The sequence below is a fragment of the Serratia sp. LS-1 genome (assembly GCF_003719595.1).
In the GTDB taxonomy this organism is placed as follows: domain Bacteria; phylum Pseudomonadota; class Gammaproteobacteria; order Enterobacterales; family Enterobacteriaceae; genus Serratia; species Serratia ureilytica.
Genome location: NZ_CP033504.1, coordinates 1,023,536 through 1,078,960, shown reverse-complemented (window position 1 = coordinate 1,078,960; position 55,425 = coordinate 1,023,536). Strand labels below are relative to the sequence as shown.

At 55.8% G+C, this 55,425-nt stretch carries 61 protein-coding genes (2 of these 61 only partly in view); 18 read left to right on the top strand and 43 right to left on the bottom strand.

Annotated features, from left to right (window positions below; translation table 11 throughout):
* From EDY99_RS05285 to EDY99_RS05195, 17 genes are all read right to left on the bottom strand, one after another.
* Window positions 1-995 carry the beginning of a phage tail protein gene (locus EDY99_RS05285; RefSeq protein ID WP_123061538.1) on the bottom strand. The gene continues 2,185 nt to the left of window position 1, outside the view, so 995 of the gene's 3,180 nt are visible here — the first part of the coding sequence; its start codon is at window positions 993-995; its stop codon lies off the left edge, out of view.
* A gap of 5 nt (window positions 996-1,000) precedes the next feature.
* Entirely contained in the window at window positions 1,001-1,606 is a 606-nt protein-coding gene (locus EDY99_RS05280) for a phage tail protein (protein ID WP_123061537.1), read from the bottom strand.
* Window positions 1,599-2,783: a baseplate J/gp47 family protein gene (locus EDY99_RS05275; protein WP_047730046.1), complete on the bottom strand. Its 1,185-nt coding sequence runs from the start codon at window positions 2,781-2,783 to the stop codon at window positions 1,599-1,601. Before EDY99_RS05275 ends, EDY99_RS05280 begins: the two co-directional genes overlap by 8 nt.
* Complete coding sequence (locus tag EDY99_RS05270) at window positions 2,761-3,108, bottom strand: DUF2590 family protein (protein WP_047730045.1); 348 nt, start codon at window positions 3,106-3,108, stop codon at window positions 2,761-2,763. Before EDY99_RS05270 ends, EDY99_RS05275 begins: the two co-directional genes overlap by 23 nt.
* The gene (locus EDY99_RS24760) at window positions 3,108-5,639 is read right to left on the bottom strand and encodes a phage tail tape measure protein (RefSeq protein WP_241157687.1); all 2,532 of its coding nucleotides are present in this window, start codon (window positions 5,637-5,639) and stop codon (window positions 3,108-3,110) included. Before EDY99_RS24760 ends, EDY99_RS05270 begins: the two co-directional genes overlap by 1 nt.
* A 187-nt stretch (window positions 5,640-5,826) precedes the next feature.
* On the bottom strand, window positions 5,827-6,096 hold the full coding sequence (locus EDY99_RS05255; protein WP_123061536.1) for a putative phage tail assembly chaperone: 270 nt from the start codon (window positions 6,094-6,096) through the stop codon (window positions 5,827-5,829).
* A 147-nt stretch (window positions 6,097-6,243) separates the two neighbouring features.
* Window positions 6,244-6,588 carry a hypothetical protein gene (locus EDY99_RS05245; RefSeq protein WP_123061535.1) on the bottom strand — a complete coding sequence of 115 codons (345 nt, stop codon included), beginning with the start codon at window positions 6,586-6,588 and terminating at the stop codon, window positions 6,244-6,246.
* Entirely contained in the window at window positions 6,588-6,929 is a 342-nt protein-coding gene (locus EDY99_RS05240) for a M15 family metallopeptidase (protein ID WP_103681986.1), read from the bottom strand. Before EDY99_RS05240 ends, EDY99_RS05245 begins: the two co-directional genes overlap by 1 nt.
* The gene (locus EDY99_RS05235; protein ID WP_047730039.1) at window positions 6,916-7,218 is read right to left on the bottom strand and encodes a phage holin family protein; all 303 of its coding nucleotides are present in this window, start codon (window positions 7,216-7,218) and stop codon (window positions 6,916-6,918) included. The genes EDY99_RS05240 and EDY99_RS05235 overlap by 14 nt, the downstream gene beginning before the upstream one ends.
* A gap of 9 nt (window positions 7,219-7,227) precedes the next feature.
* Window positions 7,228-7,683: a DUF2597 family protein gene (locus EDY99_RS05230; protein WP_047730038.1), complete on the bottom strand. Its 456-nt coding sequence runs from the start codon at window positions 7,681-7,683 to the stop codon at window positions 7,228-7,230.
* Window positions 7,680-8,804: a DUF2586 domain-containing protein gene (locus tag EDY99_RS05225; protein ID WP_123061534.1), complete on the bottom strand. Its 1,125-nt coding sequence runs from the start codon at window positions 8,802-8,804 to the stop codon at window positions 7,680-7,682. The genes EDY99_RS05230 and EDY99_RS05225 overlap by 4 nt, the downstream gene beginning before the upstream one ends.
* On the bottom strand, window positions 8,801-9,511 hold the full coding sequence (locus EDY99_RS05220) for a hypothetical protein (protein ID WP_123061533.1): 711 nt from the start codon (window positions 9,509-9,511) through the stop codon (window positions 8,801-8,803). Before EDY99_RS05220 ends, EDY99_RS05225 begins: the two co-directional genes overlap by 4 nt.
* Window positions 9,508-10,011, bottom strand: coding sequence for a phage tail protein (locus tag EDY99_RS05215; protein ID WP_123061532.1), 504 nt, complete (start codon window positions 10,009-10,011; stop codon window positions 9,508-9,510). Before EDY99_RS05215 ends, EDY99_RS05220 begins: the two co-directional genes overlap by 4 nt.
* Window positions 10,008-10,460, bottom strand: coding sequence for a head completion/stabilization protein (locus EDY99_RS05210; RefSeq protein ID WP_047730034.1), 453 nt, complete (start codon window positions 10,458-10,460; stop codon window positions 10,008-10,010). Before EDY99_RS05210 ends, EDY99_RS05215 begins: the two co-directional genes overlap by 4 nt.
* Window positions 10,461-10,556: 96 nt before the next feature.
* Window positions 10,557-11,258, bottom strand: coding sequence for a phage terminase small subunit (gpM, locus tag EDY99_RS05205; protein WP_060437272.1), 702 nt, complete (start codon window positions 11,256-11,258; stop codon window positions 10,557-10,559).
* Between the two features lie 3 nt (window positions 11,259-11,261).
* Window positions 11,262-12,284: a phage major capsid protein, P2 family gene (locus tag EDY99_RS05200; protein WP_047730032.1), complete on the bottom strand. Its 1,023-nt coding sequence runs from the start codon at window positions 12,282-12,284 to the stop codon at window positions 11,262-11,264.
* 55 nt (window positions 12,285-12,339) lie between these two features.
* The gene (locus EDY99_RS05195; RefSeq protein WP_060437273.1) at window positions 12,340-13,137 is read right to left on the bottom strand and encodes a GPO family capsid scaffolding protein; all 798 of its coding nucleotides are present in this window, start codon (window positions 13,135-13,137) and stop codon (window positions 12,340-12,342) included.
* 160 nt (window positions 13,138-13,297) lie between these two features.
* Here EDY99_RS05195 and EDY99_RS05190 point away from each other — a divergent pair, with 160 nt between their 5' ends.
* From EDY99_RS05190 to EDY99_RS05180, 3 genes are read left to right on the top strand one after another with little or no spacing between them, the layout of a single operon-like run.
* Window positions 13,298-15,070, top strand: coding sequence for a terminase large subunit domain-containing protein (locus EDY99_RS05190; RefSeq protein ID WP_123061531.1), 1,773 nt, complete (start codon window positions 13,298-13,300; stop codon window positions 15,068-15,070).
* Complete coding sequence (locus EDY99_RS05185; protein ID WP_123061530.1) at window positions 15,067-16,119, top strand: phage portal protein; 1,053 nt, start codon at window positions 15,067-15,069, stop codon at window positions 16,117-16,119. The genes EDY99_RS05190 and EDY99_RS05185 overlap by 4 nt, the downstream gene beginning before the upstream one ends.
* Window positions 16,116-16,442, top strand: a complete 327-nt coding sequence (locus EDY99_RS05180) for an ogr/Delta-like zinc finger family protein (RefSeq protein WP_060437276.1) — start codon at window positions 16,116-16,118, stop codon at window positions 16,440-16,442. Before EDY99_RS05185 ends, EDY99_RS05180 begins: the two co-directional genes overlap by 4 nt.
* Window positions 16,443-16,721: 279 nt before the next feature.
* Here EDY99_RS05180 and EDY99_RS05170 read toward each other — a convergent pair whose 3' ends face one another.
* From EDY99_RS05170 to EDY99_RS05135, 8 genes are all read right to left on the bottom strand, one after another.
* Window positions 16,722-18,731 carry a replication endonuclease gene (locus EDY99_RS05170; protein WP_123061529.1) on the bottom strand — a complete coding sequence of 670 codons (2,010 nt, stop codon included), beginning with the start codon at window positions 18,729-18,731 and terminating at the stop codon, window positions 16,722-16,724.
* Entirely contained in the window at window positions 18,725-18,994 is a 270-nt protein-coding gene (locus EDY99_RS05165; RefSeq protein ID WP_241157686.1) for a DUF3850 domain-containing protein, read from the bottom strand. The genes EDY99_RS05170 and EDY99_RS05165 overlap by 7 nt, the downstream gene beginning before the upstream one ends.
* A gap of 97 nt (window positions 18,995-19,091) precedes the next feature.
* On the bottom strand, window positions 19,092-19,331 hold the full coding sequence (locus tag EDY99_RS05160) for a DUF2732 family protein (RefSeq protein ID WP_123061527.1): 240 nt from the start codon (window positions 19,329-19,331) through the stop codon (window positions 19,092-19,094).
* Window positions 19,332-19,409: 78 nt separating this feature from the next.
* Entirely contained in the window at window positions 19,410-19,859 is a 450-nt protein-coding gene (locus tag EDY99_RS05155) for a hypothetical protein (RefSeq protein ID WP_225528967.1), read from the bottom strand.
* Between the two features lie 8 nt (window positions 19,860-19,867).
* Window positions 19,868-20,257, bottom strand: a complete 390-nt coding sequence (locus tag EDY99_RS05150; RefSeq protein WP_164489260.1) for a hypothetical protein — start codon at window positions 20,255-20,257, stop codon at window positions 19,868-19,870.
* Between the two features lie 2 nt (window positions 20,258-20,259).
* Entirely contained in the window at window positions 20,260-20,463 is a 204-nt protein-coding gene (locus EDY99_RS05145; protein WP_123061526.1) for a phage filamentation protein Fil family protein, read from the bottom strand.
* Between the two features lie 9 nt (window positions 20,464-20,472).
* A complete protein-coding gene (locus EDY99_RS05140) occupies window positions 20,473-20,982 on the bottom strand; it encodes a phage regulatory CII family protein (RefSeq protein WP_079451006.1) in 510 nt (169 codons plus the stop codon).
* A gap of 32 nt (window positions 20,983-21,014) precedes the next feature.
* Window positions 21,015-21,236: a regulator gene (locus EDY99_RS05135; RefSeq protein ID WP_100396482.1), complete on the bottom strand. Its 222-nt coding sequence runs from the start codon at window positions 21,234-21,236 to the stop codon at window positions 21,015-21,017.
* 144 nt (window positions 21,237-21,380) lie between these two features.
* Between EDY99_RS05135 and EDY99_RS05130 the strand changes: the two genes are divergently transcribed.
* From EDY99_RS05130 to EDY99_RS05120, 3 genes are all read left to right on the top strand, one after another.
* Window positions 21,381-21,947: a phage repressor protein CI gene (locus EDY99_RS05130; protein WP_123062160.1), complete on the top strand. Its 567-nt coding sequence runs from the start codon at window positions 21,381-21,383 to the stop codon at window positions 21,945-21,947.
* Window positions 21,948-21,960: 13 nt separating this feature from the next.
* Entirely contained in the window at window positions 21,961-23,955 is a 1,995-nt protein-coding gene (locus EDY99_RS05125) for an ATP-dependent endonuclease (protein WP_123061525.1), read from the top strand.
* An 87-nt stretch (window positions 23,956-24,042) separates the two neighbouring features.
* The gene (locus EDY99_RS05120; RefSeq protein ID WP_123061524.1) at window positions 24,043-25,077 is read left to right on the top strand and encodes a tyrosine-type recombinase/integrase; all 1,035 of its coding nucleotides are present in this window, start codon (window positions 24,043-24,045) and stop codon (window positions 25,075-25,077) included.
* Between the two features lie 408 nt (window positions 25,078-25,485).
* Here the strand turns inward: EDY99_RS05120 and EDY99_RS05115 are convergent, their stop codons facing one another.
* The 5 genes from EDY99_RS05115 to eco form a co-directional block, all read right to left on the bottom strand.
* Window positions 25,486-26,229, bottom strand: coding sequence for an ankyrin repeat domain-containing protein (locus EDY99_RS05115; protein WP_123061523.1), 744 nt, complete (start codon window positions 26,227-26,229; stop codon window positions 25,486-25,488).
* A gap of 88 nt (window positions 26,230-26,317) precedes the next feature.
* Window positions 26,318-27,091 (bottom strand): ankyrin repeat domain-containing protein, encoded by a 774-nt coding sequence (locus EDY99_RS05110; RefSeq protein ID WP_123061522.1) that lies wholly within the window; start codon window positions 27,089-27,091, stop codon window positions 26,318-26,320.
* Window positions 27,092-27,179: 88 nt separating this feature from the next.
* Entirely contained in the window at window positions 27,180-27,953 is a 774-nt protein-coding gene (locus EDY99_RS05105) for an ankyrin repeat domain-containing protein (protein WP_046686750.1), read from the bottom strand.
* Window positions 27,950-29,431, bottom strand: a complete 1,482-nt coding sequence (locus EDY99_RS05100; RefSeq protein ID WP_123061521.1) for a phospholipase — start codon at window positions 29,429-29,431, stop codon at window positions 27,950-27,952. The genes EDY99_RS05105 and EDY99_RS05100 overlap by 4 nt, the downstream gene beginning before the upstream one ends.
* A gap of 415 nt (window positions 29,432-29,846) precedes the next feature.
* Entirely contained in the window at window positions 29,847-30,359 is a 513-nt protein-coding gene (gene eco / locus EDY99_RS05095) for a serine protease inhibitor ecotin (RefSeq protein WP_103101110.1), read from the bottom strand.
* A gap of 291 nt (window positions 30,360-30,650) precedes the next feature.
* Between eco and EDY99_RS05090 the strand changes: the two genes are divergently transcribed.
* Together EDY99_RS05090 and ybjG are read left to right on the top strand one after the other, a co-directional pair.
* Entirely contained in the window at window positions 30,651-31,385 is a 735-nt protein-coding gene (locus tag EDY99_RS05090; protein ID WP_047024962.1) for a phosphatase PAP2 family protein, read from the top strand.
* Between the two features lie 5 nt (window positions 31,386-31,390).
* Window positions 31,391-31,996, top strand: a complete 606-nt coding sequence (ybjG, locus tag EDY99_RS05085; RefSeq protein WP_033642512.1) for an undecaprenyl-diphosphate phosphatase — start codon at window positions 31,391-31,393, stop codon at window positions 31,994-31,996.
* A gap of 39 nt (window positions 31,997-32,035) precedes the next feature.
* On the opposite strand, the gene EDY99_RS05080 is transcribed toward ybjG, so the two are convergent.
* Window positions 32,036-32,869 carry a hypothetical protein gene (locus EDY99_RS05080; protein ID WP_033642511.1) on the bottom strand — a complete coding sequence of 278 codons (834 nt, stop codon included), beginning with the start codon at window positions 32,867-32,869 and terminating at the stop codon, window positions 32,036-32,038.
* Window positions 32,870-33,086: 217 nt separating this feature from the next.
* On the opposite strand from EDY99_RS05080, the gene deoC reads away from it, so the two are divergent.
* The 4 genes from deoC to EDY99_RS05060 all read left to right on the top strand — a co-directional run bounded on the left by deoC (window position 33,087) and on the right by EDY99_RS05060 (window position 38,426).
* Window positions 33,087-33,767, top strand: a complete 681-nt coding sequence (gene deoC, locus EDY99_RS05075; protein WP_033642510.1) for a deoxyribose-phosphate aldolase — start codon at window positions 33,087-33,089, stop codon at window positions 33,765-33,767.
* Window positions 33,768-33,920: 153 nt separating this feature from the next.
* Entirely contained in the window at window positions 33,921-34,685 is a 765-nt protein-coding gene (deoR, locus tag EDY99_RS05070) for a DNA-binding transcriptional repressor DeoR (RefSeq protein WP_042784074.1), read from the top strand.
* 981 nt (window positions 34,686-35,666) lie between these two features.
* Window positions 35,667-36,965, top strand: a complete 1,299-nt coding sequence (locus EDY99_RS05065; protein ID WP_033650641.1) for an HAAAP family serine/threonine permease — start codon at window positions 35,667-35,669, stop codon at window positions 36,963-36,965.
* A 93-nt stretch (window positions 36,966-37,058) separates the two neighbouring features.
* Window positions 37,059-38,426, top strand: a complete 1,368-nt coding sequence (locus tag EDY99_RS05060; RefSeq protein ID WP_033642507.1) for an L-serine ammonia-lyase — start codon at window positions 37,059-37,061, stop codon at window positions 38,424-38,426.
* A 54-nt stretch (window positions 38,427-38,480) separates the two neighbouring features.
* On the opposite strand, the gene EDY99_RS05055 is transcribed toward EDY99_RS05060, so the two are convergent.
* The 9 genes from EDY99_RS05055 to EDY99_RS05015 all read right to left on the bottom strand — a co-directional run bounded on the left by EDY99_RS05055 (window position 38,481) and on the right by EDY99_RS05015 (window position 46,855).
* Window positions 38,481-39,146 (bottom strand): helix-turn-helix transcriptional regulator, encoded by a 666-nt coding sequence (locus EDY99_RS05055; RefSeq protein ID WP_033650640.1) that lies wholly within the window; start codon window positions 39,144-39,146, stop codon window positions 38,481-38,483.
* Complete coding sequence (locus EDY99_RS05050) at window positions 39,143-40,531, bottom strand: FKBP-type peptidyl-prolyl cis-trans isomerase N-terminal domain-containing protein (protein WP_123061520.1); 1,389 nt, start codon at window positions 40,529-40,531, stop codon at window positions 39,143-39,145. Before EDY99_RS05050 ends, EDY99_RS05055 begins: the two co-directional genes overlap by 4 nt.
* A complete protein-coding gene (locus tag EDY99_RS05045; RefSeq protein WP_046686746.1) occupies window positions 40,528-40,950 on the bottom strand; it encodes a hypothetical protein in 423 nt (140 codons plus the stop codon). The genes EDY99_RS05050 and EDY99_RS05045 overlap by 4 nt, the downstream gene beginning before the upstream one ends.
* A gap of 24 nt (window positions 40,951-40,974) precedes the next feature.
* Window positions 40,975-41,529, bottom strand: coding sequence for a fimbrial protein (locus EDY99_RS05040; protein ID WP_046686745.1), 555 nt, complete (start codon window positions 41,527-41,529; stop codon window positions 40,975-40,977).
* Window positions 41,530-41,579: 50 nt separating this feature from the next.
* The gene (locus EDY99_RS05035) at window positions 41,580-42,218 is read right to left on the bottom strand and encodes a fimbrial protein (RefSeq protein ID WP_046897038.1); all 639 of its coding nucleotides are present in this window, start codon (window positions 42,216-42,218) and stop codon (window positions 41,580-41,582) included.
* A 74-nt stretch (window positions 42,219-42,292) separates the two neighbouring features.
* The gene (locus EDY99_RS05030; RefSeq protein WP_080350172.1) at window positions 42,293-43,057 is read right to left on the bottom strand and encodes a fimbria/pilus periplasmic chaperone; all 765 of its coding nucleotides are present in this window, start codon (window positions 43,055-43,057) and stop codon (window positions 42,293-42,295) included.
* Window positions 43,058-43,136: 79 nt separating this feature from the next.
* A complete protein-coding gene (locus tag EDY99_RS05025) occupies window positions 43,137-45,671 on the bottom strand; it encodes an outer membrane usher protein (RefSeq protein ID WP_074446877.1) in 2,535 nt (844 codons plus the stop codon).
* 47 nt (window positions 45,672-45,718) lie between these two features.
* A complete protein-coding gene (locus EDY99_RS05020) occupies window positions 45,719-46,255 on the bottom strand; it encodes a fimbrial protein (protein WP_033642500.1) in 537 nt (178 codons plus the stop codon).
* A 78-nt stretch (window positions 46,256-46,333) separates the two neighbouring features.
* The gene (locus tag EDY99_RS05015; protein ID WP_025302212.1) at window positions 46,334-46,855 is read right to left on the bottom strand and encodes a fimbrial protein; all 522 of its coding nucleotides are present in this window, start codon (window positions 46,853-46,855) and stop codon (window positions 46,334-46,336) included.
* A gap of 663 nt (window positions 46,856-47,518) precedes the next feature.
* On the opposite strand from EDY99_RS05015, the gene EDY99_RS05010 reads away from it, so the two are divergent.
* The 3 genes from EDY99_RS05010 to EDY99_RS05000 all read left to right on the top strand — a co-directional run bounded on the left by EDY99_RS05010 (window position 47,519) and on the right by EDY99_RS05000 (window position 49,413).
* Window positions 47,519-47,851 carry a hypothetical protein gene (locus EDY99_RS05010; protein ID WP_123061519.1) on the top strand — a complete coding sequence of 111 codons (333 nt, stop codon included), beginning with the start codon at window positions 47,519-47,521 and terminating at the stop codon, window positions 47,849-47,851.
* Between the two features lie 232 nt (window positions 47,852-48,083).
* On the top strand, window positions 48,084-48,902 hold the full coding sequence (locus tag EDY99_RS05005) for a fimbrial protein (protein WP_033633691.1): 819 nt from the start codon (window positions 48,084-48,086) through the stop codon (window positions 48,900-48,902).
* 19 nt (window positions 48,903-48,921) lie between these two features.
* Window positions 48,922-49,413: a fimbrial protein gene (locus EDY99_RS05000; protein WP_226772988.1), complete on the top strand. Its 492-nt coding sequence runs from the start codon at window positions 48,922-48,924 to the stop codon at window positions 49,411-49,413.
* A gap of 103 nt (window positions 49,414-49,516) precedes the next feature.
* Here the strand turns inward: EDY99_RS05000 and EDY99_RS04995 are convergent, their stop codons facing one another.
* Window positions 49,517-50,722, bottom strand: coding sequence for a serine hydrolase (locus tag EDY99_RS04995; protein WP_033633487.1), 1,206 nt, complete (start codon window positions 50,720-50,722; stop codon window positions 49,517-49,519).
* A gap of 467 nt (window positions 50,723-51,189) precedes the next feature.
* Here EDY99_RS04995 and EDY99_RS04990 point away from each other — a divergent pair, with 467 nt between their 5' ends.
* Together EDY99_RS04990 and EDY99_RS04985 are read left to right on the top strand one after the other, a co-directional pair.
* Window positions 51,190-52,557 (top strand): cystathionine beta-synthase, encoded by a 1,368-nt coding sequence (locus EDY99_RS04990; RefSeq protein WP_033642499.1) that lies wholly within the window; start codon window positions 51,190-51,192, stop codon window positions 52,555-52,557.
* Window positions 52,558-52,569: 12 nt separating this feature from the next.
* On the top strand, window positions 52,570-53,715 hold the full coding sequence (locus EDY99_RS04985) for a PLP-dependent aspartate aminotransferase family protein (RefSeq protein ID WP_033642498.1): 1,146 nt from the start codon (window positions 52,570-52,572) through the stop codon (window positions 53,713-53,715).
* Window positions 53,716-53,774: 59 nt separating this feature from the next.
* On the opposite strand, the gene EDY99_RS04980 is transcribed toward EDY99_RS04985, so the two are convergent.
* Both EDY99_RS04980 and EDY99_RS24495 read right to left on the bottom strand, forming a co-directional pair.
* On the bottom strand, window positions 53,775-54,797 hold the full coding sequence (locus EDY99_RS04980; RefSeq protein WP_033644235.1) for an isopenicillin N synthase family oxygenase: 1,023 nt from the start codon (window positions 54,795-54,797) through the stop codon (window positions 53,775-53,777).
* The gene (locus EDY99_RS24495; protein ID WP_144236182.1) at window positions 54,742-54,978 is read right to left on the bottom strand and encodes a hypothetical protein; all 237 of its coding nucleotides are present in this window, start codon (window positions 54,976-54,978) and stop codon (window positions 54,742-54,744) included. The genes EDY99_RS04980 and EDY99_RS24495 overlap by 56 nt, the downstream gene beginning before the upstream one ends.
* A 107-nt stretch (window positions 54,979-55,085) precedes the next feature.
* On the opposite strand from EDY99_RS24495, the gene EDY99_RS04975 reads away from it, so the two are divergent.
* A protein-coding gene (locus EDY99_RS04975; RefSeq protein ID WP_033642497.1) for an HAD family phosphatase crosses the window boundary here: on the top strand, window positions 55,086-55,425 show its 5' portion. Its footprint extends 317 nt past the window's final position; the window shows 340 of its 657 coding nt (coding positions 1-340); its start codon is at window positions 55,086-55,088; its stop codon lies beyond the right edge, outside the window.

Sequence of the window (55,425 nt, the reverse complement as noted above, 5' to 3'; positions counted from 1 at the left end):
AACGCCCCGACCTCCATCACATTGCCACCTTCTACGCCCACGTTGCGCGTGGCGGCGGTGCCCAGGCCCAGACTCCCCCGGCTTTTCGCCTTGTCCTTGAGGGAGGCCAAGTTATCATCCTTGCGCAAATAGGCATCATTGCCGGCCTGGTCGGACAGGGAACCTTGCGGGCGCAGGTCGGTAATGTTGCCGGCGGCGTCGATACTGGCCACCGCAAACACATAGTGCTTAAAGCCGGCGTTATCCGTGTAATCCGCCGCAGTGGCCGCAACGGTGAATTTCACCGCCGCCGCCCACTGGCTTACCACGTTGCCCTGTAAACTCACATCAACCCACACCTTGATAGGCTTGGCCGTCACGGTAATGTTTTGGTTGGCCGCCAGCACCGCGCGCAGCCCGCCCACATAGCCGGTGCCTGCGGTCACGAAATACTGCGCGCCGGCCTTGGCCACCAGGAACCCATTACCAAAGAACGCGCCGGCACCGTAGTGATCGCGGTTAATCAGGCGCTGCATCTCATCGATGCCGCCCAGGCGCGCGGTAAAGTCGATCTGCCAGGTTTCCGCCGGCGTGGTGATCGCCGTCTCGCTGGCCGCGCCGTCATACTCCATCACAAAGGAGCGGGTGATCGCGTTGCCCTGCTGGCCGGCATGATTGGCCACCTTGCGTTGCGTCGGCGCATGAACAATCATCGCCACCGTGTTGCTGGCCTTGTTCACCAAGCCAATCCAGTTGAAGTCAAAATCGCCCACCTCGGTGCCCAGGGTGACCGAATACACCACGGCATTGTTGTTCACGACGCCGGTTTTGTTCACTGCCTGGCGGTGCACAATCTGGCCCGCCGGCGGCATCCCTTCTTTGCGGTCAATCGGCTTACCGGCATCGAGGCCCGGCACGTTGGCGAAAACGAACTCATCCAGCACCACGCGGGAAACGTTCACAGCTTCTTTTGCTTTCCATTGCTCAAAGGCAAAGGTGATCGCGGTTTGTGACATGTTGATTATCCTTTCAGTGTTGCGCTCGCCACGGTGGCGGAATGTTGGTTATTGGTACTGACCGCCGCGCTGGCGGCGCTGTAAGTCACGTATTCACATCCCACCCAGCCAGCGCGTAATTGCAGGACAGAATTGTTAATCACTTCAAATCGATAGCGGCGACAGGTGCGGCCATACTGCCGGATAACCTGCATCAGCAGATCGGGATTACTGGCCACCTGGCCATCGGTCACACGGACGCTGATCACGTCCCAATCTATGCCCGGCTGGCGCTCCAGGATTTCCACATAGCCCACGCCCAGGCGCTCAAAAATGGCGATAAAGCCGGCCACCGATCCCGCATCGCGGGCGTTGATAAAGGCGTACTGCACGCGCTTGCGGAACAGCTCCAGCGGCTCCCCGTTGAAGCGGGTAATATCGCGCTGGTACGCCAGCACCTGGAGCAACGGCACCGCGCAGGTGGCCGCATCCAGCTGTTTCAGCGGCCAGGTCAGCCAGCCATGCACCCACAACCAGAAATTGCGGCAGGCGCGCAGCAGCTTGGCCGGCTCCCCGCGATTCATCCAGGACGGCAACAGCATCCCCGCCAGGCGTTCTTTAAAATCAGGCATCGGCAACCTCCAGTTTCAAGGTTTTCAAACGCGGCACGTTCAGCTCGCTAACAATATCGCCCAGGGAAAACGCGATAGATTCCAGCTCGGGGAAAGCACGGTGTAACTCCCTGGCCAGGTTCGAAAACGAGAAACGCGCATAAGGCCAGGTTTTCTTTACGTCGTACTCGGCGTTTTGCCGGAACGCACAGCGGATCAGGGTTTCGCTGTTTCGCGTCAGCGCGGCCAGCGCATCCGCCGTAAAGTTGGCTTTGTTCTCCACAAACAGCGTTACGGCCAGGTTGTGTTGGGTTTCCGGCATGGCGAAACACTGCATATCATCGCCGTGGCCGTGGTTCCCCTTGTTCGTGATGTAATCATTGACCGCGTTAATAAACGGCTGCGAGGCCACGCCGGAATCCAGCAGCAGATAGGCATTTGCCGTTCCTGGCCCGCGCGGGGCGTCGTGCTGGAAAAAAATTCGGTCGATACTCAGCCCGGCGACGCTGGCGATCATGCTGCGGTAAACCGCATCCGTGTGATAGTTGCCCGCCAGGTTGTATTGGTTGCGCGCCCTGTCCCGTAAATCGTCGTCGGATTCCTGGTCAGCGCCGGGGGCCAGCAACCAGCCCTCCTCGTTTTCCACCCGCACAATGCCCGGCACCGCCTGGGGTAAAATCCGGTAGTAACCGGGGGCCAGGTTATGCGCGCCGCCTGGCTCGGTCGCTTTCACCGGCACCAGCCCGCCGGCGGTGCCGGCGGCCAGCGTGGTTTCCTTCACCACCGCCACGCTGTAAACATGGCCGTTAAGCCGCTCGGTTTGTACCACCGTGCCGGCGGGGATCGTAACCATGACACTGGCGTTTTCCTTGTCGAACCGAAAAACGCCCTCCGCTGCCGTCGCCGGCTTACGCTTCACGTTGACGCCCCAGGCGAACATTTCCAGCCAGGTGCCGCCGGCGGTGGCCAAATACATGTTGGCCATGACGACCGACACCAGAACATCTTTTAACCACATTACCGGGGCGGTAATAATTGCCTGGATAAGTCGCCAAAACGGCGACATTTTTGACGTATTGGTAATTAACCCTTCGGCGGTCACCAGCTCGTTAAATTTGGAATTAACTTGCTCCGTGGTAATTGGCATTCCGCTTTCTGTTAAGGCTTTCTCGTAATCAACCTGCGGTTTCATTGTCATAATTAACGCTGGCCTCCACTTTGCCGAAATCATAAGTTTCTGCGGTCACCCAAAGCCGTTTTAACGTTTCCTCGCTAATCACGACCGTGCCCGGAATAATTCGCGTATCATCTTCCAGCAACAACACCATTTGCATAATGACGTCAGCGCGAAGCGTTGGACTTCTTTCCGCCACTAATTGCGTGACCAATCCACTTTCTAAAATGGCATGGACACAATCTTGCCCAATGCTTACCCGGTTATGACATAACACCGGCTCCCGGCCTGTATTTAGCGAGAAATCGCCATTTTCAATTAGCAGGTCTATATAAAGGGGTTCGCTCATTAACTTAATTCCTGCCATTCCATTAGCTGCTCGGGCGTCATACCCTGCTTAACGTTAATATGGACGTTCTCAATATTTTTACGGTTGTCGGTAACGGTTCGGGAATTATTGTTAATTTCCTTATTAATCCCACCGGGGCCAATTCCTTTTAACCTGCCGCCGCTTAGCAACTTATCCGGCGCGGGCGGTGGCGGCGCGCTTTTCTCGGTCTGCACCTGGGCCAGCACCTGCACCTGTTGCGCCGGGGGCTGCGGCACCTTCACCACCGGCACCTTTGGTGCGGGCGTCGCCGCCGTCCCCTGCATCGCCCTGGGCACCACGATAGGATCGCGCACATCCTCAATCAGCGTTTTGCGCGCCCCCGCCGCCGGCATCAGCGCCGGCGCAGGTTGTGGCACCGCCACCGGGGCCACTGCCACAGCCTGGGCCGCTGCCGGCAATGCGCTGCTACCCTCCAACGTGGCCAGGCCCGTGGGCAACGCGCCCGCATCAATCGCCGGCACCGTCACCGGCGGCACGTTTACCATTCCCTGGGGCTCGGTCACCGTCGGCACCACATCCACATGCATGGGGTCAATACTGACGCCCGGCAGCATGTTGATTTTGTCGATGATCCAGTTGTAGGTGTCGGCAAACGCAGACCGGAACACGCCCCACAGTTTGGTAAATACGCCCGATACCACACGGCCAATCGTCATAAATGATTCAATCGGCGAGGACGGATCAAACGCGGCCACCACGTCCAGCCAGCCTTGCTTAACGATGCCGAACGCATCGAACAAGTGGCCGACCGTCTTGATCACCAGCTCAATCGGCGACAGCAACAAGCCGATCGCGCCGGCAACGATCTGGCCACACAGCTGGCCGGCAGTGGTGACGGCTTGCAGCTCCGCCGCCGTGCTCTGGACAGGGGTTAGCAGGTTAACGAACCAGCCAAACAGCGTCTTAATCGCATCCCATACCCCAGCCGCCGCCCGCTTCACCAGGTCAAACGCGCCGGCAAAGGGTGACAGCGCGCCCGCGGCCTCTTTAAAGCCTGCAATAAACCCGGACACAAACGCCTTAATCGGCTTCCAGAACATCCACACCGCCGCCACCACGGCACCGATAGCGGCCACCAACAGCGCGATCGGCCAGCTCATCAGCAGGAACGACACCGCACCGGTGCGGGCGGCAATCGACGCCGCCAGCAGGCCCGCGCGCAGCATCACCAGGCCACGGTTAAACACCGCCGTGGCCGCGCCGCCGGCCAGCATGGCCAGGCGATTGAGGCCCAGCAATTTGGCCACCGGCCCCAGCAGGTTGCGTAACCCCAGCATCAGGAACATGTGGACGCCGATCGCCAGGTTGGCTATCGCCCCCACCGCCGCTAGGCTCAGGAACGCCAGCACCGCCAGGCCAATGGCCCGCGCCAGGTTGGGGAACAGCTTCAACCAACGCACCAGGGTTTGCCCCGCGTCCGCCATTTTGTTAATCAGCGGATAGAGCACCGGCAACAGCGTTAACCCCATCGCCGCCCGGATGGAATACCAGATCGCGGTAAGCCGTTCCCACGGATTGGCCATGCGCTCCGCCATTTCCGTGGCGCGCTTCATGCCGTCATTGCTGCCCAGTTCGGTAATGTGCCTTTTCAGCAGATCCACATTGCCGTAAAGCTGCTTAATCAGTACCGACGAATCGCCAAAAGCATCATCCAGCGCGGCTTGCGCCTTGAGGTTCCCCTCTATGCTTTTGCCGTAGCGCGCCTGTAATTTCTCCAGCATTTCCGGCAAGCTGACCATGCCGCCCGCCGCGTTAACAAAGCTCATCCCCAGCTTTTTGGCCCCGTCCTGGGCCGTCTGGTAAAACGACTCGTAAACGCTGCTGGCTTCCGATCCTAACGTGCGCTCAAGTTGCCCCATCACGGCTAACTGCTCATCGATGCCGACGCCGTAGTTTGCCCCCACGCCCCTGGCGCCCTCCATCAGGTCAGAGATCGCCCCCATGTTGGTGCCAAAGGCTTTGACCATGTAGGCCGTTTTGCCGGCGAGTTGCTCGGCGAAGTTCACGCGGCCCATCTTCTCGGCGTAGCTGCTGAATTTGTTGTACATGCTGCCCATGTACTCCGCCGCCTCTGCGCCGCTGGCTTTCGTGGCCGCTGCCAGGGTATTGGTCGCCACGGCAAACGCAGGCAACTCCTGGTTGGTCAGCAATCCCACCTGGCTGCGGATCGCTTCGGTAGACGTGATAAAGTCCACCGACGACTTGCCATATTTGGCGGCAAAGGCCAGCGCATCGCCCGCCACCTTCTGCAAGGTGCTGTCATCAATCCCTTTCGTGGCCGCCGCGTTCAGCGCGTCGGTGATCTCGATAGCTGGGCCTAACGCGCCCTTAATCGACAACCCAACGCCGACCAACCCGGCTCCACCCACGGCAATCTTGCCAAAGGCCGCTTGCGATTTTTCCGCGAAACCGGTAACCGATGCCTGGGCCTGTTTCAGGGGCCGCGTCAGTTTGTCGATCAGGCTCAGGGTAAAATCTAGCTGTTTCATTATTCGCCTTTAAATGCCAAAGAAATGCCGTTTGCGGTGGCCACGCGCATATTTTCCCAATGCCGGTTATCCAGCCAAATGGCGCGGGCTAAGTTCTCAGAGCTATCATTTTCAGCCGGCAAGTAATAACGCCGCAGCGTTAGCGCTTGCTCAATGAAATTGTTATCAATAGCCCGCAGCCGGTTGGTTAGTTTTTTACTTCAATTTCCAGTTTCGGCGCATATTTCGCGTTTACCGCTTCCGCGATTTGCAATGCAGCGCCAGGCAGTTTAAGCAGCTCATCCAGATCGGTTTTACTTTCCGCCGCAACGATACGGCGCAAATAGGTCACATGCGGGGCGACTTTATTATCCATCGCCATATCGTTAATCAGGCTGTTATAGGCCGTGGTGTTTGGCTCAAAAGCCACGTCTTTGCCCTGGATAGTCAAAGTGATTTTATTTTCTGCTTTGCTCATTGCTGTAATTCCTTACGTTGATTTATTTCGTCTACTAATTGGTTATGCCGCGCGGCGCACAGCGGATAAATATCTAAATAGGTTAATAACGGCTCGCTAACATCTTTACCGGTTACCCCGTTTATCCTGGGTAATTGCTCCGGGCATTTAACGAGCAAACTTTCCTGAAATGGCACGTTCGGCTTTATCTGCGGCGTCGTTGTACATCCTGACAAACTCATCAGACACACAAACGCGGGTAAATACCGGCTTAACCACTTCGGTGCGGATCTCTTTTGGTTGAGCATCGCGCAACGCCTCCAGCTTGCTTTCCAACTGCCGGGCCGAACGGCTGGCCACGTTCTCCGATGCCTGGCGGGATTCCTCCCCGGCCCGCTGCGCGGCCCGGTCTACGGCCAACGCCAGGCTATCCCGATGCCAGCCATTGGCCTGCCAGCCGCCGGCAAAGCTGGCCACCAGGGCCAGCAGGCCCAACCATGCCCCCTTGGCCATCAGCGCCGCCCATCGTGCGCCAGGCTAAAATGGTTGCCGTCCGGGCGGTCTTTGAAGCGGCCACCCCAGGCACCGCCCAGGCTTTCCCAATACTCGCCGAGCGGTGTATATGCCTCGGTTTGGGTCTGGTACACGCCGTTAATAAACAGGTTGAAGTCCACCGCCAGGCGCTGCGTATGCAGGCTATTGGCGATGCCTGCGCCGGTCTTGGCGTTGCGCGCGGCCTGCTCAGGCGTGCGGTAGGCTTCGCCGAACGTCAGCCGGTAGCCATGATCGCCGGCCCAGGTGATCAGCTGGCCAATCAAGGCGGTAAACAGCTGCTGTTTTTCACTCAGAGTCATATTTTCCTTTCCCTTTCAAAAGATTACTTCCCTTACGGCGTAACCACAGCTCAACAGCCTGGTGGCCGGCGATGCCCAACGCGGCCCCTAATCCCACTATCGCCAGCGGCGACAGCCCCGGCACCCAGATAAGCGCGGCTCCCGCCGCCATCGAGGTGGCCGATCCCAACACGATGCGCCCGACAAACAACCGCAGGGTAATGGGTTCCTCGCTGCTCAGGACTTGCCCCACGGCGATCACCGCCCCCAACATCAACAACCAGAGAATATTTTTCTCATGCTCCTGCATCTCTATCCCTTACCCGATCAGGTTCTGCGTCACTTCCGCTTCCAGGTAAGGAATGCCGCCCAGGCGCACAAAATCCGCGTCCGTCACCACAAACTTAATCTTGTGCGTCATGATGCTTCCGCCCTTCGGATCAACATCCAGAATGTCACTCAAAATCAGCTTGCAGCCGAACGCCTCAACTTTCAGCTCCTCCCCGCCGGCCTTGGCGTACCACATCAGATCAATCGGCGGGATGCCGCGCCAGCTGCCGGCGGCCCGCGCCTTGGCGGTCACCTGCGCCAGGGATTTGGTGCTTAGCTCCATTTCCCCCTCGGCGGCCACGTCGCCGGAAACCCAGCCATCAGGCACGCCGCCCGTTTGGGCTGCGGCGGTGTTGTCGGTAATGCTCAGGCTTACTTTTTCCGCATGGACTAAATCACCGTCCATATTGAAATCAACCGACTGGCCAGAAATTCGTTTTGTCATGCCGCGCCCTCCAGCGAGTTATCCAACATCAGGCTAACCGTGATGCCTTTCGGGCATTCGTAGGTACGGATCACCAGGTAAATTTCCACCTTGGTGGAGGTGCGCCAGGTAATTTGCACATCCCCCTCCAGCGGCGCTTTGACTTCGCCGGGGAACGTCACGCCGTTAATCTGCGTACTGCGCGCCATTTCTCGCAGCGTCTTGGCAAAATACTGTTGGTGCGCCGCAATGCTGGTTGGCGTGCTGTTCAGTGACCGATCGGCAATCTTAGGAATTGCCAGCAGTCGCACACGGCGCGCCGCCTTATCCGCCACGCGCAGGCTTTCAATCGCCTGGAAATCGCCGCCCTCCACATCCAGGGTGCGCCCGTCAGACCAGTAAAGGCCGTCGTAATCGGGATACCACATCGGCACGCTAAAGCGGTTTGCCTCCAGCGCCTGGAGCGTCGCCAGCTCCAACACTTCCCCGGAACCGTCCACCGGTGTGGACGTGCTGCCCATTTCGACCAGCGCCCCGGTAGCCACACGGGCCGGGCTATCGGCGATCGTCACAGCGCGGTTACACAGGCGGCCCGCCAAAACCCCCGGCTCATTGCCCCACAGACGCGGCACCAACTGGATCGCCGGCTCGGCAACGCCTTTTTGCAGGTCGTTGATGCGGCCCACATACTCGGCCCAACCTTCGCCCTTTTGCAGCGATTCCACCGACAGAATGAACCACTGCCAGCGGCCAGACTTGGCGATAATCTCCGCCCGCAGGCTCTGCGCCTGCTTCACTACATCGAGCGTTGCCGGCACCAAGTTAACGATGCCCTCCACACTCGCCACACGCTGCGCGGCCAGTACCGCCGCCGGCCAGTTCTTGGCGGCGTCGGCTTCCGCCAGCACATGCACATACGCGAACCAGTTTTGTCCGGCGTTCAACTTGGCGGCCTGGAGGTTGCTTTTCAGCACCGAATCCCCCACGCCCAACAGCACATCCAGATCGGTTTGCGTGTTCACCGGCAGCGTTTTGCCGATATTGGTTTTACCGGCCCCGACAAACAGCAATACCCGCTCGATCTCTTTGGTTTCGCCCTGGTGCCGGTTTATCTGGTTAACCTGAATCGTTGGCCAACTCATTGTTTCCCCTTAATGTCTTGCGCTTTCACATTCCAGCCAAACCCTATTGCCTGGAGTTGACGCGCCAACGCTTTGTTAAAATCCGCGTCACTCATGCCCAGGAACGGGCGGGACGGTAAATCGACCGTCCAGGCCGTTTTGGCCGCCTTGCCGCTCAACTTGCGGATCAGCAAGCCGGCCTGCGCGAATGACATATTTCCCACAATTTCCTTGAGCGGCGGCTTTTGCCAGCGCTTCCCGCGCCTCACCTGATAACCCAGCTGGCGCAGCTTCTTAGCCTGGCGCAGCGTGGCTTGCCGCTCGGTGTCGGCTTTCCTGCCGGCCACCTGTTCCCGCTTGATGGAAACCCGCATACCTGCCGATTGCGAAAACCCCACCACGCCCGCCGGCACGGCCTTATTGCCGTTGCGGTATCCACCGCCCTGGAGGTAAAGCCTTACGGCCTCCCGCTCTGGCATGTCGCGGATATGCAGCAAATTGGGCATGTTGCGCAGCATCTTGCCGCGTCGCCGGGTCTTCCTCCCTTCCCAGGGCGTGCCGTCCGGTTGCTGCTGGTTGCGCACGTTGCGCTTAGCCGCGGCTATCACCCCGTATTTGGCCATGCGCCATAGCAGACGCTGGCGTTTGGCCTGGGGCATTTCCAGCTTGGCCAACTCCTTGCGCAGCGCCCGCAGCTGCGGGCGGCTCAACTCGCCGTTGATAATCACGGTGTTTCACCGATCGGCGCGCCGGTGCTATCTACGCCATAAATCCGCCCTTCCAGGGCCCACCAAATTTCCGGGTCGGCCAACCGCCAGCGCTTGCCGTCGAAAGGGATTAGCCCTTCTTCGTCCTGGGTCAGCGTCAGCGGCTCGGCCATCTTGAGCGCGATTTCCACCAACGCGGTTTTATCGTCCGTGACCACGATCGCCAGCTCCGGCAAAGTCGGTTCGAACCCCTGTTCAATTAGCCCCTGGTCGGCGTTCTCAATCAGCCAGGCCAGCAACAGCGCGCACAGGTTGCGCGGGTCAAATTGGCGATACGGGAAGCGCCCCCAGGACAAAACCGCCTCGTACTCCATCACTGCCATTTGGTATTGGTTCAGCCCCAAATCCTTTTGCGCATTGATGAAGCTCACTTCTTCCATGTCGCTGTTAAACTCCAGGTTGGCCACGCGCGCCGGCAAATTGGCCTTGAGGAACGCGGTTAGCGTCTCTAACTTGCTCATACCTTTTTCACCGTTGCCCGCTTCAGCCCTTTCATGCGGCGGATCACTACAGACGCCTCCGCCAACAATCCCGCGCGGGTTTCCGTGCTTTCCTGCCCAGGGTGGCTATCACGACGCCCAATCGTGGCGAACTCCCCCAACAGATCGGCTTTCGCCCTGGCGAATACCGCTTTTAGGTACTGCGCACACAGGCCGTTAAGGTCGCCCAGGCTTACCCCTGGAACATCAGCCGCCGCCAGATAACCTTTCATCCTCCACCGCGCCTCTACAGTTTCCAGCTCCGCGTTAACTTCCGTCACTGCCGCCAGCAGCGCTTGCGCGATAGTGTTGGCGTCAATATCGGGCGGTAATGACCGCTGCGCCTGGAAATCTTTCAGGTTCAAGTCCGGCCAAAATCCGGCGTTTTTGAGCGGCTCATCCTGGTAATCAATCGGCTTTCCGCTAAACATAAATTCCCCGTAAAAGGGCGGGCTGACCGGTTTCCACGGCGCAGATTCACTTTCGTGGCCTGCCCTCCACCGCGCCCGCCTGGCTTGCGGTAGTCTTTAACCCTGCGTCAGTTTTCGCATCCGCGCCGCAATGTTCTGCCGCGCAGTCCTGACGCCGATTTTGTAGTAATGCGATTCAGCGGTAGCCAGCAGCTGATCGGCTTTTTCCAGCGTTTGTACATCATCCACACCCGACGCCGTTTTTTGCCCGCCGTCACCGCGCAGCATTTCCAGCCCCGCGAACTTGTACCATTTCGCCGTTACTTGCTCATGCAAGCGCCAGGTGTTCGCCACACGCTCAAACGTTCGAGAGAAATACGGCTCAACACTTTCCCCGCGCCCCGCCGACTCTTGCGCCCATGCCAGCATGGTATCCGCCACAAACGTGGGGAAATTGCTACGCAACTGCTCCGGCGTGGCCTGGTGCTGCCCGATCGCAATGTCAGCCAGATCCAACGCCTTATCCAGGTCGCCCACATCGAATAACCAGATCACGCACCACGCCAAAACAGGGTTTGCATAAACCTGGCCACTGGCCAAATAGGCTTCCACCGTTGGCATCCAGCGCGGTAACAACACGTCGCGCTTAAACTCAACACGATCGGCAATCAAAGGCAGGCTTCGAACATGCTCAACATCGGCTTCCAGCGCCCTGATCATCAGGTGCAGGCTTTCCGTGCTTTCAAGCGCCTGGCTCTGCTTTAGCTTTTGCTCCATCTCAATGCGCTGGTTATGGCGCTGGGCGGGAGAAAGTGCCATTTATCAGCCCTCCAGAGGTTCGTTAACCTTGCCGATCGTTACAGCGGATTCATCGATAGCCGCGTACAGCTCCGGCACTTCCACCGCATAACCTTCATTACGCAAGTATTTGCTTTCGAACTGTTTACGGTCTTCCACAAACTCCGCTTTGCGCATACGGGTGTTGCGCTGGGTATAGATATGCAGGTTTTTCAGCGGCGTAACGACCATGCGCTTACCCGGCATAAATGGCGGAATAATGGCCGTGCGCCCGGCAATTGTTGAACCCAACATTTGAGCGGCGATTTTTTCGGTTGGGCGATCGGCGGCCTGATACAGGCGGTACTGTTCAGCAGCGACCAAATCGGCACCGACAAGCACAACTAAGCGCGGGTCATTGCGGTATTGCTCCGGGATCTTGGCGTTAATCAAATCTTGCGCCATTGAATCCAAGGACTTGTAATCGCCGGCCGCATCCAGCACCACCGGATCAGTCATGATTTGTCTACCGCCCAGCATCGATTTCATGCGCTCATGCCAGCCGATGTTTACGTCTTCACCGTTTGGATTCTTTTCGGGGTCGGTAGTCTTGGCGCGGGTTTTACCGTTAAAACCAATGCGCAGCATATCCAGCGCGAAAGCCTGGGTAGAAAACGTCTGTACGAGGTTAAAGAACTCGTTTTCTTCCTGGCCGGCATTGGCCCAAACAGAGAGCAGATCCCAGCGCAGATCCGCGCTGCTGTCGGTTTCAACCAGATCGTAGGTATTACCGTCTACGCCAACACGCTTGTGAAAACGCCCGTTCTCACTGCGGCCCGTATGCAAACCGGAAGCACCCACCGAAATCACTTGGCCACTCAGTTGGTCAACGTCCATGCAGCTAAGCATGTTCAGGAATTCGACAGACTCCAGCATCGCCAGGCGTAGCGCAATTTCCTGCGGGTTATTCATGGAGAAATAACGGGAGGTATCGCGGGCACCATAATGCGCCGCCATACCAGCCGAATATTTATCCAGTAAATCCCGTGCTTCATTATTAAGATACATAAAACTCCCTCGCAGCAATGCGATTAATTAATAGCTCGTTATATGTGTGCGAGAATTACAGGTAATTGAACTTGCCGGCTTTAGACGGAAGTTTACGGCCTGGATTACGTTTACCGCCATTACCCAGGGAATTGAAACGGTTAACAATTTCTTTCGCGTTATCGCGAATAGCTGAAAACTCTTCCGTGTCTACCACTTCTGTAATGGTGTCCACGTCTTCCTTCACGGAATTAAGCTGATTTTCAATGGTGGCTACACGCGCCTCCAGATCGTTCAACGCATTTGCCAACGCCTGTAATTTATCGTCGTTTTGCGCCGAATCGTCTTGTGGGGTTTCTTCCTCAAACTTCGGTTTAATACCAAACAGCTTTTGCCAATTTTTCATCTTTCCTTCCTGCTTAATTTTGCCATCATGGGAAATTACATAACTGTAATATCCCTTCTTAGTTAAGTTGCGCCGACTAAAACGCAGGCGTGTGGTGCCAATACTGGCTGGGGTATCCGTTACAGCCAGCCCCTTGAGGTAAGTACGTTCCCCACCGCGCCAGTTAAGTTCTGGCTCAACAGAGAAATAAAGTAATTGCCCTTCCTCATTCGCATAAAGCAAACGTCTATTTGGGCAGATACTGACAAATAGCCGGGCTAAACCATCATCCCCATCCTGCCAAAACGCATCCAGGACTTCGCCAAAATTACCGGCGTCACACTCATGCTCAGGCCAGATCAGTGCGGCATAGTGGTTTATGTCGTAGGTTTCCCCCATATCGACAATCCATTGTCTTTCTAATATCCGCCCATCAACGGTATCCCCTTCGGTAGCAACACACAGCCAGTCAGTTTTTAAATGAGACATATCCCTCCTGATTCCCCCCCTGACGCTGCAAATCAATTATTGCCAATTAAACACACCGGCGCACCCTGCATTATTCTGGATAATTCGGTTATAGCCCTTTATCGAACATTCACGAATCTGCGCCGTCATTTTTTATTACAGCCACGGCATAATTAACCGCATGGCTAAATACTCTGAAGAATTAAAAGGCGTTGCGCGCGCTCTTTACCTGCGCCGCTATACGCCTAAGGAAATTGCATCCGAATTAAATCTGCCTAATGGGCGGATCGTTTACTATTGGGCTGAAAAATATGGCTGGCAGGCTCTGCTGAGCGTTGAGAGCACAGAAGACGCGATCGAAAGGCGCTATCAGCTACTTGCCGGGCGTGATAATAAAAGCGATCTCGACCTGAAAGAAATGGACTTGCTTATCGCCCATGCCACAAAGCTACGGGCACAGCGCAATAAGCATAAAGAGAAGATGGCAGGCAGCCAGGGCGGAGAACCGGCAGGCGAACACGCAAACGACGAGGAAGGGCGCAAAGGCAAACGGAAATATAAGAAAAATGATATTTCTACGCTGACGCAGGAAGATTTCGATACCTGGGCAGAAGAACACCTTTTCGCCTACCAAAAGCACCTGCGCCAGAATATTGGCCAGCAGGTGCGAAACATCCTTAAAAGCCGGCAGATCGGGGCAACCTGGTATTTCGCGTATGAGGCGTTTGAAAATGCAGTAATGACGGGCGATCCGCAAATATTCCTTTCCGCGTCAAAGGCGCAGGCGGAGGTATTCCGGTCTTATATCGTCAACATTGCAGAGCAATATTTCGGCATCACCCTGACCGGGAACCCTATCCGCCTGAGCAACGGCGCAGAGCTGCGTTTCCTCTCAACCAACAAGAACACGGCGCAGTCATACAGCGGGCACCTGTATTGCGACGAGTATTTTTGGGTGCCGAACTTCACCCACCTTAACGAGGTGGCCAGCGCAATGGCCACCCATGACAAATGGCGCACAACCTACTTTTCTACACCATCGGCCAAAACGCACCAGGCATACCCATTTTGGATGGGGGACGAATGGAAACAGGGCAGCAAAAAGCGCACGGCGGTTAAATTCCCTGATTTCGATGAACTGCGCGACGCTGGCCGGGTGTGCCCTGATGGCCAATGGCGCTACATCATTACGATGGAAGACGCGATCGCCGGCGGCTTCAACCTGGCCAATATTGAAAAACTGCGCAACCGCTACAACACGGCCACATTCAACATGCTCTATATGTGCGTCTTTGTTGATAGCAAGGACTCCGTTTTTAGCTTCGCCGACCTGGAAGCCTGCGGCGTTGAGGTGGACACCTGGCAAGATCACAACCCGGAGGCCTTGCGCCCATTTGGCGATCGCCCCGTTTGGGGAGGTTTTGACCCCGCCCGCAGCGGTGATTTGTCGTGCTTTGTGATTGTCGCTCCCCCCATGTTTGCCGTGGAGAAATTCCGCGTATTGAAGGTGATTTACTGGAAGGGCATCAACTTCCGATACCAGGCAAGGCAGATTGAGCAGCTGTTTAAAAAATACAACTTCACCTACCTGGGGGTAGACATTACCGGCATAGGGAGCGGTGTATTCGACAACATCCAGCACTTTGCCATGCGTGTGGCGGTGCCTATCCGTTATGACGTGAACACGAAAAATCAGCTGGTTTTAAAAGCGGCTGACGTGGTGGAAAGCCAGCGCATCGAATGGGACAAAAACCTGAAAGAGATCGCCGCCAGCTTTATGGCGGTGCGCCGTACAACCACCCAAAGCGGTAATGCAATGACGTTTGTTGCTGACCGCAGCCAAGACACTGGCCACGCCGAGGCGTTTTGGGCGATCACGCACGCCCTACATAACGAACCCCTTAACTACGAGAACAAACCCAAATCCCGATGGGGAGTGAAAAAAGCAGCATGACGAAAAAGAAAAAGTATGTGAAACGCGAGCACCGCGGCCCACAGTCAAAAAAAATGAGCATCATCTCATTTGATAAGCCCGAACCAGTTTTAACCACGGGAACGGATTACCGGAATATCTGGTATGACAAAGCCGCCGATCACTACACGCAGCCTATCGACCGGTTAGCCCTGGCGCAGCTTATCAATCTCAACGGCCAGCATGGCGGCATTATTCACGCCCGCAAAAACATGGTGTTGTCTGATTACCAGGGCGGCGGCCTTACCTATGACCAACTGGAGGCAGCAATTTTTGATTATTTGACCTTCGGCGATATTGCGTTAGCCAAAGTGCGCAACGGATGGGGGGATGTAATTGGGCTGGAACCCCTGCCCGGCCTCTACTTGCGCCGGCGCAGAACTCAGGAGGATGGGCACGATATTCCTGGCGATTATGTCGTACTGCAAGAAGGGGAACCGCAGGTGTACCCCGAGGAAGATATTATCTTCATCAAGATGTATGACCCACAGCAGCATATTTACGGCTTACCCGATTACATCGGCGGTGTTCACTCGGCGTTGCTTAACAGTGAAGCGGTCATTTTTCGCCGCCGTTATTACCATAACGGGGCGCATACCGGCGGCATTCTTTACACCCGAGATCCCAGCATGACGGATGAAATGGAGGAAGAAATCGAACGGCAGTTGCGCGACAGCAAAGGCATCGGCAACTTCTCCACGATCCTGGTGAACATTCCAGGCGGCGACGGCGACGCCATCAAATTTATTGAGATGGGTGATATATCCGCAAAGGATGAATTTGCCAGCGTCAAGAACATCAGCGCCCAGGACATTTTAAACGCGCATCGCTTCCCTGCCGGATTGGCCGGCATCGTTCCGCAGAACACAGCTGGATTAGGCGACCCCGAAAAGGTGGATCGGACGTATAAAAAAAGCGAGGTGTACCCAATCGTGCGCCGAATGGCAATGGCCATCAAGAACGATCCTGAAATCCCTCCGCACCTGTATCTAACTTTTGCTTCTGAAACAACAGATAAGGATGCAGCATGAGGCAAAAAAGGCTAAAATCCCGGCATGTTTTAACAGCTGGAGAGCGGAATATGAGAGTCCTGAAAATTGAATGCCCGGAGTGCGGCTCAAAGGCTGTGATTCGCAAGACCAACCGGAAACACCGGCAGATTGCAGATATTTATTGCGCCTGCGCTGATGTGGAGTGTGGGCATACTTTTGTCATGAATTTAACCTTTTCCCACACGATTAGCCCCAGCGCGAAAACAGGGGATAAGTTGCTGAAAACCGTTGTTGAAGGCATGAGCCAACAACAACGGCAAATGATGCTCGATTTATTGCAGGGTGCCGCCTCCGCCGCCTGAATTAACGCCTCCACCCTGGGGGCGTTTTTGAATCTGCCGCTCAACGTCTGCCGCCAGTGTAGTAGTCATCTCAGAAATCCATGATAAAGCCAACTCCCGATCGTCGCTGCTGCAACGTCCGTTAGAGACTAAGCGCGCCACAAGTTCAATGCGCTGTATAGCCAGTGATTCAAAGAAAAAATCCCTCACGGCTTCCTCCATCTTATTCTAGGTTTAGCAATTTGATACTGTATATCCGTACAGTATACATATTATTTAGCAAAATGAATAATTCTGTAACTACCCATTCCAGCCCGGCCACAACTCACACGCCGGATCGCTGGCCGTTTCCTCCAGGCGTCCATTGCGCATTTTTAACATTCGGTCGCCGTATATCCGCAGGGCGCTGCCCCTGGTGAGTATGTCTATCTCATACTGATCGCCGGCAAAACCACGTCGCTGTAACTCCCTCGATAATCGCCGCCATTCCTCTGGCGTACAGTTATTGACAGAACTCCTAGGCGACGCGTTCGCGTCGCTAACCCCAGCCGCCTGATCGGCGGCCAACTTCGGCACAATCTTCCACTGCGTCACACGGGTTAAAATCGGCGTATCCATGCCCACGGATGGAGAAAACACCCCTTTCACCCTGATCACCTCCTCCCCAAATGGGTTAACGTCCTGGCTTACCTCGTACCAGGTACGGGCAACCAACTCATCGCGGCGAACGAACGGCCCGCCCTGAGCATTGATATAACCGGCCCAATCGCCAACGTCTGCCGCATCGTGTACCGCTGCAAACTCAACGCTTAGGCCCATTGCCGTATCATGATCGGACATGCGGCGCAGTTCGCGGTAAACAGTCACCGGCGCACCGCCAACAAATTGAAACTGACGGATACGCCAGCGCGCCGACCAGGCAGCAGCAGCGGCAGCCGCTTCTTTCATCGGCTTGCCGCTTTCGTCGTCCAGCTCGTCGTCCAGGGCGTACCCGTCGATATTTTTGGAAATGTATTTGGCCACATAGCCGGTGGCGGAGCCTTTTTCTGGGTCGATGGTTTCCGCATGGAAACGGGCTTTGCGGGCTTTAGCAGTAATAAGCTCCACGCCATCCTCCTCAAAGGCGTAATCCCGCAGGATTTGCCGCACCTGGTCGGCCTCGTCTGGACGCATGAAAAACAGCATGTGCCAGTGGGGGGTGCCATCGTGGTGCGGTTCGGCCACGCGGATGCCGAAAATACGCAGATCTTCGCGGTGCAGCTTGGCGCGCGCTTTCTCCCACACGCGGCGCAAATAGCGCTGGGTGTCCGCCGGGCTGCTGCCGTTCCACTTGCGGTTGCGGTGTCCGTGGATCGTGGTGGCGTGGAATTTTGACGGGGCCGTTAGCGTGTAAAACTCCGCCATGTAGCCCAGGCTGTTGCAGATATTTTCAAAGCCGCGGATGCGTACCATCATTTCAGTGCGGCGAATAGCCGGGTTGGCCACACTGCCCCAATATTTGTCGATCAGGCTGATGCGGTTGCCATCTTCATCTTCAAGCTCCATCGACTTGAGGAACTCGCGCGTCCGGCGCTTTTGTTCCTTCCATTCGTGAATGGTCATTTTGCTGGCGTAGGTGCTGGCGCGCTTGCTCACGTTGTTCAGCGCAATCTGTAAGTGTTCGCGCCATTCGCCCGCATGACGGCGCAGGCGGCCGAGCCACCACTTATCAGACATCATGCGAGACACGGCGGAAACCGCCTCATCTTCGCAGAAAAAGCGGTTAATCATTTTTTCCCAGTGAGGCACATTCTGGCGGAATGCCTGGGTGATAGTGCCAGCGCGAACAAACAGCGCGTGCGCTACCTTGAGATCGCCACAATCCGCCATTTCCTGGTTGATTGTGCCCAGCTCAAGGCAGATAAAGCCGGCAATGTCCTGGGCAAGTAGCTCAATATCGGCCCGCGCCATATCCGGCAAGTTGTTGAACCGCCACATTAGCTGGGCGGTGTCGGCAGTCATTTCCGAGATGTGGTAACTGGTTGAAATCAGGTTAACGCGCGGCAAGATGCGCTCGACAAAGGTTTTTGCCAAGAACGCATTGGCCCGCTGAATGCCCTGTTCTTTCTCAAGCTGATTGGCACGGCGCGTCACATCCAGGCGAACAATCGCCGGCTGCTTTTGCAACAACGCTTGGGCACGCGCCAACGCTTCGTTTTCTTTTTCTCTTTGGTGAATCTCGTCATAAGTCGGAAAGGGACTGGCGATCGCTGGACGTGGGGCGTTCCACGAGAACGCCCATTCGGTAGCAGATGCAACCGGATTCAGCATGAGAACGGCTCCCGCTCAATGCTCAGCATCACATACCCTGAAAGCCATTCCTCCAGGTTAGTAATGTGAGTAATGCGCACCCAGACGTGATTACCAAGGAACCCTTCCAAGTGGTCAAACTCCGGGTGTTGCCCAAATTCATGTAAGCAAAGGAGATCGCCGACACAGTAACCTCTATCATTGAGGCGAAACTCTGCCTTTTTCTGACCATTTACCACTGCCGCGAAATGTTCAGGACGGATTTTTAAATCATGCATTCTCATCACATCACCTAATCGTAATTTTGCATTTCAGGGCGCTGCGCCGCCTCTTTGTCAGCCGCGCGCCCCATCCACACCCAGACGGCACAAAAGCCGCCGATCAGCAGTACCCAGCACATGAAAGCCCCTCGTTTTTCCATTTCTCAGCGTCCTGGCGCAGCAGTTCCACGATCTCCACGGCGGATAAATCTTGGTTGGCCATTGAGGTGGCCATACGGTCTAAGTGACTGGAAAACTTCACGGCGGCATCCGCCTGGGCTTCGCGGCGCGCCAGGTCAAGCGCATGTTTAAGGGAGGCGCGCGCGGCGCGGTTGCTAATGTCTTGGCCGATAGTTGGCATGGTGCTTTCTCCGATTTGGGCAAAAAGAATCCCCCGGCTACCAGGTGGAAGCCGTGGGGCGTTTGTGATTAGTGGGTTTTAGTGTCGGCGCTGGCCGGTAGTTGTCTCGATAAAGCGTGACGCGCTGCCGTCCCGAAAAATCAGCGAGTCAGCTGGTGAAACGTTCGGCGCTGGCAGGCGGTGCAGCTCATAGGTTGCCGACCACCATTGGAGGATCAGCGCGGTAATGCTGCCCTGCCCCAACATCCCCGCCACATAGAACAGGGCGCGGATAGATGCCAGGGTTTCCGCCTGTTCTTCGGCGGTGCCTGCTTCACGGTATGCACGGCACCAAAACGCCGCATTGGAGGCAAACCACTGGTAAGGGCTGGTCAAGTGCATGGAATCATTGAAAACAAACGGCTCCAGGGCAACAAGGCCATCAACTTCTTGGCATTTGGCCAGGAAAAAACGGGCATAATTTGGCGCTACGCCCCACGCCGCCAAATCGTCCATAAGCCCCTGCTTTTCTACCATGATGATTTTCATAACTTTCCTCAGTGTTTTACATGTAATGCGGTAATGCGCTGCAGCAGATCCGCACGGGATTGCAGGCGCGCGGCAGCATCCTGTTGCCTGGCCTTTTCAGCGTTTGGCTTGCGCTGCTCCGGCATACCCGGCACCGCTACGCGGAAATCCAAATCGTTGAAGCCGGCGAACATATCCAGCATCACGCGCAAGCGCTGGATGCCGCGCTTGAGTTGGCGCAATTCGCGCTGGCTGAAATCGTCCCAGGCGTAATTACAAAACAGTGACTTCATGCCGGCAGCGTGGAGCAACACGCCACGGCGTGACGGGCTAAGGCTGTTCCACACCTTGCGGGTTTTGCTGTGGTGGCCATGTAAAGTGGCGCGGCATACAGCTAACCAATGCTCATGATTCGCCATCGTTACCCCCTCATTCCCATCAAGCGGAACCACCAGGGGCGGCGCTTGGCCTGTTTACCTGGTGCAACGGAACCCCCTGAAAACACCACTCGGCTGGCGCATGGCTGCCAGCGCTGGCCGTTCGGCAGCTCAATCCAACCGTGGCCAAAGCTGGCCAGCTGCGGGGCCGGTGATTGTCGTTTCAGGTATTGCGCAAAAGCTTTCATGTAGTTACCTCAGCTCATGCCGAATGCCGGCGCGCAGGTGTTGAATACATCAACAGCGGCGGCCAGCACTGGCGTAGATTGGAAACGCGCTTCTACCGACACGACGATCAGCGACAGATCACGAATTGCCTGGTTGGCACGGTCGAGAATGGCGTTTTTACGGGATTGCGTCATAGGCGCATTGGATGCGGTTTCGCCGGCGATAGCGCCGATCGCCGCAGTGGCGCTTAACGTGTGAGTAGGCAAGCTGTTGGGCTTTGCCTCGTTGGTTGGAACCGCCGGCAAGCAATTCAGTTGTGCCAACAGGCCATCAAGGATTGCTGCATCGTCAGTGATCGCGGTGAGTGTCACCAGCTGGGAAAGCGTCAGCTCGTGTGGCTGCTCCGGGTTCAGCTTATTGCGTAGCACCTGCGGCGAGACATTTAGCGCCGGGGCCAACTCAGCCAGATTGTGTGCCTGAGCGAATCGCCGGCAAGCGCTGCTTAAATGTGAGTGTTTGGATGTTTGGTAATCAAACATAGCGGTTTCCCTCCCCCTATCGCAAAATCGAACTATGCCGTGGCAATGTCACAATTTGAGAGAGCATCAACGGTCAACTGCGCAATGTTGATCATGACTTTTTCGCGTTTTTTGTCTTTACGTAGGCGATGGCGAGGCAAACGCCCATCGGCCAACATGTCATTGATAGTATCCTCAGCCAAACCAGTAAGTTCGCTGTAACGCTCTATCGTGACGTGAGGTGTGATCAGAGTGATTGAAATGTTAGGTCGCATGATGCAACATCCCTCTTTGCTTGGCTTGTGGCGAGCCGTTGTTATTAGTGATTACATGTGAAGTTTCCCAAAACGAACTTCATGGCGAACATTAAGATCGCTTTGGGAATCTGTCAATCTTTTTTGTTCGACTGGAAGAACTTTATGGATTTCAAAACCGGAGGGCGCAAAGTCATTGATCGCCTCATTGAGGCGTATGGCTTCACTACTAGACAAGCGCTATGCGACCATTTAGGTGTTTCTAAGAGCACTTTAGCGACACGTTACATGCGAGATCTGTTTCCCGCTGAATGGGTGATTCAGTGCGTACTAGAAACAGGTGTTTCGTTACAATGGTTAGCTAATGGGCAAGGAGCGATGATTGAAGGTGATCAAGGAGATATTCAAAAAATTGTACGAAAAAAGATCATCGATGGAATAATTTACGATTCTAACTATTACTATTTAGACAAGACAACTATTGCTTATGATTTAATCAATGGCATAGCCATTGCAGATAATAAAAGCATCTATATTGCAGAACTAAACTTCTCCGAAGTGACCGATGGAAAATGGTTGATAGACATAGATCGCAAGGCAAGCATTAGAGAAATAACCCGTTTACCCAAAGAAAGAATTAAAGTTGAAAACGGGAAACACTCTTTTGAATGCTCAATAAATGATATTACTTTTATCGGAAAAATCAAAACAAAGATCACAGAAATAGATTAATCCTGGAGATGTTATGATTAGTGGATTATTTATAAGAAATTATAAAATATTTAAGAATCAGCATTATATACCTGTATGTCTGGGCAGCAAAGCTAGTTATCTGATAGGGGAAAATGGTGTTGGGAAAAGTACCGTTTTGTCTGCTATTGATACTTTATTGAACAACACAGATATAAACAAACTAGATATTAACAACGAGGCAAGAAGCTCAGGATTAGATACCAGGGAGCCATTTATTGTACCAATTTTTTTAATTGAAAAAGAAAAGGTAAAGGCAAAAAAAAATGCTGTGATGATGCGAGCATTAGAAATTATAAGTTCTATTACTTGGCAACTAGAAACTGACGATTTTAGTTTATTACAGAGACCTCTTGCCGAAAAATTCGTTGAACACAAATCAATCCTACTGAAAGATTACAATGAAAAATCCCATTATTTAATCCCTATTGGATTCATAAAAAACAGACCCAATGAAATCCCTATTCCTTCAATGTCAATATTTGAATTTATAGGTGACTACAAAGAGCAATTAGAAGAATTAACAGATTTATTCCCATCGACAGCATGGTTAAAAAAATACAATCTTGAGGATTTATTATCTAGAGTTTTATCATTCATTCGTGAATTGTATTCATATATATATATACCAGCAGAAATAAGTGTAAATAGCTATGCAAAAATAGAAGGTGAGCTAGCTCAATCATTATTGGGTGAAGACATTCAAACAAAAATAAGTAAAATAATTAAAGTAAAAGATATTACAAGCATAAACAGACATTTAAATGAATATGTAGACAGCATTACAAAATTACTTGGCAACAAATATCACTTTAAGAAACCAACACAAAGGCAATCTCAGTTCACCCAGAGACATATGGTCTTAAAGATAATTGAGACATATTTCAGTGACAGAATCCTTCATTCTAAAGGTGATGGGAAGGATACTCCAATAAACAATCTAAGCTCAGGGGAAAAAAGGCAGGCGTTATTAAATTTAGCTACTGCATTCCTTAGAGAAAACCCGAAAAAACCATTAACGCAAACAATACTGGCATTTGACGAACCAGAACTATCTTTGCATGCCACTGCATGTTTTGAACAATTTGAAAAAATAAAAAGAATATCAACCTATGGAGTTCAAACATTAGTAACAACTCACTGGTATGGCTTCTTACCAGTTGTAGGCAGAGGTACAGCCGTTTATATATCCCCTTCACAGACACACATTAAAGCTCTAAACTTAAATAATTATAGAGACGAGATAACCACTCTCGTAAAAGAATCACAAGGTAATTATCTAGATACCTTGGAAGTAAAAAGCAACCATGACTTAGTACAATCTATAGTCGCCTCTATCACATCAAAAAATGCTTACAATTGGCTGATATGTGAAGGAAAGACAGACAAAAAATACATTGAAACTCATCTATCTAGCGAGGGAATTGAAAATCTGGTTGTTTTATCCGTAGGCGGTTCCATTGCACTAAAAAAAATATATAACTACTTAAACCTAGCATTAAATGATAGAAGGCCAATTATTAGTGGGAAAGTACTTTGTGTATTAGACACTGATTCTCATTATGAACACTTTAATACGGACGAGTCCGTTCCAAGTATTAGGATCCGCCGCTTATTGCTCAATGAAAAAAGAAGTACAGTTGAACTAGTTAAAACGACAGAAAAAAGAATGCATCCACCAACAGAAATAGAAGATGCTTTAGATGGGGTGTTTTTCTTTGAAACCATGCTCTCTTTAAGAAACAAAGGAGAAACTCGTTTAGATTTTATTGAGAGCACAGAGATATTAGACTCTAAAGTATCAGGAGGCTTTTTCAACTTCACGGAGAAGCAAAAATCAATCATCCAGAAATACTTCAACGAAATAGGTAAAAAGGATTTATTCTGTAATGAATACTGTAATATCATCAATGAATCCGAGGATGTCAGAACACCAGATTGGCTAATGGAAGCCGCTGAGTTTTTCTGCCCAGATTTATATGATTATTAATCGCAATGTATCCATTTTTGAAAACACACATTGACCACTGTTTATATATACAGTTAAATATCCCACAGTTTTGAAAGGAGGGATATAATGGCAGTTCGTAAACAATCATCCGGTAAGTGGTTATGTGAGTGCTACCCTGCTGGCCGTGAAGGTCGCAGGGTACGTAAGCAATTCGCAACTAAAGGTGAAGCCTTAGCGTTTGAACGCTTCACTATGGAGCAGGTAGACAATAAGCCGTGGTTAGGCGAAGCGATAGATCGCCGCAAGCTGAGCGATATCGCCAAACTTTGGTACAACCTACACGGACAATCCCTCACCGCTGGTGAACGTACCTACAAAAAACTATGCCTTGTCATCGAAGCCCTAGGCGATCCCCCTGCTACCACCTTCACCGCAAAAGACTTCGCGCATTATCGTGATAAGCGTCTGTCCGGTGAAATCTACTTTTCAGAGAAGTGGAAAAACGGCGCAGAACCTGTGACCGTCAATCTTGAGCAAAGTTACCTAAGCGGCATGTTTAGCGAGCTGGCGCGGCTAGGCGAATGGAACCAGCCCAATCCGTTGGAAAACATGCGCAAGTTTACCGTTGCAGAAAAGGAAATGGCGTGGCTGACGCACTCACAAATCACAGAGTTGTTTGCAGCCTGCAGCAAAGGCGATTCTGATTTGCCGCTCGTGGTCGAGGTATGCCTCAGTACTGGTGCTCGCTGGCGAGAAGCGGAAAACCTCACCCGGTCACAGATAACTCCGCATAAAATCACCTTCATCCGAACCAAAGGCAAAAAGAATCGCAGCGTTCCGATCAGTAAAGCACTGTACAAGAAGTTGGTAACACGGGGCGATGATCGTCTATTCAGCGAATGCTATTTTCGCTTTATGGCCGCGCTTGAGAACACCAGCATTCAATTGCCCAAAGGCCAGTTAACCCATGTGCTACGCCATACCTTTGCGGCGCACTTTATGATGTCTGGCGGCAACATTCTGGTGTTGCAACGCATCCTCGGCCATCATGATATCAAAATGACTATGCGTTATGCTCACCTTGCACCGGAGCACCTCGAAACAGCCCTGCAATTCAATCCGCTGGCGACTATGCCAGGTGGCGACAAAGTGGCGGCATAGGTTGGCAATCCCCGTATTTCCTCCCCCTTCATCGGTATAAAAACTCTTTATAAAACAAATAACTCATTGATTTTATTTTTGTAGTGAGGAAATCGGGTTTTTTGTTGCCTGAAGCAGCCCGCAACACCCGCTGTCGCGGCCTCGTCGTCAGGCATAAAGCATCCTATCTCTGAGCGTCGCTTACGCCAGCCTCCCTATCAATGTGCAGGTTTCAACATAGAAACGCTGCTTGTGGGTTCGCCACTGTTCAAAGAGATGGCGTCACAAACGGGACTTAACAACAGCACTCTCGTCGCCGTCGGCTGGGTGCTCTTTGGTGGCTCATTCCATCATCTTCCTGTATGTCATCACGTCATGGTACTGCACCGGAAGAAGACCAGCATTGTCCCCCATGATAGTCGAGGCGAACTAATTCACCTGTTTTATTTTTTCTTTAATTTTAATTAGCTTTTTTATATACGCATTGCTCTTATCCCCTTTATCTATCTCCGCAGAAATCAGAGAGAGGAAGCTATCATTAAAATCATCTTTGGCTAATGGGTTAGCTCCATGAGCCAAAAGAACCTCAATGTGTTCTGGGCAACTGTTATACAACGCATTAATTAATGGCGTTCTGTTCATAGCGCCTTTGATATTAACATCAGCTTTGTAAGCTATTAGAGTACTCAATGTCTCTGTATTAACCGCTTGAAAACTTTTGAAAATTATTGGCTGATTGTTTATTTCATCCCTTGCATTAGGCGATAGTCCGCCTTCAAGCATAGCCTGTATCCAGACGCCTTTATCCGCTTTCATGACATACTCAGCCGGGCTACTTCTCCCTTCCGGCCTTGGCTGCAATGGGTCTGCTCCCGCCTTGACCAAATCCGTAATGATCTTGAGCCGCTCTGGCGTGTTCTTGTCAAAGATAGCGTTATTGATCGCCCAGAATAGCAACGTCATATCCGCCTTAGCCGGCCGATTTAACGTTTCTTTGCTTACCGTCGATAAAACCTTATCCAGCTTTTTTCTGTCACCCTCGTAGATGATATTGGCGATGTCCAGCTGCGTCCCTTCAAAATAATCTTGTGGCTGTAGATCCCTACCTTGTTCGCATCCCTGCATCATGAGCATCGACAGCAACATGATAATGATAAGAGCCCTGTGCCTCATGCCATCTCCATTTTAAGCGTAACCACGGTTCAACTTTGCTTTTTCACCGTATCAGCATCCCTCTATGCCCTTGAATACTGAGAACGGCTTATTGACTGACAGGGAGAGGTGGCCATTTCCCACCACGCTTAATTAGCTCGTCTTTGATACGCTCAAGAGACGCTTTCGCCTCACTACCGTCCGGGCTTCTATTAATCAGCCGTTGCAGTTGATTGCCCATCGTCCAACCCGAGTTGCCTCTTATATCACTATCGGCGCCTTTTTCTAATAGAAGAATGACGTGGTCATAGGAGTGATAATCTAAAGCATCGATGAGCAGCGTATCACCCAATGAATTTCTTATATTTATATCAGCGCCATGCTCCAACATGACCTCTAATGTCTCTGTATTTTTTGCAAAGATGCTATTGAATATAATGGGTTGATTATGAACCTTATCCTTAGCATTTGGAGAGAGCCCGCCCTCTAACATAGCTTTTATCCATACGCCTTTATTCGCCTTCATAACAAATTCAGCTGGGCTACTCCCCCCCTCAGTTCTTGGCTGCAGTGGATCTGCCCCCACCTTGACCAAATCCGTAATGATCTTGAGCCGCTCTGGCGTGTTCTTGTCAAAGATAGCGTTATTTATCGCCCAGAATAACAACGTCATCTCCGCCTTGGCCGGTCGATTTAACGTTTCTTTGCTCACCGTCGATAAAACCTTATCCAGCTTTTGTCTGTCACCCTCGTAGATGATATTGGCGATGTCCAGCTGCGTCCCTTCAAAATAATCTTGTGGCTGTAGATCCCTACCTTGTTCGCATCCCTGCATCATGAGCATCGACAGCAACATGATAATGATAAGAGCGCTGTGCCTCATGCCATCTCCATTTTAAGCGTAACCACGGTTCAACTTTGCTTTTTCACCGTATCAGCATCCCTCTATGCCCTTGGATACTGAGAACGGCTTATTTACTGACAGGGAGAGGTGGCCATTTCCCACCACGCTTAATTAGCTCGTCTTTGATGCGCTCAAGAGACGCTTTCGCCTCACTGCCGTCCGGACTTCTATTAATCAGCCGTTGCAGTTGATTGCCCATCGTCCAACCCGAGTTGCCCCTTATATCGCTATCGGCGCCTTTTTCTAATAGAAGAATGACGTGGTCATAGGAGTGATAATCTAAAGCATCGATGAGCAGCGTATCACCCAGTGAATTTCTTATATTTATATCAGCGCCATAATCCAACATGACCTCTAATGTCTCTGTGTTCTTCGCAAGAATACTTTTAAATATAATTGGCTTATTGTTGACTTTATCTTTTGCATTAGGAGATAGCCCCCCATCTAACATGGATTTTATCCAGATTCCCTTATCTGCTTTCATAACAAATTCAGCGGGACTACTTCTCCCTTCCGGCCTTGGCTGCAGTGGGTCTGCTCCTGCCTTAACCAGATCTGTAATTATCTTAAGCCGCTCTGGCGTGTTCTTGTCAAAGATAGCGTTATTTATCGCCCAGAATAGCAACGTCATCTCCGCCTTGCCCGGTCGATTTAACGTTTCTTTGCTTACCGTCGGTAAAACCTTATCCAGCTTTTGCCTGTCACCCTCGTAGATGATGTTGGCGATGTCCAGCTGCGTCCCTTCAAAATAATCCTGCGGTTGTAAATCCATACCTTGTTTGCACCCCTGAATGATGAGCATAGACACTAGCATCGTGATAATGAGTATGATTTTTTTCATATTCGTCCCTTGATTGTGGCAATGTCATCGTCTTTCTCATTTTCAATGCATTGTATCGCCTGGTCTATACCGTGCTTATCCAGCAGTGAACCTGTTCCACCGGGAAGCGTGTGCTTTACTCCCACGGCGTCAGGCGCCAACATGGACAACCGCTCTTTCGCCATCACCGCCGGGGGATAAAATTTAAGGTCTTTGGCATCTTCCCACAAATCAACCTCCTGCAGCTTGGTCAACAGCTCCCCTTTTACGCGATACGCCTGAATATTATCGGCGCTGCCTATTATAGAGCCACCGTATTTTTCGACGGTTCCCGCATTCAGACCTGCTGCATTAAACGTCCAAGCCGGTTTGCCGCTGGCTATGGAGGTCGCAGAGGCCATACCGCCTCCTAATGAATGACCCGCAACGTCAATATTTGATACTTTCGAAATTTTATCGCCAATTATAACGGCTTGTTTATAGTATTCAGAATTAAACCCCAACCCCTGAGCGCCGTTATTTGACCAGTCACTCAGGTTTTTAATCCCTGACAAATCGCCGTTCAATAACGCTTTCTGGGCAGCCTTGCTTATTCCCTCCGGGAACTCGGGCGCACGCGATCCGCGGAACACCACCGTCGGGTTCATCGCTTTGCCAAAGACCTTCTCATCAGGCTGATAAACCCGAGCCAGAAAGCCCGGCGTATCCTCATCGTCATAGAGCATATCTTTGCTTAAACCGAGTTTACCCAGCGCCCCATCATTGTTACTGATATCCTTCCAGCCTTCAGGGATGTCTATCGTGTCCTTGAGCGGGTTAGTGGTCTTATAGACATTCTCAGCCAACTTCGCCTTTTCGACCGCGACGTTGTTCTCCGCCAGGCGCTGTGCCGCCATGCGCGCATCCGGGTAAATGCTGCGGTTGCCTCGCCCTATCAGGTACTGGCGTTCTTGCCAGCGTTCTGCCTTGGTCAGTGGACGGATGGCCTGCACCGTGGCGGCAACGGTTGCCACTGCGGTCGCGATGGCTTGTTGCAGAGGGGGATTCCGGGTCGTACTCTGCCTCGCCGGCAGCACCGTCGGTTTTGCCCGGTGGCCATAGCGGCTGACCATTTCTTCATAGCGGGCGATCACGCGCCCGGTAGGATAAAAGGCGGGAAGAGAGCTGCCTGGGTAGCGCTGTAATCGGCCTTCCGCGTCGACGTAAAAGGCATATTTCGTCGGCGTCCAGGTGCCGATTCCCTGATCAATCGCCAGCAAGCCGCCCCGGTTGATCTCATCGAGTACGCTGCGCTTCATAGCCACGTCCTCACGATAACCGGTGACGCCAATCCCGGATTGAGTATTGCGGGTAATAGGATACCGGCTGCTTATCGATATGCCGGCTGCGCCGCCGAACAAATAGTGCCGTTCCAGCTCATGCCGCGCTGCTGTCGGGTTAAGTATCCTGGAAAAGCTTTCCGGCGCCGTGTGTTCAGAGGAGAAATGAATCAGTTTCATACGGTGCCTGCCCACTCGCAGGGTTCCGTGGTCGGCACAGGCGCACCATCATCAAGCAACTCGCCAGGTGTGCGGCTTTTACGGGGCTCGTCGAGCGTTAGCGAACGATAACGCATTGGATATCCTTATCTTCTGTGTCATTCCATTAATAGGGAATGCGCAAAATTATCACACTTCAGTAAAGATTTCTTTGCTCTATTTCTATACGCGCGCATCCTCTCCCATCCATGCAGCTGCGTGCTTCCTGTGCCCTTGTGAAGAGGTATTGACTTGCGTATTTCGTTGCCATGTCGCGCCTAAAAGCCACGTCCGAAAGCAATCAGTCGAGTGTCAAAGATGCGGGAATGATAAGGAGACAGGAAGGAGAAAGGCTCCGCCAACCAGGAATGGCCAGCAGAGCGGCGTCAGGCGGCGGTTATTTCTGCTCAGCCTGGCTTACGGTGTCTTCGGCTTTCCAGATGCGGTATTTCACTTCCGCGTCTTTCGGCGCATACACCACGATCGGCAGGCGGCTGTTGTAGCGCTGCATCGCGGCGTCGCCCAGGTTGGCGGCGATGAATTTCTTGGTCTTGGTATTGTCCTGGCAGGCCATCATGGTCGAGGCCGGTTCAGACAGCTTCTCCAGCACCAGGTAGTCGTAACCCCAGCCGGACAGGGTTTTGGTCTCCAGCGTGCCGCCAATCATATGGCGGTTGCAGTCCACTTCCAGCGTCTTGCCGATCAGCAGTTCTACCTTGTAGTTCTCTTCGTGCTCTTGCTTCGGCAGGTAGATCACCTGGCGATTCATGCCCTTCTCGGCTTTCGGGTAAGGCGCGACTTTTTCCAGCGGCTGTTTGCTCATGTCTGCGTCATCGCCAGAGGTCGCCGCCATAGCGCCAGCGGAAACGGCCATCAGCAGGCCGGAAAATACAACGGATGCCTTGTTCATGTTTTATCCCTACACTTTGTCAAATAATCCGACTATAAACTAATACACTACCGCCAAGCCCGCCACAGGTTTAATCTTCTTTACAATAGGTGATAAATAGTGACAATCGCCTGATATAAACCGTTAAGCGGAGCAATTAGCCAGCACACCCTCGGGTTAAGACGAGAAAAACAAGCGATTACCTTCGCACAAGCGGGTGTATCAGATAGGATTTTCTTGCCGGCGGACTAAGGTTTTCTTAAGACAGAATTATTACAGTGACGTCATTCAATCCTGTCACCGAGCCTGCGCGTGAATCCAGAATCGTCATTAAATCAATCCTCAACGACACCGCAAATTAAGACAACCGCCCTTTACTCCCTGTCGACATCCTTTTACCGTTGGCAGGTTTTTGGCCTGCTGATCAGCGGTCTGGTGTTTCTGTGGCTCTCCCGCAACGAACAGCTGGATTGGGCGATCAGCAACTATTGGTACGATGCCGCCAGCGGGCATTTCCCGTGGCAAAACAATTATTGGCTGGATCTGATCAATCACCGCCTGTTGAAACAGATAGTGATCGTAGGCGCGGTGCTGACGCTGTTTTGGGGCATCTATCGCCGCAGCGCGCGCCTGATCGTGACCATGCTGCTGATTGGCATCGGCCCGCTGGTGGTGGGCATTCTCAAAGCCACCAGCGCGCACTCCTGCCCGTGGGATCTGATTGAGTACGGCGGCAAAGCGATGTCCTTCCCGCTGTTCGGCGCGGTACCGGCGCTGCCGGGCCCCGGCCGCTGTTTCCCCGGCGGGCACGCCTCGAGCGGTTTCGCGGTGATGGCGTTGTTTTTCCTGTTTTATCCGCAGCGTCCGCGCCTCGCCTGGTGGTGTTGGTGCGGCGGCATCGCGCTTGGCATGGTGATGGGCTTTGGTCAGATCATGCGCGGCGCACATTTTCTTACCCATAACCTGTGGGCGGGTTGGTGGGTTTGGTTAAGCCAGTTGGCTATTTATTGGACGGTTAGCGGCTATTGGCGCCGCAAGACGAGGTAACGGTTATGGAACAGTTGAACCATTTTCTTTTCGCCTGGATCAATGCGACTCCGGCGTCTCCCGAATGGATGATCGATTTCGCCACCTTTTTGGCGCGCGATCTGATCATCATCGTGCCGCTGCTGATCGTCGGTCTTTGGCTGTGGGGGCCGCAAAGCCAGCTGGTTTCGCAACGCCAGGTGGTAGCGAAAACCACTATCGCGCTGCTGTTCGCCATGCTTGCCGCTTCCGCTATCGGCGCGCTGCTGCCGCATGAGCGCCCGTTCGTCGCCGGCGTTGGTTATACCTTCCTGCCACACGCGCCGGACAGCTCGTTCCCGAGCGATCACGGCACCGCCATCTTTACCTTCGCGCTGGCGTTCCTGTTCTGGCACCGCGTTTGGTCCGGCGTGCTGCTGATGATCGTCGCCGTCGGCATCGCCTGGTCACGCGTTTACCTCGGCGTGCACTGGCCGCTGGATATGGTCGGCGGTTTCCTGCTCGGCCTGGTGGGCTGCCTGTTCGCCCAACTGGTGTGGAATCTGTTCGGCGATGTCATCGCCGACAGGCTGTCGCGCCTGTATCGTTTCCTGTTCGCCTTCGCCATTCGCCGCGGTTGGGTGAAAGAGTAACCGCACAACATGACAGGGGCGTTACCGCCCCTGCTTATTTCACACCACGCCGGTGGTCACGCAGAACGCCCGCGTTTTTCCCGCTCCCAGCATCACTCCCTCACCCTCTGGCGCATTCGGGCGGCAGTTTGCCGGCTGGATAAAGGAAAGCAACTGCCGGTTGCCCTGAACGGCGATGCGCCGGAGACCATAGTTGAATTGCCCGGTGGCGAAACGCGTTACATAGCGCCGGCCTTGCGGCGCCAGCATAAAGAATTCGGCTCGGTCCACGTAGCGAGACAGATCCTCGGAACACAGCAGTTCCTGCCCGAGCGCCTCCCCCAACAGCGCCGGCGTCGGCAAGTTTTGGCGGAATACCGCGTCGGGAATGCAATCGTAGTTGAGGCGGCACACATAGCGCAGCGGCTGCGGCCGATCGGCCAGATTGGTGACTTTCATCTCAATGGCGAACTGCGCGCTCTGCGCCGCCAAACGCAGCGCCGGGCCGATGCGCCATCCCTCGCCCAACCGCTCGCCTTCGCCCTGCAACGTCAGCTCGTCGCCCGCCAGCTGCAGCCACACGCGTTGCATCTGGAGCGATGCGCCGTCGTGACTCGGCCAGGCGGGGCAGAACGCGGCGACATCATCGCGCTTTCTTCCGGCGCCCCGCCCGCTGCGGCGGCCCGATTTCAATGAGTAACCGTCAAATTCAGCATCCCAAATCGCCAGGCCCTGATACGGCAAGACCGTCAGTGCCCCGCGCCGATTCGCCAGCGTCAGCATTGGCCCGCGCTCTGCGCAGCGATGGGCGCTCACCGCGAAATCCGCATTGCGGAACAGCGCCTGCCGATGCGCCCCGAACGCGGCAGGAACCAGATCAATGTTGATTTTCATCGTTTTCCCTCGACATTTCGCCCGCGCAGGCCGCGAGCGGCCGCTGAAAATGTTATTTAAATAACAAATACACCTCCCCTAAGTTATACATATAACAGTGAGATAACTATGATCTCGTCGACATTTTTCAAATCCCGCTAGGTTTACCCGCATTGTAATGTTATTATTTTCACATCCTCTATCAACGCTCTTTTCTCAACTTCATTAAGGAACCGCGATGACCTCCGAAAACATCGATTACGCCCGCTATGTCGACCACACCCTGCTGGCCATGGACGCCACCGAAATGCAGATCGCCAAACTGTGCGAAGAAGCCCAGCAGCACAACTTCTATGCGGTGTGCGTCAACTCCGGCTACGTGCCGTTGGCAGCCCAGCTGCTGCAGGAAAGCACCGTGAAAGTCTGCTCGGTGATCGGTTTCCCGCTGGGCGCCGGCCTGACCGTCGCCAAAGCCTTTGAAGCCAAAGCGGCGATCGCCGCCGGCGCGCAAGAGATCGATATGGTGATCAACGTCGGCTGGCTGAAAAGCGGCCTGCTGGACGAAGTGAAAGCCGACATCGCCGCCGTGCGCGAGGTTTGCGCGGCGATCCCGTTGAAGGTAATATTGGAAACCTGCCTGCTCAGCGATGCGCAGATCGTCCAGGTTTGTGAAATGTGTCGCGAACTCGATGTCGCCTTCGTTAAAACCTCCACCGGCTTCAGCACCGGCGGCGCTCGGGAAGAGCACGTCAAACTGATGCGCGAGACGGTGGGCAGCGAAATGGGCGTGAAAGCTTCCGGCGCCGTGCGCGATCGCGCCACCGCCGAGAAGATGATCAAAGCCGGCGCCACGCGTATCGGCACCAGCTCCGGCGTTGCCATCGTATCCGGCGCGCAGGCGGCGGCTGGCAGCTACTGATCGTCGGCGCGCCTTGACGGGCGCAGCCAATACACTCCGATGCGGGACAATACGGGCGGCCGATGCGGCCCGATATTGCCCCGCATCGTTGTGTTTAGCGCCGGAAACGGCGGCACGCTTTTTTACCTCTACTACCTGTGGGAAGACGGATCTATGGAAACGCGGCGCGAAGAACGTATCAACCGGTTAGTTCAGGCGTTAAAACGCGCTGACAAGATCCACCTGAAAGAAGCCGCCGCGCTGCTGGGGGTCTCGGAGATGACCATTCGCCGCGATCTGAGCGCCGAGCCGGCGGCGGTGGTGCTGCTCGGCGGCTATGTGGTGACCGATCCGCGCAGCAACGGCGTAACCAACTACTTCGTTTCCGATCAAAAAGCCAAACAGGTCACGGAGAAACGGCGCATCGGCCTGCTGGCGGCGCCGTTGATTAATGAAAACGACACGGTGTTTTTCGACTGCGGGACCACTACCCCGACGATCATCGACGCCATTGCCGACGAACTGACCTTCACCGCCGTGTGCCATTCGCTGAACACCTTCCTGGCGCTGCAAGACAAACCGAATTGCAAGGTGATCCTGTGCGGCGGCGAGTTCAAACCGAACAACTACATCTTTTCCAGCGTCGGCGGCCGCAATGAGCTCGATCACATCTGCCCGAACATCGCCTTTATCTCCGCCGCCGGTCTCAGCCTGCGGCACGGCGCCACCTGCTTTAACTTCGACGAGCTGGAGATGAAGCATCGCGCAATGGCGATGGCGCAGCAAAAGATCCTGGTGGCGGATCACAGCAAGTTCGGCAAAATCAAGCCGGCCTGTATCGGCCCGCTGACGCAGTTCGATCGGGTGATCACCGATCGCCAGCCGGACGCCGACTTCATGGCGTTCTTCAACGATAACGCCATCGCTACCCGCTATTGATCCCCCTTCAGCGCCGTCGGAAGCGACGGCGCGCCGCTGAAATCTCTCTTTTCCCACAGCCCGAGATGAACAAATAATGCGCAATCGATACGCATTTTTCGCTTATCCTCACGCAACATCAGGTTAATAAAATGCAACAGGTCACCCGAGTGATTATTTTCTCTCTGGTCAAACCTGCTTTCAGCTGGATGAATTAACGACTATTTATGGCTTTTATATGATAAATCGCGCCAAAGACCGGGATGTTTAAATAAACGGCCGGTTAGGCTATTGCAGCAAATCTCGCCAATACCTGTTAGCTATCTGTTATTTATATGATGAATGGTTACGCATTTTTATCCGCTAACCACGTAAGTAATTTCCCTTCGTTACTAGCGGTGTTTTTCAATCAAAATCCTTTAAAAACAAACTAATACCGCTCATTTAACTTAAAAATACAATGTGATCTACGTCACTAAAACTGCTTAATCCGGGTTTTTAGCTAGATCCAAAACCACGCATAAAATATATTGCTCGGCTTGCTGCTGAGCACAGCGCTTTATCCGGCTAATTATTGTACAAGCCGCATAATCGCAGAAATTTTTATGAGAGCGTTCTCAGCACAAAATCTTACACAAATGTGCAACAAATGCGCGAAAAATCGATGAAAAAGCAGATAACTGCACACATTACGCATTTGAGAGCAGGATCACGGTTGTTTCTACTGTAAATCGTTATCTTGCCGCCAACAAAAATCGACAGGCAAAGACCTGTCGGCAACGGTAACGACTTTTATCACCCCGTGGCGGTGAAAAGTCTTTGGTGAATTACCCGGCGCTGTGCCTGTGGTAATGAACACAATAAACAACCAGGGGGACGCCAAAACATCCCCGCAAGCAACACCTGATTCTTACCGCAAGCGTTGCCTGAATAGGACGTTTGACGGTTTAACCTTAAGTTTTGCCTTTTAATTTTAAATTCGTGTTCACTTCGGAGATATTTATGGACACTACACAGACCGGCACAATTGCCTCTGCGGCTTCGGGTTCCAGCACTACCTGGCGTAAAACGGATACCATGTGGATGTTGGGCCTGTACGGCACCGCCATCGGCGCAGGCGTCCTGTTCTTGCCAATCAACGCCGGCATCGGCGGTTTGATTCCTTTGATCATCATGGCCATCATCGCTTTCCCGATGACCTTCTTTGCCCACCGCGGCCTGTGCCGTTTCGTTCTGTCCGGTAAAAATCCCGGTGAAGACATCACCGCCGTGGTAGAAGAGCACTTCGGCATCACCGCCGGTAAACTGATTACTCTGCTGTACTTCTTCGCCATCTACCCGATTCTGTTGGTTTACAGCGTGGCGATAACCAACACCGTCGACAGCTTCATTACCCACCAGTTGGGCATGACGTCGCCGCCGCGCGCCATCCTGTCGCTGATCCTGATCGTCGGCCTGATGACCATCGTGCGCTTCGGTGAGCAGGCCATCGTGAAAACCATGAGCATCCTGGTCTTCCCGTTCGTGGCGGTGCTGATGCTGCTGGCGGTATACCTGATCCCTAACTGGACCGGCGCCATCTTCGAAAACGTGTCGCTGTCCGGCAGCGGTACCGGCATGGGTCACGGCCTGATCATGACCCTGTGGCTGGCAATCCCGGTGATGGTGTTCTCCTTCAACCACTCGCCGATCATCTCCGCCTTCGCCGTCGCCAAACGCGAAGAGTACGGCGCAGACGCCGAGAAGAAATGCTCCCGCATTCTGGCTTATGCACACATCATGATGGTGCTGACCGTGATGTTCTTCGTGTTCAGCTGCGTGCTGAGCCTGACGCCGGAAAACCTGGCGGAAGCCAAGGCGCAGAACATCTCGATTCTGTCTTACCTGGCCAACCACTTTAACAACCCGATGATCGAGTACATCGCGCCGGTTATCGCCTTCGTCGCCATCACCAAATCGTTCCTGGGCCACTACCTGGGCGCCCGTGAAGGCTTCAACGGCCTGGTCGCCAAGTCGATGAAGAGCCGCGGTAAAACCGTCAGCACCGCCAAGTTGAACCGCATGACCGCTATCTTCATGCTGGTGACCACCTGGATCGTCGCCACCCTGAACCCAAGCATCCTGGGCATGATCGAAACCCTGGGTGGCCCAATCATCGCCATGCTGCTGTTCCTGATGCCGATGTACGCCATCCGTAAAGTGCCTGCCATGCGCAAGTACAGCGGCCACATCAGCAACGTGTTCGTGGTTGTGATGGGTCTGATCGCCATCTCTGCCATCGTGTTCAGCCTGCTCGGCTAATCACGCCCGGCCGGCGCCGCTTGCGCGCCGGCCCTCCCGCACTCCCCCATTTCCCGTATTCACCGCCTGAAACCTGAAGAAGGAGGCGAGACCATGGTCAGCGTTTTCGATATTTTCAAAATCGGCATCGGCCCATCCAGCTCCCACACCGTTGGCCCGATGAAGGCCGGCAAACAGTTCGTCGACGAGCTGATCGCGCACCAGCAGTTACAGGACACCACCCGCGTGGTGGTCGACGTCTACGGTTCGCTGTCATTGACCGGTAAAGGTCACCACACCGACATCGCCATCATCATGGGCCTGGCCGGCAACCTGCCGCACGATGTGGACATCGACAGCATTCCGGGCTTTATTCGCGACGTTGAGCAACGCGGCCGCCTGCCGCTGGCCAACGGCCACCACGAGGTGGATTTCCCGCTGCACGGCGGCATGAACTTCCACAGCGACAACCTGCCGCTGCATGAAAACGGCATGCGCATCCGCGCCTTCGCCGGTGAACGCCTGCTGCACAGCAAAACCTATTACTCGATCGGCGGCGGTTTTATCGTCGACGAAGAGCACTTCGGCCAGTCCGCCGAGGGCGCCACGCCGGTGCCCTATCCGTTCAAATCAGCGCACGATCTGCAGCAGCATTGCAAGGAGACCGGGCTGTCCTTGTCCGGCCTGGTGATGCAAAACGAGCTGGCGCTGCGCAGCAAGGCGGATATCGACGCGCATTTCGCCGATGTCTGGCAGGTGATGAGCGCCGGTATCGAGCGCGGCATCAACACCGAAGGGCTGCTGCCCGGCCCGATGAAAGTGCCGCGCCGCGCCGCCGCGCTGCGCCGCATTCTGGTGACCGGAGACAAGAACAATATCGATCCGATGAACGTGGTCGATTGGATCAACATGTTCGCGTTGGCGGTCAACGAAGAGAACGCGGCCGGCGGCCGCGTGGTCACCGCGCCGACCAACGGCGCGTGTGGCATCATCCCTGCGGTGCTGGCCTACTACGACAAGTTCATCCGCCCGGTGAACGCCAACTCCTACACCCGCTATTTCCTGGCGTCCGGCGTGATTGGCGCGCTGTACAAGATGAACGCCTCGATCTCCGGCGCCGAAGTGGGTTGCCAGGGGGAAGTGGGCGTGGCCTGTTCAATGGCGGCGGCCGGGTTGACCGAGCTGCTCGGCGGCAGCCCGGCGCAGGTGTGCATCGCGGCGGAGATCGCCATGGAGCACCATTTGGGGCTGACCTGCGATCCGCTCGCCGGCCAGGTTCAGGTGCCGTGCATCGAACGCAACGCCATTTCCGCCGTTAAGGCGGTCAACGCCGCACGCATGGCGATGCGCCGGACCAGCGAACCGCGGGTTTGTCTGGATAAGGTGATCGAAACCATGTACGAGACCGGCAAAGACATGAACGCCAAATACCGCGAAACCTCACAGGGCGGGCTGGCGATCAAGGTCGTGGCCTGCAACTGATCGCCACGGCGAGGCACTTAAGGCGCCGGCCGGTGTGACTTGGCCGGCGCCGTTTCAATAGCGATCCTTTCCTGCCGCAACGCCGGGCTGAATGCCCGCGCGAAGCCCCACAGCCCCGGGACGAGCACTGTGCCGCAGCCAGCCGTAAAGTTCGGCATTACGCCGGAATCCCATTTTGCGCATGACGCTCATCTTGTGATTGCTGACCGTCTTCACGCTAATATCCAGCATCCGGGCGATTTGCGTGACTCCCATCTCCCGCGTCATGCAGCGCATGATCTCTTGTTCGCGCAACGTCAAGCCCCGGTGTTGGCATGCGCAGTTCCTGCCACAGCTCAGTCGGCCCGGCCATTTGCTGCGCCGCTCCAGCTCGGCGCTCACCTGATACAGCGCCGAAACCAACGGCATATCGTGGTAGATGACGCCGGCCTCCAGCGAGCAGCGGTTCCCGACGGTGCGTTTATGCCGTCCCTCCGGCGTTCGCAACGAGAAATACAGCGTTTTACGCCCCACGGGCTGCGCCTCAGAGAGGTGACAAAAACAGCTTTGCACGCCGGGAGGAAAATAGCAGAACACCAGATCGGCTTCATGAGCCTGCCGCGCATCCACTAACAGCGTGCGCTTGCCGTAAGTGCTGAAGTGCAGCGCCAGAGCCTCTTGCCAACCGGCGCTGAAGTATCGATTCTCATCAAATAACGCGATTTTTATCATCGTGTTCATCCCTGCCCTCCCGCCGTGTCGGCTTCCCGTTTAACCGCCTGGACGCCCTTTGCCGGCGCCTGGCTGTTGTCGATGCGCAATTCATAAACCATGGTGGCGTTGGGCGGCACCTTCGGCGGGTAGCCGGTTTCACCGTAGGCCAGCGCCGGCGGCACGACCATCGTCAACGAGCCGTGGTTGTGCAGATGACTTATCGCCTCCCGGAACAGCGGCGGGTATTCGGACAGCGGTTGCGACAGCACCTTGCCGCTCAGATCCATATCCTGGATCACCGTGCCGTCGGTCAGCTTCTCTTTCACCACAACATCGACCACCGCCGTTGGCGCCAGCGCCCCCTCCCCGGCATAATCCACCCGATACCAGAAGCCCATCGCCGACTGCTTTACGCCCTTTTGTTGACTGAACTGCGTCAGGTAATCGTCATCGCGCCGCCGCTGCTGGTTAACGCGTTTCTCACGCGCGGCCACGGCGGCGGCATCCGCCTGCGCCGTCAACGTATTCAGTTCCTGCGGCGACAGCTGCAAACGTCCCGACACGCTGTCGATAACGCCCGCCAACAGGCTGTCGCGATCCACCGGCACGCCCCAGCTTTGACGCTCCGTCATCAACCCCTGAATATCCCGCCCCAGCGCACTGCCCGCCGCATAGGACAAACGCTTGCGTTCATCCTTCAACTGCTCCGGCGTCATCTCCCATTGCAGCCGCTTACGCAACGCCAGCAGGTCTTCGCGCGCCTGCTGAGTCGCCTTCTGCTCACCGGCCCGCTTCTGCTCGCTTTCTTCCAACGCGGCGCGCAGAGCGTGCAACGCCTCCTGGTGCTCGCGTTGGCGTTGTGCAAGCGTTTGTGCCGATGCCTGCGCGGCAGACTCAAGTTCGGTGACGCGCCGTTCGGCCTGCGCCGCCGTCGCTCTGCTTTTGGCGGTTTCCTGCGTCGCCTGACGCAACAGCGCCTCGGCGCGCTGCGCGTCGGGCGAACCACGCCAGGCGGCGCCCAGCCCGGCGATCCACTGTTGAAGCGTTGACGAGTCCGGCAACGCCGCGACGGGTGGCGCCGCTTTCTCCGCCCGCAGCGCGGCGAGCTCCTGGCGCAGCGCCGTCAGCGCCATTCGCTGGCGTGCCAGCTGTTGATCGCGCGCCAATAATTCCTGGCTCAGCGTAAACGTTTTGGCCGGTGAGGCGGATTGGCTGTTGTCCGACAGGCGCTTCGCCGGCTCACGCTTTTTTTTCCCTGACTCACGGTCGTCCGGCGCCGTTTTTTCGGTCGCCGGACCGATATTCTGCCGTTGATACTGCTCGGCAAACTGCAGCAGCGCCGGCACGCCGTCGTCCGCTTGCGCGACCACGGTGAACAGCAAAGCGACACAGCCCAGCAGACGCAGCCTCATTTAACCTGCTCCCCGCGATCCGCCAGCCCGGTCAACACCGCCTGATTCACCCCGGCGCACAGATAGTTGACCTTGTAGCGATACAGCGCATCCACCGTCTCCTGCGTGTCACCGTTTACCCGGGCGCGCAGGTTGGCGTACTGGGAAGCGCCGCTCATCAGGCTGTCGAACGCCTGTTTGTAGCGCTGATACTGTTTCTCGTTGATCGTGCGCAACGCGCCCAGTTGCTCCTGACACTGCCGCAGTTGCTCGGCCTCACGTTGCTTGCGCAACACCTCTTCTGACGGAGGTTGCGCAGCCTGATTTTGGGTGTTCACGGCAGGCTTGCCCGGCTTTTGGCTTTGGCAAGCGGCGGCGCTCAACGCCAACAGGCACAGCATCCCCATGCGCAGGGCGTGATTGACGTGCTTTCTCATCATTGCGTTTTTTGTCCTTGTAGACGCTTATTCGTATTCCAACGTAAAGGTGGCCACCGCGCTGAAGGTGCCGCGGCCGATGGACTTCGTCTGGATGGCTTCCGGCTCTCCCTGCACATAGGCTTGCAGCGTGAGTGTGGTGTTGCCGGCGTTCAGACGGAATTTATCGCTGGCGCGATTGAGCGGCAGCGCCTTGCCGCTGCTGTCCTCCAGCCCGATGCCGATCCCCGACGCCAGGCTGCCGCCATCCAACGCCAACAGGCCGGGCAGTTTGGCGTTCTCAGAACCGGTAAACGTAATGGCCACCGTATTGCCCAGGCTGAGATCACACTCGGTCAGGTGCAACGCGAAGGTTTGGCTGTGGGTGCGGGTGTTCAGGTACAGGTATTTGTCGACGATGGTGCCGAAATCCAGTTGGATGTCCTCATCCCCCGGTTGTATGACACACGGCTCGGCCACCAGCGTACCGTGAAAGCGCATGTTTTCCGCCGCAGCCGCCGGCTGCGCCATCATGCCGGCCAGCATCACCATGCCGGCTCCCAGCAGCGCGCTTCGGCGCCGGTTCGTCTCTGTCGCGCGCATGACGCCACTCCCTTTGGTTATGCTTGCGCCTGCCAGGCGCAAGCGGCGTATTAGTCGTAATAAAGACGGAAATCGATCGCCGCGCGGTAAGCGCCGGCGCTCAGCGTCGCCGGAGTGCGCACCGGCGTCACCGTATACGTCAGGGTGTTTTGTCCCGGCGTCAGCAATACCGGTTTGTTGCGCGCGCCGAGGCGGACCGGCAGACCGCGGGCATCCGCCAACTGCAACCCCAAACCGGTGACGCCGGCGACCCTGACCAGACCCGGCGCGTCGTCATCCGTCGGCGCGGAAAACGCGACGGACACCGCAGGCTGGCTGCCGCTCCAGGCCAGAACCCCGGTCCAGGCGTCGCGGTTGCTCGCCGGCGCCCGCAGGCAGTCTTTCAGCGTCAGCTCGAAGGCGACCGGCGTGCCGCGATCGCCCGGGCGCTGGAAGTGCGCCGTTCCCGTCTCGCCCAGCCATACCTCCTGGCGGGCGGTGGTCATTTCCAGGCTGCAGGCGCTTTCCGTTAACGCGCCGTAGACGTGGAGCGTGCCGTTCGCCCCCTCAACGTCCCAGTTATCCACCGCGCGGGCCGGCGGCATCAGCATCAACATCGTGCCCGCCGTCAGCGGCACCATCAGCGCGGCCAACACCGTCAGGCCAATAGTGCGTCGCTGATGACGTTCATAGGCCTTTCCCAACAGCATGGGGTTCTTTCGTTGCATGATTCGTTCACTCCGCTGTGTTCATGACTTGGTCTTACCTGCTTGCGCGCGGCTCGTCATTTGGCGACCGGCACGACCTGGCAGGCATTGCCGGCGCAGCGGAAGTTCAACTGCGGCCGACCACCGTAATCGTTGATGTACGCCAGCGACGGGCCGCTGCCGAGGCTCGCGGCTGAGACGTTCAGCGGGGCGCTGGCCTTCGGCGCCACCATCAACGGTTCAAAGCCGGCGGCCCCTTTCCCGCCCTTGCCGGCGCTCGCCTCAACGATCGTCACGTAATACGGGGTCGGATTGTTCACCACGTACTTGTCACCCTGCCGGGTCAGCGTCAGCTGCTCCTGCCACGGTGCGGCGTTCTTTTTCGGGGCGAGCGCCGCCGGGCGATAAAACATTTTGATGCGCGTCTGCAACGCTATCTGCAGCGTGTTCGGCTTATTGCTGCGCGGCGGGATCTCGCGCAGGTTGAAGTAATACAGCGTCTCCCTGTCCTGCGGCAGCTGACGCGCCGCCGGCAGCGACTGGATCTTCACCTGGCTCGGTTTGCCCGGCTCCACCCGCTGCACCGGCGGCAGCACGGTGAAAGGGCTTTGGATCTTGTTGCCGCGATCGTCTTCAATCCACCCCTGGGCCAGATAGGGCAATTGCTTATTCTGATTGCTGATGTTGAGGCTGACCGTTTTCTGGTCGCCGTCGAAAATCACGCGCGTGCGATCCAGCGCGATAGCCGCATGGGCGGGCAGGCCGATCGCGCCGATCGTCAACGCGGCGGCGAGCGAGCTCAAAAGGGAAACGGTCTTTCTGGTCATAGTCAGATTCATCATGTCTTCACGGTTCCAGTCAGCCGAAGGCGGGCGATTCCGCCCCGGCAGTTTAGCGGCGAAGCACGCTCCGCCGGGGGTATCAGTTGGCGTTCTCCGCCGGCTTGTTACCGGTGAGAGGACGGCAAGGCAGCAGCAACGTGTTCATCAGCATTTCGGCCGGCAACGGCGCCGGCAGCTGGATTTCACACTGCGCCGCGCCGTTCCAGTGCACGCTCATGCGCTCGCCGGGGTTGAGGCCGGACAGGTAAACGCTGCCGCCGTCATTGATGATGCCGGTCTCCTGTTTGCGGGCATTCAGCACCGTGGCGCCAAACGGCGGCTCACTGCCGTCCGCCAGCTTGACGATCGCCATCGCCTTCTCGCCGGCAATCACCTCGAACTTGCGGTAGCCGATGGCGCCCTCGGTCAACGTGGCCTGCACCACGGAACGCGTCGCCTCGACGTTGTCGCCCAAGCTGTTGAGATCGATGCTGGCCTTGTTGCGGTAGTAGCTGTTCACATCCGCCACCACCGCCTTGCCGTAACGGTTGGTCAGCACCGTACTGCCGTAGCCACGCACCGGCACGCCGGCGACGCCTTCGGTATCGAGCAGCAAGCGCGTGCCGCCCGGCGTATTGACGCGATGCAGCACCGCCCCTTCCGCCGCCATCGTCAGGCCGCCCTGCGCGCCAATGCCGACGGCGCTATAGCGGCCGGCCTGGTAGCTGGCGTTGGCGTTGATCTGCGCCATATCGCCCTGATGGCTGTAATACCCGCTGGCGGTCGCCCCACTGCGCGCGGCGCCCGCGCTGATCTGATAGTTGTTGTGTTCATCGACCCGGTTGTAGTAACCGACCCGATGGGCGTTCTCTTCGCGATCGAGCGTCATGTTGTAACTGAGCGTCCCGGCGCTGCCCCAGGGCAGCGACAGCGACAGGTACATCCCGTCGTCGTTGCGCTCGTTGTAACGGTTGCGATAGGCCGACAGCGATACGCTGACGTTCTTGAAATCGCCGATATCGAAGTAGCGCGATACCATCAGGTTGTAACGATCGTTCGGCGCCCGATCCCAATAGGTTTGGTGGCTGTAGTTGAGATAGGTGCTGAGCCCCAGATCGCGGAACTGTTTGTTGAAGGTGATGGTGTACATCTCCTTGCTCTTGCCGCTGCGTCCCCCTTCGTAACGCGCATCGAGGTAGTCCCCCATGCTCATGAAGTCCTCCTGGGAGAAGCGGTAACCGGCGAAGGTGACCTGGCTGTCGTATTCATCGAAGTTCTTCGAATAGCTCAACCGATACGAACCGCCGGTAAGCGTGCCCTCCTGCGGCAAACGCGCGCGCGACTGCGTGGCGTCGAACGACAGCGCCCCCAGCGCCATCAGATCGCGCCCGATCCCCAGCGACAGCGCGTTGTAATCGCCGCCGGCGATGCCACCGCCGTACAGCGACCAGCCGTTGCTGATGCCCCAGGAGAACTCGCCGGTGCCGAACATCGGCCCGCGCAGGTGATGCCCCCACTCCGACGGTTTGCCCGTCGCCAGCTTGTAACGCACCGTGCCCGGGCGCGTCAGGTAAGGAATGTTGGCGGTGTTCATCTTGAACTCCTGCACACTGCCGTCCTGCTCTTCGACGCGCACGTCCAGCTCGCCGGAAACGGCGTCGTTGATGTCCTGAATGCGGAACGGCCCCGCCGCCACTTGCGTTTCATACAGCACGCGCCCTTGCTGGCTGACCACCACCTTGGCGTTGGTTTTCGCCACGCCGGTCACTTCCGGCGCATAGCCGCGCAGGTTGGGCGGCAACATGCTGTCGTCGGATCGCAGACTGACGCCGGTAAAGCGCAGGCTGTCGAAAATGTCGGAGTTCAGGTAATCCTCCCCCATCGTCAGCCGCGAACGCAGCGCCGGGATCGCCCGATAGGCGTAATAGCGGCTCCAGTCGAACTGTTTGTCAGTCGGCTGAGAAGATCCGGTCTGGTGGTTGAGGTTGGCCTGCCAATCGGCGCGCAGGCGCCAGGCGCCCAGGTTGGCGCCGCCGGTGCCGTTGCCGCTCAGGCTGTAGCTGCTGCCGCCTTTCTGGTGCTTTTGCGTTTGGGCGTTGACGTTATAGTCAAACAGCAGCCCGGGAATACCGTCATCCCAGCGAGAAGGCGGATCCCAGTTTTCCGAGCTGTACTCCAGATAGGCCTGTGGGATGTTGAGATACAGCGCGGAACTGGCGAGATCGCCGCGCGCTTCCATCCCCGCCAGACTGGAGGCGTCAAGGCAGCGGCCGCCGTGTGTCCAGTTAAGCGTGCTTAACAGCTTTTCTTTCAGCCCCAGTTGGTTGACCAATGCCGGTGAAAGACAGGCTTCACTGCCTTTAGGATCGTTCTCAGGCGCCAAAAACGTCACCGGCTGTTCCGGCAGGTCGTTCTTATTGACGTGCACCACCATGGTATAAACGCCCGGCATGATGTAGCCGCTGCGCGTAAATTGGCTCAGATCGATATTTTTACGATCGTTGATGTCTAATACGTCAGTATTGAATTGAATAACGTCGGCGGCATAGACCAACGCGATCGGATTTCCCAGAGAAAGGGCAACACAGAGCCCCAAAGCTTGAAGACGAAATAACTTCCCTGCCGGTGAAAGCATAATAAAAGTCCTTTCAATAACGAATTAACCGTCAGTACGAGAAAAAATCAAAAATAATCCAGCTTAAAACGCACTGTGGAAAAATACGCTCCCGCCTTCAACGGCTGATGATTCGGCATCAACGTCATGGAATAATTCAGCACTCTATTTCCCGGTATTATTCCTTCCATCGGTAAGGGTTTCCCTGGAATAACCGGCGTGCCGTTGCTGTCTTTTATCTTCAATGCGACGCCGCGCGCCTCGCCCTGTACGCCAAACAGAGCGCCTTCCGCATAACCATCAAACGTGACCTGAAAGAATTTCCAATCAGGTTTGTTTTCCGGCCGTTCCAAAATGCAGTTGACCAATTCAATACTGAAAGGTTTGGTCATCCCCTGGCCGTCACGAATGATCTGCCCGAGAGGAAGAGTGTCCATATCGATCGTCTGATCGCGGCTGCCGGCGGCAATGGCGCAGGCGGTGTCGATAATGGCGCCGTGCATACTGACCTTGCCCCACCCCTGCGCGGCGGAAGTTGCATAGCCGGGCGCAAACGCCAACGACGCCAAAAGAACGGCACCCGCTCGATTCCTTGGTAAAAACATCGCGACATTCCTTTGACAGGGAGATTCACCAGGCATGCGGCGAACCCCATGCCTGGTTGATTAAGCCTTCGGACTCACTTACTGATAAGCCAGGGTGAAATCGGCTACGGCGGTGAAGTCGCCCGGAACGATGGCGGCGGAAGCGCCTTCGCCCTGCAGGTAGGCGGCGAAATGCAGGGTGTTGTTGCCGGTGTTCAGAGTCTGCGCGGTAGTCGCTTCACCCAGTTTGATCGGCTGGCCGTTGTAAGAGATGGCTACGCCGGCGCCGCTGGCGGTGCCCGCGATGCCCAGCAGATCCTTATCGGTAGACGATGCTACGCCGCTGAAGGTGGTTTTAACGGTTTTCAGGGTGGTGATGTCGCACTGCTCCAGCTTGATTTCAAACGGACGCGGGTTGGATTTGCCGCCGTTTTTCAACGCCACGTTGGACACCTGGCCCAGATCAACGGTCTGATCGATCGACTCAGGCGCAATAGAGCATGGCGCATCAATAATAGAGCCCGTGAAGGTGACCTTACCGTGTCCCTGATCGGCTGCCTGTGCAAAAGAACTTGCGCCAAATGCAATCACTGCAGCCATCATGATTTTGTTAAGTTTCATAGAACCTATATTCCTTATAAGAAAAAATGCATATTCCAATCAAGAAAAAGAGCAACAGGAAACCTGCTCGCGCTTATATGTGCGCAGCCCTGATTCTTTAGCATCTTGCTAGTTGGTTAACTGCCAAAACCCAAAGGCACCGACAATAAAAAGTCGATAACGGTAAGTCTGCAGCGGCCCACCCATTAATGAATTCGTCCTATAAAAATAAACGAAATCACAACGAGCAGGGGCCAATACTTTCTAATCCGCCCTTCTTGTCCGGCGATGAATATTCTGGCAAATGCCTCTCGGCAAAAAAAGGCTTTTTTTGATCAAGGCGAACATTCGCAATTTATTTCCTAATTAAAGTTAATTTACTGTTATTTTTAGGCTCATAGATCGTAAAAAATACTTTTATAGAGCAATATCCTGTTTTTGCGAGATTCACAAGTAATCAGATCGCAAAGTGGCACTTTGTGAATATAATAAACCAAAATTTTAGGTTTCTGCGTGACGCCCCCCTGCCTGAACATAGGTAAAAACGGGGCGGGCAACGCCTTTTTTTTCAATCCTGATAAATAGATAGGAATTTTCTTTGTTCGCGTTTTACCTCGTTGTTGGTAGACGGCGAATGTTTGTTTTTTCTTAGGAATACGGCAATCGGAATACAGAGGAAGTGCTATGGAAGCGTTATCTCCGAAACAAAAGGAAATACGGCAATTGCAGCACGATCTGCTGCAAACATTATTCGCGCAATCGCCCCGTCAATGTCCCGTCGCCGGGCCGCCGCCACAGCAGCAGTGGCTCTCGACACGGCAACTGGCCAATGCCGTCAACGTCGGTGTTTACCGGGCTCGACGGCTGTTATTGGATCTTGCCGCCCGACAAGAAGTGATTGTGACGGACGGCTCCATCAACAACTCGTTGAGGTGGTATCCCACCGCGTTGCTGGACGGTGGCGATAACAACGGCATACCCAACAAAGATGCATCTCACTCTCCTTTAACGGAATAAATATGGCCAGCCGGCCTGATTGGCAATATTTCATTGCGGAGTAACGCCGCACACCATTTATATATATCGGGATATTATCGTGAGAAAAACAGCCCTGCTATTTTTACGTTGCTGCCTGGCACTCTCTTTCTTCCTGCTGTTTGGCAACGCCAACGCATTTACTTGCCGCACGTCCGATGGCGGACTTATTCCCCCGGGGGGATCGGCCACGCCGGTTGACGTCCGGGTTCGCATCGGGCCGCAGCTTTCTTATGGCAAAAACGAAATCGTCAACGTCAGCCAGGTCACCTGTAAAAACGACGTCGCGAGCTGGTACGACTATCTCAAAACCGATAGCCCGGCGCTGTCGATGAACGGCGCGATTTTTGGCTCGATCGGCAGCGGCACGACCATCAACGGCAGCGACTATAACTCCCCGGTGCCTGCCGGCATCAGCGTACTCAGCCTCACCGGCTTGCAGACCCAGTCTGTCGCCATCCGGGTCTATATCGTGTTGAACCGTTTCCCAACGCCGGACATCAAGGTGAATAAGGGTGACGTCATCGGCCAAATCAACTTTATTCAGACCAACGATCAACCGGGCTGCCCACAGTGCGGCGTTTATCGCTGGCGCCTGATCGCCGACAACGACGCCTACTTCGTCACCACCAGTTGCACCATCAACAACGGCCAGCAAATTAATGTCGATTTTGGTCAGATCCGCCAGGACTTCCTGACCCAGAGCGCCAACGACGCCCAGATCAAACAGGACAAAGCGCTCAGCTACCAGTGCGACGATCAGAGTGCGACGCAGGATATTCTGATCCGGATGGTCAGCGACGCCAGCGGCTTCTCCAGCGATTTTATCAAGACCACCAACCCTAACGTCGGCGTGGCCATGGTGCACAACGGCGCGGTGGTAAAGCCCAACAATGCCTTCAGAACGCGCATCGTCAACGGTCTGGGCAACGACACCGTCACCTTTGTGCCGGTGAAGAACAATGTCCCTTACACCAGCATCGCCACCGGTCCGCTGTCGGGCTCGGCCACGCTGATCTTCAGCGCACCTTGAGACGGGAGCCAGAATGAACATGACGATAAAAACGGGCTGCGCCCTGCTGTTGGCGCTGGAGTTGATTAGCTCGGCCGCTCAGGCCGCCGATCAGGGCACCAAAGTCAACATCACCGCCACCGTGGTGGCGCCTCCGCCTTGCGTGATCAACGACGGGCGTACCATCGATATCGACTTCGGCAAGGTCGGCATCAAACGCATCGACGGCAGCCGCTATATGCAACGCATCGATTACAGCATCAAATGCGAGTTTCTGGATAACAGCCGCCAGTTGAAAATGAAGATCATGGGCAGCGCGGCGGCCTTTGACAACAGCGTGTTGACCAGCAGCGTCACTGGATTGGGCATCAAGCTGTTGGCCAACGGTAAGGCCTTCGCCATCAATACGCCGCTGAACATCGACTACGCCAATCCGCCGACGCTTGATGCAGTGCCGGTGAAAAACAGCGCCGTCACCCTGGCGGAAGGCGACTTCTCCAGCGGCGCCACCATGCTGGTGGACTATTTTTAAAGCGCCGCTTCGGCCGGATACTGAAAATAAAAAAAAGCCGCAACGTCTCCGTTGCGGCTTGGTCGAGGATGGTGCGCCCGGGGCACTCCTCACATCAGGCTATTCAGCCGAAGATCCCGCCGAACCACTGGCTCAGCTTCATCATCACCATATCCCAGATGCGGCTGAAGAAGTTGCCCTCTTTCACCTCTTGCATCACCACCAGCGGGTGCTGTTCGATGGTTTTACCGTCCAGCTGGAAATCGATGGTGCCGACCACCTGGTTTTTCGCCAGCGGCGCTTCCAGCGTCGGTTGGGTCAGCTTGTAGCTGGCCTTCAGGTTTTTCATCTGCCCTTTCGGAATGGTGACCGAGGCGTCTTTCGCCACGCCGAGCGGCACTTCGCTGACGTCGCCGAACCACACTTTCTGGGTGACGAACGGTTTATCAGCCTTGATCGGCGTCGCGGTTTCATAGAAGCGGAAGCCCCAGGTCAACAGCTTTTCGCTTTCGCTAAAGCGCACGCGATCGCTCGGCGCGCCCAGCACCACCGAGATCAGGCGCATCGGGCCGTCGGTGGCGGACGCCACCAGGTTGTGACCGGCGCCGCTGGTGTAGCCGGTCTTGATGCCGTCAACGTTCAGGTTGCTGCTCCACAGCAGACGGTTGCGGTTAATCTGGCGGATCTTGTTGAAGGTGAACTCTTTCTCTTTATGCAGCGCGTATTCGTCCGGCACGTCGCGGATCAGCGCCTGGCTCAACAGCGCCATGTCGCGCGCGGTGCTGTACTGCCCTTCCGCATCCAGGCCGTGCACCGTCAGGAAGTGGGTATTCTGCAGGCCCAGGGATTTGGCGTAGTTGTTCATCAGGCCGACGAACGAATCCTGGCTGCCCGCCACGTAGTCCGCCAGCGCGATGCTGGCGTCGTTGCCGGACTGGATCACGATGCCCTTATTCAGTTCCAGCACCGGCACCTGATCGCCCGGCTTGATGAACATCAGCGAAGAGCCGCGCAGCGCCGGGTTACCGGGCGCCCAGGCGTCTTTGCCGACGGTGACCATGTCTTCCGGCTTGATCTTGCCGGCCTTGATCGCCTGGCCGATCACGTAGCTGGACATGATCTTGGTCAGGCTGGCGGGATCGAGACGGGTGTCGGCATTGCCTTCGGTCAGCACTTTGCCGCTGTTGTAATCCATCAGAATGAAGGCCTTGGCGTCTACCTGCGGCGGCGCCGGCGGCTCGGCCGCGTGTACGGCCGGGGCGGCCAGCAACAGGATGCCTACGCTGAAGGTCAGTTTTTTCAGGGAAGTGGATAAGTTTTTTTTCATCATGACGTCGCCAGAGTGTCCATTCAAAACCATTGAAATAGCGTTAACTTTCAAACATGTTCACGTTTTAAGCCAACCAGCGAGAGTGGCCCGGTGCGCACGTGCCGGCCGCAACCCCCTGCGGCGCCCGTAGCGGGTAACACAACACACCGAAAATGCCCTTGCTGTGAGTTTATGTGATTTATCTTATTTTTGCAGGGTTTAGCGTGAATTTTCAGCATTTTTACATAACTGTACGCAGGCACGCACTTATCGTTCAAAAAAGCATCGAGACGCGCACTTTCGCCCCCATCCACGGCTAAACGGCCAAGCATCTGCACCGCTAAACATCTGCACTTCCATACGTCTAAAAAAGATTAATATATTCCATAATGGCATATAGAACCGTTATTTGTTCTTTTTAAAGCGCTTATCCTCAGCGCTATCATCCGCACAACGACTTTTATACCGAATAATCCTGGAGATGAGTCATGGCGATCCCCCATTCCGTCATCGAGATGATTGGCAATACCCCGATGTTGGAACTGACCCAGTTTGATACCGGCCCGTGCCGGCTGTTCGTCAAGCTGGAGAACCAAAACCCCGGCGGTTCGATCAAAGACCGCGTGGCGCTGTCGATGATCGAGCAGGCCGAGCGCGACGGCAAACTGCAGCCGGGCGGCACCATCATCGAAGCCACCGCCGGCAATACCGGCCTGGGGTTGGCGCTGGTGGCGGCGCTGAAAGGCTATAAGCTGCTGCTGGTGGTGCCGGACAAGATGAGCCGCGAAAAGATCTTCCACCTGCGCGCGTTGGGGGTAGAGGTGTTGCTGACCCGTTCGGACGTCGGCAAGGGGCACCCGGCTTATTATCAGGATTACGCTAAACGCCTGGCCGGGGAGATCCCCGGCGCCTTTTATATCGATCAGTTCAATAACCCGGCCAACCCGGCGGCCCATACCACCACCACCGCGCCCGAACTGTGGCGGCAGATGGATCATGACGTGGACGCCATCGTGGTCGGCGTCGGTTCCGGCGGCACGCTGGGCGGGTTGAGCCGCTATTTCTCCGAGGTTTCGCCGCAGACGGAATTCGTGCTGGCCGACCCTGCCGGCTCTATCCTGGCGGACTATCTCGACCACGGCCAAATCGGCGAAGCGGGCAGTTGGCTGGTGGAAGGCATCGGCGAAGACTTCGTCCCGCCGCTCAGCGACTTTGACCAGGTGCGCCACGCTTACCGCATCGGCGATGAAGAAGCCTTCACCACCGCGCGCGATCTGCTGCGCAAGGAAGGCGTGCTGGCGGGCTCCTCCACCGGCACCCTGCTGGCCGCCGCTCTGCGTTACTGCCGCGCGCAAACCGAACCCAAGCGGGTCGTGACCTTCGTTTGCGACAGCGGCAACAAATACCTGTCTAAAATGTATAACGACCACTGGATGCTGGAGCAGGGCCTGCTGAGCAAACCGCAGCACGGCGATCTCCGCGATCTGATCGCTTATCGCCACGACGAAGGCGCCGCCGTTTCCGCCGCGCCGGACGACACGCTGGCGATCGTGCACGCCCGCATGCGGCTGTACGACATCTCGCAGCTACCGGTGCTGGAAGGCGATCGGGTGGTCGGATTGATCGATGAGTGGGATCTGCTGAACGCCGTCCAGGCCGACGCCGCCCACTTCAGCCTGCCGGCCGGCAGCGCGATGACCAAGCAGGTCCAGACGCTGCAAAAGGAAGCCGGCTACGAGGAATTACAGGCCACCTTCAACCATGGCCACGTCGCGGTGGTGCTCGACGGCGAGCGCTTCCTCGGCCTGATTACCCGCACAGACGTGCTTAACGCCTGGCGCCAAAAATTACGTTAATAAGGATCCATTATGGCCAAGTTTGATACGTTGACCGTTCACGCCGGTTACACCCCGGACGCGACCGGCGCAGTGATGCCGGCGATTTACGCCACCTCCACCTACGCCCAACCGGCGCCGGGCGAACATACCGGCTACGAATACTCCCGCAGCGCCAACCCAACGCGCACCGCGCTGGAAAGCGCCATCGCCGAACTGGAAGGCGGCAGCCGCGGCTACGCCTTCGCCTCCGGTCTGGCGGCCTGCTCCACGGTGCTGGAGCTGCTCGATAAAGACAGCCACCTGATCGCGGTAGACGACCTGTACGGCGGCACCTATCGCCTGCTGGAAAAAGTGCGCAGCCGCACCGCCGGCCTGCGCGTGACTTACGTGTCGCCGGCGGATCTCGCCGGGCTGGAACAGGCGATCGAGCCGGATACCAAAATGATCTGGGTGGAAACGCCGACCAACCCGCTGCTCAAGCTGGCGGATCTGAGCGCCATCGCCGCGATCGCCAAAAAGCATCAGCTCATCAGCGTGGCGGACAACACCTTCGCCTCGCCGTATCTGCAACGTCCGCTGGATCTGGGCTTTGACGTGGTGGTGCACTCCGCCACCAAATACCTTAACGGCCACTCCGATGTGGTGGCGGGCGTCGCGGCGGTGGGGAATAACCCGGCGCTGGCGGAACAGCTCGGTTTCCTGCAAAACGCGGTCGGCGGCATTCTCGATCCGTTCAGCAGCTTCCTGACGCTGCGCGGCATTCGCACTCTGGCACTGCGCATGCAGCGCCACAGCGACAGCGCGCTGCGCATCGCCCAGTGGCTGGAGAGCCAGCCGCAGGTGGAAAACGTCTATTACCCCGGCCTGCCGAGCCATCCGCAGCATGAGCTGGCGGCGCGCCAGATGACGCGCTTCGGCGGCATGATCTCGGTACGGCTGAAAGGCGACGACGCCTATGCGCGCCGGGTCATCCAGCGTTCGCGCCTGTTCACCCTGGCGGAAAGCCTGGGCGGCGTGGAAAGCCTGATCAGCCAGCCGTTCAGCATGACGCACGCCTCCATTCCGCTGGAACAGCGCCTGGAAACCGGCATCACGCCGCAGCTGGTGCGCCTGTCGGTAGGGATTGAGGATGTGGAAGATCTGATCGCCGATCTGCAGCAGGCGCTGGCGGAATAATCACCGCATCAGCGCACCATCAGCCCGGCCGACGCGCCGGGCTTTTTTACGCCCGGCGTTCAGACGCCGATGACGTCCTGATAAAAACGGTGCGCCACATCGGGGTGAGAGCGGATGCGCCCTTTCAGGTAATTGTCGCCCACGTCGCGAAACAGCGGGTTGAGCGGATCGCTGGCCGGGCCGCGCGCCTGCGCCGCCAGCTGCGGCGGCAGTTGATACAGCGGCACCACCGCGTCCAGCCGCGCGCCGAGGAAGAAAGCGATCGACAACCTGTCGCGCCCCGCCGGCGGCGTTTCCACCCGGTGTACCGTGGCGCGCAGGTAGCCGTTGGTCGCCAGCTCCAGCAGCTCGCCGATGTTCACCACGAAGGTGTCTTCACGCGGCTGCGCGTCTATCCATTGCCCTTCGCTCACCTCTACCTGCAGCCCTTTTTGCGCGTCCTGCAGCAAAAAGCTGAGAAATCCGGAGTCCTTGTGCGCGCCGACGCCCTGTGCGCTGCCGGTGGCGTCCCGCCCCGGGTAGCGGATCAGTTTGATGTGCTCGTTGGGCTTCTCGCCGTACAAACGATCGAACGCCTGCTCCGGCAGCGACAGCGCCAAAGCGAAAGCGCGCAGCAGCCGCAGCGACATGGCGGTCATGGCCTGTTGCCACTGCAGCAGCAGCGGTTTCAGCGTCGGCAGCGCCGCCGGCCACTGGTTTGGCCCCTGCAGGCGCGCCCAGCGCGGCGTGTCATCAGACAGCGTCAGCGCCGGGCGCTCGGCGCCGATATCGAACTGCTCGCGCCAGTCAGGCTGCCCGCGCGTGAGTTCCGCCGCCGCCCGGTTGTAACCGCGAAAGTGCGGTGAATGCACCATCTGCACCGCCAGCTTGTCGGCTTCCGGCAGGGCGAAGAATTGCCGCGCGGCGTGCTGCAGCCGCGCATTCAGCGCGCCGTCCACGCCGTGGCCGCGCAGATAGAAAAAACCGACGTCGCGAGCCGCCGCGCGCAGATCGTCGAGAAAGGCGCGCCGTTGGCGCGCATCACCGTCAAGCTGCGAAAGATCCAGCAGCGGCAGCGTCTTCTGCGTCGTCAGATGCGTCATCATGCGGTTCCTCTTCTTCCCCGATCACGATCGGGCTGCCATACAGGCGAATAATCAACATTGTCACTCCCCAGCGGGTAGCTGCATTTGCTTCATAGTTATCACCGCGCTCGCCGGAGCGGCCAATATTGTTGCGTTCTAAGTTATGCAAACGTTCAACAAAATGTCGCAAAACCGTCATCAATGTTTCTTATGCTCTGCGCAATTTCGCCGACGCCGCTGGCTGGCGATGTGCGCTATCCGCTATCCTGTAAACGACCTCATACCCTGCCTGCCGGAGAAATACTGATGGATTTAGCCTTATTCGACCTGGATGAAACCCTGATTGACGATGACAGCGCCAGCCTGTGGATCCGCTGGCTGGTCGGCCAGGGGTTCGCGCCGGCGGAGCTGGAACTGCAGGAGCAGCAGCTGATGCAGCTCTATTATCAGGGCAAGCTGTCGATGGAGGACTACATGCAGGCCACGCTGGCGCCGCTGGCCGGCCTGAGCGTGCAAACCGTGGCCGGCTGGGTGCAGCGTTACATCCGCCGCGACATCCTGCCGCGCGTCTATCCCGCCGCCCGCGAACGCCTGCAGTGGCACCGCGAACGCGGCGACTGCATCCTGGTGATCTCCGCCACCGGCG

Coding starts and splice junctions, on each gene's coding strand:
- deoR (WP_042784074.1), top strand. CDS start 33,921: ATGGAAACGCGGCGCGAAGAACGTATCAACCGGTTAGTTCAGGCGTTA.
- EDY99_RS05130 (WP_123062160.1), top strand. CDS start 21,381: ATGGATTTCAAAACCGGAGGGCGCAAAGTCATTGATCGCCTCATTGAG.
- EDY99_RS05125 (WP_123061525.1), top strand. CDS start 21,961: ATGATTAGTGGATTATTTATAAGAAATTATAAAATATTTAAGAATCAG.
- EDY99_RS05170 (WP_123061529.1), bottom strand. CDS start 18,731: ATGCTGAATCCGGTTGCATCTGCTACCGAATGGGCGTTCTCGTGGAAC.
- EDY99_RS05105 (WP_046686750.1), bottom strand. CDS start 27,953: ATGAAAAAAATCATACTCATTATCACGATGCTAGTGTCTATGCTCATC.
- EDY99_RS24495 (WP_144236182.1), bottom strand. CDS start 54,978: ATGACGGTTTTGCGACATTTTGTTGAACGTTTGCATAACTTAGAACGC.
- EDY99_RS05080 (WP_033642511.1), bottom strand. CDS start 32,869: ATGAAAATCAACATTGATCTGGTTCCTGCCGCGTTCGGGGCGCATCGG.
- EDY99_RS05200 (WP_047730032.1), bottom strand. CDS start 12,284: ATGTATCTTAATAATGAAGCACGGGATTTACTGGATAAATATTCGGCT.
- EDY99_RS05195 (WP_060437273.1), bottom strand. CDS start 13,137: ATGTCTCATTTAAAAACTGACTGGCTGTGTGTTGCTACCGAAGGGGAT.
- EDY99_RS24760 (WP_241157687.1), bottom strand. CDS start 5,639: ATGAAACAGCTAGATTTTACCCTGAGCCTGATCGACAAACTGACGCGG.
- EDY99_RS05185 (WP_123061530.1), top strand. CDS start 15,067: ATGACGAAAAAGAAAAAGTATGTGAAACGCGAGCACCGCGGCCCACAG.
- EDY99_RS04985 (WP_033642498.1), top strand. CDS start 52,570: ATGGCCAAGTTTGATACGTTGACCGTTCACGCCGGTTACACCCCGGAC.
- EDY99_RS05050 (WP_123061520.1), bottom strand. CDS start 40,531: ATGAGGCTGCGTCTGCTGGGCTGTGTCGCTTTGCTGTTCACCGTGGTC.
- eco (WP_103101110.1), bottom strand. CDS start 30,359: ATGAACAAGGCATCCGTTGTATTTTCCGGCCTGCTGATGGCCGTTTCC.
- EDY99_RS05060 (WP_033642507.1), top strand. CDS start 37,059: ATGGTCAGCGTTTTCGATATTTTCAAAATCGGCATCGGCCCATCCAGC.
- EDY99_RS05180 (WP_060437276.1), top strand. CDS start 16,116: ATGAGGCAAAAAAGGCTAAAATCCCGGCATGTTTTAACAGCTGGAGAG.
- EDY99_RS05150 (WP_164489260.1), bottom strand. CDS start 20,257: ATGGCGAATCATGAGCATTGGTTAGCTGTATGCCGCGCCACTTTACAT.
- EDY99_RS05135 (WP_100396482.1), bottom strand. CDS start 21,236: ATGCGACCTAACATTTCAATCACTCTGATCACACCTCACGTCACGATA.
- EDY99_RS05020 (WP_033642500.1), bottom strand. CDS start 46,255: ATGTTTTTACCAAGGAATCGAGCGGGTGCCGTTCTTTTGGCGTCGTTG.
- EDY99_RS05145 (WP_123061526.1), bottom strand. CDS start 20,463: ATGAAAGCTTTTGCGCAATACCTGAAACGACAATCACCGGCCCCGCAG.
- EDY99_RS05230 (WP_047730038.1), bottom strand. CDS start 7,683: ATGACAAAACGAATTTCTGGCCAGTCGGTTGATTTCAATATGGACGGT.
- EDY99_RS05240 (WP_103681986.1), bottom strand. CDS start 6,929: ATGACTCTGAGTGAAAAACAGCAGCTGTTTACCGCCTTGATTGGCCAG.
- EDY99_RS05215 (WP_123061532.1), bottom strand. CDS start 10,011: ATGAGCAAGTTAGAGACGCTAACCGCGTTCCTCAAGGCCAATTTGCCG.
- EDY99_RS05030 (WP_080350172.1), bottom strand. CDS start 43,057: ATGATGAATCTGACTATGACCAGAAAGACCGTTTCCCTTTTGAGCTCG.
- EDY99_RS05165 (WP_241157686.1), bottom strand. CDS start 18,994: ATGAGAATGCATGATTTAAAAATCCGTCCTGAACATTTCGCGGCAGTG.
- EDY99_RS05115 (WP_123061523.1), bottom strand. CDS start 26,229: ATGAGGCACAGGGCTCTTATCATTATCATGTTGCTGTCGATGCTCATG.
- EDY99_RS05270 (WP_047730045.1), bottom strand. CDS start 3,108: ATGAGCGAACCCCTTTATATAGACCTGCTAATTGAAAATGGCGATTTC.
- EDY99_RS05110 (WP_123061522.1), bottom strand. CDS start 27,091: ATGAGGCACAGCGCTCTTATCATTATCATGTTGCTGTCGATGCTCATG.
- deoC (WP_033642510.1), top strand. CDS start 33,087: ATGACCTCCGAAAACATCGATTACGCCCGCTATGTCGACCACACCCTG.
- ybjG (WP_033642512.1), top strand. CDS start 31,391: ATGGAACAGTTGAACCATTTTCTTTTCGCCTGGATCAATGCGACTCCG.
- EDY99_RS05025 (WP_074446877.1), bottom strand. CDS start 45,671: ATGCTTTCACCGGCAGGGAAGTTATTTCGTCTTCAAGCTTTGGGGCTC.
- EDY99_RS05040 (WP_046686745.1), bottom strand. CDS start 41,529: ATGCGCGCGACAGAGACGAACCGGCGCCGAAGCGCGCTGCTGGGAGCC.
- EDY99_RS05140 (WP_079451006.1), bottom strand. CDS start 20,982: ATGTTTGATTACCAAACATCCAAACACTCACATTTAAGCAGCGCTTGC.
- EDY99_RS05245 (WP_123061535.1), bottom strand. CDS start 6,588: ATGGCCAAGGGGGCATGGTTGGGCCTGCTGGCCCTGGTGGCCAGCTTT.
- EDY99_RS05255 (WP_123061536.1), bottom strand. CDS start 6,096: ATGAGCAAAGCAGAAAATAAAATCACTTTGACTATCCAGGGCAAAGAC.
- EDY99_RS05100 (WP_123061521.1), bottom strand. CDS start 29,431: ATGAAACTGATTCATTTCTCCTCTGAACACACGGCGCCGGAAAGCTTT.
- EDY99_RS05015 (WP_025302212.1), bottom strand. CDS start 46,855: ATGAAACTTAACAAAATCATGATGGCTGCAGTGATTGCATTTGGCGCA.
- EDY99_RS05275 (WP_047730046.1), bottom strand. CDS start 2,783: ATGACAATGAAACCGCAGGTTGATTACGAGAAAGCCTTAACAGAAAGC.
- EDY99_RS05045 (WP_046686746.1), bottom strand. CDS start 40,950: ATGATGAGAAAGCACGTCAATCACGCCCTGCGCATGGGGATGCTGTGC.
- EDY99_RS05000 (WP_226772988.1), top strand. CDS start 48,922: ATGACGATAAAAACGGGCTGCGCCCTGCTGTTGGCGCTGGAGTTGATT.
- EDY99_RS05225 (WP_123061534.1), bottom strand. CDS start 8,804: ATGAGTTGGCCAACGATTCAGGTTAACCAGATAAACCGGCACCAGGGC.
- EDY99_RS05120 (WP_123061524.1), top strand. CDS start 24,043: ATGGCAGTTCGTAAACAATCATCCGGTAAGTGGTTATGTGAGTGCTAC.
- EDY99_RS04990 (WP_033642499.1), top strand. CDS start 51,190: ATGGCGATCCCCCATTCCGTCATCGAGATGATTGGCAATACCCCGATG.
- EDY99_RS04995 (WP_033633487.1), bottom strand. CDS start 50,722: ATGATGAAAAAAAACTTATCCACTTCCCTGAAAAAACTGACCTTCAGC.
- EDY99_RS05160 (WP_123061527.1), bottom strand. CDS start 19,331: ATGCCAACTATCGGCCAAGACATTAGCAACCGCGCCGCGCGCGCCTCC.
- EDY99_RS05055 (WP_033650640.1), bottom strand. CDS start 39,146: ATGAACACGATGATAAAAATCGCGTTATTTGATGAGAATCGATACTTC.
- EDY99_RS05235 (WP_047730039.1), bottom strand. CDS start 7,218: ATGCAGGAGCATGAGAAAAATATTCTCTGGTTGTTGATGTTGGGGGCG.
- EDY99_RS05035 (WP_046897038.1), bottom strand. CDS start 42,218: ATGCTGTTGGGAAAGGCCTATGAACGTCATCAGCGACGCACTATTGGC.
- EDY99_RS05065 (WP_033650641.1), top strand. CDS start 35,667: ATGGACACTACACAGACCGGCACAATTGCCTCTGCGGCTTCGGGTTCC.
- EDY99_RS05010 (WP_123061519.1), top strand. CDS start 47,519: ATGGAAGCGTTATCTCCGAAACAAAAGGAAATACGGCAATTGCAGCAC.
- gpM (WP_060437272.1), bottom strand. CDS start 11,258: ATGGCACTTTCTCCCGCCCAGCGCCATAACCAGCGCATTGAGATGGAG.
- EDY99_RS05280 (WP_123061537.1), bottom strand. CDS start 1,606: ATGCCTGATTTTAAAGAACGCCTGGCGGGGATGCTGTTGCCGTCCTGG.
- EDY99_RS04980 (WP_033644235.1), bottom strand. CDS start 54,797: ATGACGCATCTGACGACGCAGAAGACGCTGCCGCTGCTGGATCTTTCG.
- EDY99_RS05210 (WP_047730034.1), bottom strand. CDS start 10,460: ATGTTTAGCGGAAAGCCGATTGATTACCAGGATGAGCCGCTCAAAAAC.
- EDY99_RS05155 (WP_225528967.1), bottom strand. CDS start 19,859: ATGAAAATCATCATGGTAGAAAAGCAGGGGCTTATGGACGATTTGGCG.
- EDY99_RS05190 (WP_123061531.1), top strand. CDS start 13,298: ATGGCTAAATACTCTGAAGAATTAAAAGGCGTTGCGCGCGCTCTTTAC.